Source organism: Paraburkholderia dilworthii, assembly GCF_000472525.1.
Lineage (GTDB): Bacteria > Pseudomonadota > Gammaproteobacteria > Burkholderiales > Burkholderiaceae > Paraburkholderia > Paraburkholderia dilworthii.
This window is the reverse complement of record NZ_AWZT01000051.1, coordinates 1-48,215: the sequence shown is the minus strand read 5'-3', so window position 1 is coordinate 48,215 and position 48,215 is coordinate 1. Positions and strand designations below refer to the sequence as shown.

Genomic DNA, 48,215 nt, shown 5'->3' with positions numbered 1-48,215 from the left:
GAAGTCGCTGGGCGAAGACGTCGCCGAACAACTTGAGTATGTGCCGGCAAGCTTCCGTGTTATCCGTCATGTACGTCCGAAATTTGCGTGCGTGGGTTGCGATCACATCTCCCAGGCGCCTGCACCCAGTCGTCCCATCGAACGCGGTCTCGCGGGCCCGGGGCTANTGGCACACGTACTGGTCTCGAAGTTTGCAGACCACGTGCCGCTTTACCGGCAGTCGGTCATGTATGCACGCGAAGGCGTCGAACTGGATCGCTCGCTGCTTGCGAAGTGGGTCGGTCACGCGGCGAATGTCGGTCACACGCGCCGCCGCTTGCGTGACTTCCGTCATCGTCTTGCCTGCTTCGCCGGCGAGCGACGAGCCGTCGCGGATCCTGTCCACCGAATTGGCGATCAGGTCCTTAATCTCCTTGGCCGCGCTCGACGAGCGCTGCGCCAGGCTTCTCACCTCGCTTGCAACCACTGCGAAGCCGCGTCCCTGTTCGCCCGCGCGCGCAGCTTCCACGGCCGCGCTCAGCGCAAGAATGTTGGTCTGAAATGCAATTCCTTATGATGCCCGTGATATCCGCCATCTTCGTCGAGCTATCGCTGATGTCCTGCATCGTGCTCACCACCTGGCCCACCACCGCGCTGCCTTTCTGCGCAACGGACGAAGCATTCGCGGCCAGCATGCTGCCTTGTTGCGCGTTATCGGCGTTCTGCTTCACCGTGGACGTGAGCTGCTCCATGCTCGAAGCCGTCTCCTGCAGCGACGCCGCCTGCTGCTCCGTGCGCTGGCTCAGGTCCATATTGCCCGCGGCGATCTCGCGAGCCGCGCCGGCAATGCTCATGCTGGCATCGCGCACGCGTGCGACGATCGTCGTCAGACGCTCGTTCATCTCGCGCAATGCGCCGAGCAGTTTGCTGGTTTCATCCTTGCCGTCGACGGTAATGCGCGTGCGCAAATCGCCTTGCGACACGGTCCGCGCGACGTCGATCGCCAAACGCAGCGGTCCGCTCACGGCGCGCGTGAGTACGACGCACGCGCCCACTGCAAGCGCAATCGCGAACAGCGAAATGGCGATCAACAGGTTGTGCTGATTTTCATAGTGCGCAGCGTAATCGTTGATCATCTCTCCCTGACGCGAATGCGCATAGTCCGCGTACGCATCGGTTGCGCGAACCAGCGCCGCGAGCAGCGGCCGGCATTGATCGTCCATTTTCGCGATGGCCTCGTCGCGCCTGTTGGCGAGCGCGAGATTCACGATGTCGGTCGCGACCGGGCCATATGCGGCCTCCACCCGGTCTATCTCGGCCACCAGGCTGCGCGCCTTCTCGCTCGCGTCGGAGGCCTTGACCATCTCGTTGAGCTTTTTGAGGTTCGTCGCTACGTCTTCGTGCGCGCGTGCCACCTGAGCTTTCTCGATCTCCAGGTTCTCGGGCTTCGCCACGAGCACGAGGTTGCGCACCGCGATCGCACGACGGTCGACGGCGCTCCGCACCTGCACGGCCATGTCGGCGCGCGCGTTGATGCCGCGCACGAAGCTGGAAAAGCCATCGGTGGAATCGCTCAGCGATTTTAGTGAAAGTCCCGCAACGCGACGACGATCAGGGACAACGTGCCGAAGCCGGCTATCAGCTTGGCTTTGACACTGAATTGGTTCAGGGCCGCCATATATCTATTTTTCTCGAGGGACGAAGCGTGGACGCTTCGTAATCGACTCTCAGGTCCGGACATGGGAGCGTCTATGTGGACCGCCACATGTCCGGGCGGCCCCCGCGCAGTGTTGCCGTTCTTCGCGAACGCAAAAACAGCATCCAGTTACTTGTTATCGGGGCGCGCACGAGCGGACTTGAGGAGTACCGGGCATGTCACTAATAACATTGCATGAGATGACGACAGAAGACGGAGAGTGCGGCTGCGCGATGCAATTTCCGCGCGGCGGGCAACTCTGCGTCGTGGTGCCACGGCTTGGAACGCTCGAGCGCAGCCCCGTGTCGGCGCATCGTTGTCGCGTCATCCAGACCCAAGAGCCGCGCGCAAGGCAGCAAAGACCCGTCTTTTCGATCATTTGCACGGAGATCGCGTCTGGTACCCTACCGGTTCGCCATACGCGTTTCCCCGGTGGACGCGTCTCTTTCCTTCTCCTGGTGCGTGGATACCGCGCATGCCCTAACCGAACTCAATGGTCACGCGTCGTCCGAACATCATCATTGCGATTAGTGGCGTGCTGGCCAGCGCAATCCTGGCCATTGCAGTGTGGGTGCTGGCGCAAATGCACGACGACGCGCTGCGGCGCGCGCAAGACTCCGTCTTCAATGTGTCGCTATTGGTCGAGCGCGACGTGTCGCGCAATCTGGAAATCTACGACCTGTCGATACGAGCGGTCATCGAAGCACTCAAGCAGCCACGCGTGCTGCAACTCGAGCCTTCGCTACGTCAGATGGTGTTGTTCGACGGCTCGGCTTCCGCGAAAGACATGGGCTCGATCCTCGTGATCGACGAAACCGGCTATATCAAGTTCGATTCGCAGGCCGTTCCCCCGCGCCATGTCTATCTCGGCGACCGCGACTACTTCAAGGTGCATCGCGATTCGCACAACGTCGGTTTGTACGTCAGTCACCCGTTCATGCCGCGGGCGACGGGCGCTGACCTGAGCATCGGCTTGAGTCGGCGCATTTCGCGGCCGGACGGCAGCTTTGGCGGCGTGGTGGTCGGCACCATGCGCCTGAAGTATTTCCGCAGCCTGTTCAACGGGATGAACCTCGGCGCCGGCGGCTCGATGGCGCTGATGCTAAGCGACGGCACGATGTTGATGCGGCGTCCTTACGACCTGAAGACCATCGGTATCAATCTGACGGGCACGTCCAACTATTCGCGCTTCGTGGAACAGCCGAGCGGCGACTTCTTCGGCACGGCGGCGATCGACGGCGTCGAGCGCTGGTACGCGTTTCGCCATATCGACATGTATCCGCTGATCCTCGATGTCGCGCTGTCCACGCGCGACATCTATGTGGGCTGGCGGCGGCGCGCATGGATCATCGGCTCGTTGATCGGCGCGCTCGACCTCACGCTGATCGCGCTGGCCATGCTGTTTGCGCAGCAGATGCGACGCCGTCTTCTCGCCGAGGAAGAGTTGCGCATGCTCGCGCGCACGGACGGTCTCACGGGCGTCGACAACCGCCGCACCTTCGAGGAAGCCGCAGAGCACGAGTGGCGCCGCGCACAGCGCAACGGCGGGCCGCTTTCCATGCTGCTGATCGACGTCGACAGTTTCAAAGGCTTTAACGACTTGTATGGCCATTCGGCCGGCGACGACGCGCTGATCGCCGTCGCTCACTGCATCACAAGCAATGGGCGGCGTCCGGGCGACACGGCGGCGCGTTACGGCGGCGAGGAGTTCGCCGTTCTCCTGCCGGACACGGACGGAGCGGGCGCGGCTTGCATCGCCGAGAAAGTCCGCGCGGCGGTGCAGGCGCTCGCGCTGGGTCATGTGGCGAGCTCACATCATGTGTTGACGGTCAGTATCGGCGTCGCCACCACGCAAGGTGAGGCGTTCGCGACCAGTCGCGCGCTCGTCGATGCCGCTGATCAGGCGCTGTACGCGGCGAAAGACGCCGGCCGCAATTGCGTCTTCTCGTACCGGGCAACAGCGCCGGCGGCGCGCGGCGCCGTGATCGTCACAGTGGGACATTGAGGCGCTGCCGAATATCACCCGGATAATATATTCGCCTTTTAATTTGACCCGGGTATAATTCGGCCACTTCTTGAACTGGAGTTCGTCGTGACCACGCATTTCACTCACTGCACGGCCTTCGAAGGCCATCGCCTCATCGCCTCCGGCGAGTTGCCCGCCGTCGCCCTCGCCGTAAACGAAGTCCTTGCGCGCGGCGAGCAGGCGCCCGTTCTCGTTTTCGACGACGTCACCGCCGCCCCGGTCGAATTCGATCTGCGCGGCACTGCGGAGGACATCGTCGCGCGCTTGAATCACGCGGAGCTTGCCGCTGATTCTGACTACGACGCAAGCAACGATGCCGCTGCCGGCCCCGGCACGCCGCGCGGCCGCGGACGGCCCAGGCTCGGCGTCGTCGCGCGCGAGGTGACGTTGTTGCCGCGTCATTGGGACTGGTTGAATGCGCAGCCGGGCGGTGCGTCGGTCGCGCTGCGCAAGCTGGTCGAGACGGCGCGCGTCGCAGGCGAGGATCGCGACCGCAAACGCGCGGCGCAGGAAGCGGTGTATCGCTTCATGACCGCGCTGGCCGGCAACCTGCCGGATTACGAAGACGCTACTCGCGCGCTCTATGCAGGCGATCGGCCGCGCTTCGAAGAGAAAATCTCGCGATGGCCGGAAGATGTCCGCGCTTACGCATTGCGGCTCGCGGCCAACGCGTTCGAGGCGCAGACGTGAATCGCGCCGAGCGTAGCGCATAGGCGAAAAGCATGGGCAAAAAAAACCGCTCACACCTTGGGGGCGTGAGCGGAAAGTCGGAGAGTTACAACAACGTCGCATGCGCCACTTGGGGTCAACGCAGCCGGAGAAGTCTAAGAGGCGAATGAGCGCGTTCCAATCGGACGATTCTCAAACGCGCGCGGGTGTCGTTCGTCTGGCTCTGGCTGCCAGGCATTCCTTACATCATCCTGTCCCGCTTATTCCAGGCATTTACCGCTTCAGGTCCGCGTCTTCGGAGCCGTAAAAGCGAAGTGAGCGTCGCTGCTTCGCACGTCCCACATGTATGACTCATCGCAAGGAGTCGCGACATGGTTTGCCGTGATGCGTCGGCGAGCATTCCGTTGCGACTTCTGAAGGATGTTCAAATGAAGTGGTTCGACCGCATGACCGTGTTCAGGAAACTGCTGTTGGCATTTGCCGTTGTCATTGGATTTTGCGTGGTGATCGGCGGCACGTCGCTGAAAACGCTGTCGTCGATGCATGACATTACCGATGCCATCTGCGACAAGTACATGGACGGCCTCTACTGGCTCGAAGAGGCGAACCGCCACAAGATCGACGCCGACCTGGCCGCCGCGAATCTCGGCTATGCAGCCGACGACGCCGGGCGCCAGAAGCTGAAGGAGAGCATCGTCGGGTCGCTCAAGCTGATGCACGAGGGCTACGACCATTACCGCGCGACTATGGCAACCGCCAAAGGCCAGCAGATGTTCGACGACGTGCTGCGCAATTCGGCGGTGTGGGAAGGCATCGTGCACCAGCAGATTGGGCTCGCGCCGATTCCCGCCGGCGTCGACAACAACGAGCTCGTGCGCCGCGCGATTGCGTCCAGCGAGGCATTGCGCGACCGCATCATGGCATTGATCGACTATCGCCGTCAGCAAGGCAACGACGCGCAGGCGGAAGCCGCCACCGAGTATCAGCGCATGCGTGTCGCGATGCTCGTGCTCGTGCTGGGCGCAATCGTCGCGGGCGGGCTGCTTGCCGCGGTGATCGCGCGGCGCCTGTCGCGTCAGCTAGGCGGCGAGCCGGATTACGCAATGCAGGTCGCCAACCGTATCGCCGATGGCGACCTCAGCGTGCACGTCGAGACCCGCGCTGGCGACACGCACAGCATGTTGTACGCGCTGAGCAATATGCGTGGGAGGCTTGCCGCGATCGTATCGGGCATTAGCGAATCGAGCGAATCGATTCTGACCGCGTCGGGCGAAATCGCGCAGGGCAACACCGATCTGTCGCAACGGACCGAAGAGCAGGCCGCGGCCTTGCAGCAAACCGCGTCGAGCATGCAGCAACTAACGTCGACGGTGAAGCAGAACGCCGACAACGCGCAGCAGGCAGGCGGCGTCGCGCATGGCGCATCGGAAGTGGCGGCGCGCGGCAGCGGTCTTGTCGGCGACGTGGTGGAAACGATGCGGGAACTGGCGGCCGGCTCCAAGCGCATGACCGACATCATTGCGGTGATCGAGGGCATCGCGTTCCAGACCAACATTCTGGCGCTGAACGCAGCAGTCGAAGCGGCGCGCGCCGGCGAACAGGGGCGCGGCTTCGCGGTCGTCGCGGGCGAAGTGCGCTCGCTCGCGCAGCGTAGCGCGGTGTCGGCGAAAGAGATCAAGGAACTGATCGAAAGCTCGACGGCGCGCGTGGGCAGCGGCGCGGAACTGGCCGAGCGGGCCGGCCAGACGATGGCTGAAGTGACTCAGTCGATCAAGCGCGTGACGGACCTCATGGGCGAGATTTCATCGGCGTCGCAGGAGCAAAGCACGGACATCGAGGGCGTGAACCGGGCCGTCGCGCAAATGGACGACGTGACCCAGCAGAACGCTGCGCTCGTCGAGCAGGCCGCGGCTGCCGCTTCGTCGATGGCGGGTCAGGCGAGACAGTTGCAGGAAGCGGTGACCGTGTTTTCGCTAGAAGCGACGCGGAGGTGATGGCCTTCGTGTCATCGCGCGAGGTGTCGTTTGAACTGGATTCACGCCATATTGTTCGCGCTTGCCACCTCTAGTGGCACTCCGTACACTCGCGCGTAATTCCCGCACGGCGTTTCTTTTTCGCGCCGTCATCAACGAAAAATGCCGAATAGAGGAGAACCCCCGCGATGGCCAATTCCTATTTTCCCCGCTGGCGCGTGCAGCCAGACGCCGTCGAGGGGCGCATCGTCGGCACCGACGAACGCCTCGCCTGGCCGCAGATGTTCGCGATGGGCATTCAGCACGTCGTCGCCATGTTCGGCTCGACGGTGCTCGCGCCATTGCTGATGGGCTTCGATCCGAACCTCTGCATCTTCATGTCGGGCATCGGCACGCTGTTGTTCTTCGTGCTGGTCGGCGGCCGCGTGCCGAGCTATCTGGGCTCGAGCTTCGCGTTCATCGGTCTCGTGATCGCGATTACGGGCTATGGCGGCCACGGTCCGAATATGAACATTCCGCTCGCGCTGGGCGGCATCATCGCGTGCGGCGTGGTGTACGCGATCATCGGGCTGATCGTGTCGGCGGTCGGCACGCGCTGGATCGAAACGCTAATGCCGCCGGTCGTGACCGGCGCTATCGTCTGCGTGATCGGTCTGAATCTCGCGCCCATTGCGGTGCGCGGCGTGAGCGGCAGCAACTTCGATTCGTGGATGGCGTTGGTCACCGTGCTGTGCGTCGGCGCGGTCGCCGTGTTCGGGCGCGGCATGCTGCAACGCCTGCTTATTCTCGTCGGCTTGCTGATGGCGTATGTGATCTACGCCATCGTGACGAACGGCCTCGGCATGGGCAAGCCGATCGACTTTTCGATTGTGGCTAACGCTGCGTGGTTCGGTATGCCGCACTTTACGGCGCCGGTGTTCGACATGCGTGCGATGACGTTGCTCGCGCCGATCGCGGTGATTCTCGTTGCCGAAAATCTTGGGCATATCAAGGCGGTGAGCGCGATGACCGGACAGAACCTGGACCGCTATATCGGCCGCGCATTTCTCGGCGATGGACTCGCAACAGTCGTGTCGGGTTTCGCCGGCGGCACAGGCGTGACGACGTACGCCGAAAACATCGGCGTGATGGCGGTAACCAAAATCTATTCGACGCTGGTGTTCGTCATTGCCGCTTTGATTGCGTTGGTGCTCGGTTTTTCGCCGAAGTTCGGCGCGGTCATCCAGACCATTCCGGGTCCGGTGCTCGGCGGCGTTTCGATTGTGGTGTTCGGTCTGATCGCGGTGACGGGCGCGCGTATCTGGGTCGTCAACAAGGTGGACTTCTCGGACAACCGCAATCTGATCGTGGCCGCTGTCACGCTCGTGCTCGGCGCCGGCGACTTCTCGCTGAAGTTGGGCGGCTTCGGTCTTGGCGGCATCGGCACGGCGACTTTCGGCGCGATCATTCTTTATGCGCTCCTCAGAAGGAAGCCGGCGCAAGGTCAGGTGGCCTGACGGTTTTCGCGGCGGCGCGAGCTTTCGCTGTCAGCAAGAAGCCCGCCGCAACTTCAGCCGAAGCCGGCTTTACTTCCTGCGCGCGGTCAGCGCCGTCTCCGACAGATCTACTTCGCGCATGAGCTTGTTGAACGTCTCGTCGTTGATCGCCTGACTGCTGCGCAAGCTGAGCAACACCTGGCGCTCGGCGCGCATCGCCGAGAGCTTCATGCGAAATTCCAATGCATCGGCGCGTCGCGCCATCTCGCGCGGCTCCCGGTCTTCACCGAGTGCAGTCAGCCTGCGGCGATAGATGTCCATTACGCGCGCGGTCACATCGGCCGCATATGCCGAGGCGGATTCGTCGAGGTTCGCGCATTCCTTGTTATGCACGTTGTCGACGGCGCGAATCGCGGCTTGCGCCGCCATCGCGCGTGCAAGCGCTTCTTCTGCCGCGTGCGGGTCCTTGCCGCGGCGCCATCCGCGCAACAGCAACGGCAACGCGATTACCGCGACGAGCAAAGACAGCAGAATCACGCCGGATGCGATGAATATCGCGAGATCGCGCCCAGGCAACGGTGCCCCTCCCGGCAGCATCTCCGGCAACGACAACACGCCTGCGAGCGTCACCGCGCCGCGCACGCCCGCGACCGTCGTGACCGCCACGGTGCGTAATCCCGGCACCGCGTTCGCGACCCCTTGCCGCGCCGCGCCGCGGCTCGCGAACCAGCGCAGCAGCCACACCCACACGAAGCGCATCCCGTAGAGCGCCGCCGCGACAGCGGCGATATAGCCGATCAGCCGTCCGACTTGCGCGTCGCTGGTTTGATGCGCGTCGAGCAGCGCGCGCCCGAGAATGTGCGGAAACTGCAATCCCAGCAGAATGAACACCATGCCGTTGAAGACGAACTCGATCATCGTCCACGTGCTGCTCGCGCGCACTCGCGATGCCACCGGTCCGGACGTCGCGAGCGTCGTGTAATTCATCATCATGCCGGCCGCGACCGCCGCGAGAATCCCCGAGAGTTCGAGGCGTTCCGCGATCAGGTATGCGGCGAACGGAATGAGTAAGGTCATCACGACGCCGGGCGCCGGGTCGCCTTCTTCGGTGAGATTCAGAAAGCGCACGGAGACGAAGCTGAAGAGCCAGCTCACCGCCGCGCCCGTCGCGAGACCGCCGGCGGCGATGATCACGAAGCTGATCGATGCGTCGCGCAATGAAAACACGCCGGTGAGCGCGGCGGCGATCGCGAACTTTAGTGCGACGAGGCCGGACGCGTCGTTCATCAACGCCTCGCCTTCGAGGATGTGCATCAGCCTGCCCGGAATCTTGCCCTTGCCCGCGATGCCGGAGAGCGCGACAGCATCGGTTGGCGACAACACGGCGGCGAGTGCGAACGCGACGGGCAGCGACATCGACGGGACGAGCGCGTGCACGAAGTAGCCGACGGCGAGCACCGTCATGAAAACGAGGCCGAGCGCGAGCATCAGGATCGAGCGGCGCGCCATGAAGAATTCGCGCTTGGGAATGCGCCATCCGTCCGCGAAAAGTAGCGGCGGAATGAACAGCATCATGAAGATTTCCGGATCGAATGTGACGTGCAGCCCGAGCTTCGGCCACGCTAGCATCGCGCCCATTGCAATCTGAACCAGCGGCAACGGTACGGGCAGCAAGCGGGTCACGACTCCCGACGCGGCCACGGCAAGCAGAAGAATCAATACGGTGAAGAGAATTTCCATCGGTACGAGACTTGGGGAGATAACGGTGAGGTGGACAAAGTCGCGATGCCATCCGAGGAATTCGCGGAACGGCTCGCAAGCGGCATGACGCGCGCCGGCGGGGCGGGACGAGGCATCAAGTCGAGCGGCGAGCTGAAGCGCGAAGCTTGAGCGTGAACGGTAGACCGCGCTGTAGAACACGCGGCAGAGCGCCTACAGACTGCCCACAGACCGCGAGTTTATCCTGCGAGTCTAGCCCGCGCAGTGTAGCTCTCTCGCTTCGCACTTCGGGAAGTCCACAGAGGCCACGGACTGGCGAAGCGCGTCTCTCGCCAGTTGCACGTTGATTGCACGTTATCGGTGCGCGTTGCGCCCTCGCGTGGCGCATGCACCGTGCCGTCGGTGCAATCTTTCACGCCAGTTACATCGCTATGTGCGCGAGCGTGCGCATGGAGCTTGCTTAAGCCATATCGATGACGCACATTTTGGAGCAATGGCGCCGTGGGTCGTTTGCATCCGCGTTCGACCGGCCCGGCTCTCGCGTGAGAGGATTGCATGACGATTGCGCAACAGGAAAGGACGGCCACTGCGCCCCCCGGCTTCGACGTCGAAATGACGTCGGGCTTGGAACGCTTCTCGGCACAGCACGGTGAGCTCACGCTGACGAGCGTGTTTCAACCCATCTTCAGCCTGTCGCATATGCGGGCGGTCGGCTATGAAGGTTTGCTGCGCGCGCACGACATGCTCGACCGCCCGGTATCGCCGCTCGACGTATTCGGCGAGGCGGCGCGTGTCGGTGATGTATTGCAGCTGGACCGTCTTGCGCAGACGCTGCATCTGGAAAACTTCAAGGTGCTTGGCGCGGAACGCGAGTGGCTGTTTCTCAACGTGCATCCGGGTGCGCTCACCGATCCGTATCTGTCCGCTGCATTACTCGCTACGCTCAAGCGCCTGGGCTTGCCGCCGCGGCGCATCGTGCTCGAAGTGCTCGAGCAGCGCGCGGAAGATCTCGAACGTCTCGCTGATGCGGTGCGCCAGTTTCGCGAGCGCGGCTTCCTGATCGCACTCGACGATTTCGGCGCGGGCCATTCGAACGTCGAGCGGATCTGGCAATTGAACCCGGATATTGTGAAGCTCGACCGCATCATGCTGTCGCACGCGGCGCACCGCGCCGATATGGGAACGATTTTGCCGGGCCTCGTCGCGTTGCTGCACGAAGCCGGCAAGCTCGTGCTCGTGGAAGGCGTGGAAACGGAACACGAAGCGCAAATGGCGCTTGCCTGCAACGCCGACTTCGTTCAAGGCTTTTTCTTCGGACGTCCGAACCCGGGCGCGGCCGACGCGACGCATGCGGCGACTTGCATCAGCGAGCTCACCGAGCGTTATCGCGATCAGATGGAAGCACGCGAGCGCCGCAACGCGAGCCGCCTCGCTCCCTATCTGCGCGCCTTCGAACGCGCAGCCGAACGGCTTGCAGCCGGCGAGCCGCTCGACGAAGTGTGCTGGAATTTTCTCGCGCTCGATCACGCCGCGCGCTGCTTTCTGCTCGACGGCAAAGGGCGGCAGGCGGGCCGCAACGTCGTGCTGCGAGCCGATCGCGCGGCGCATGAAACGCGTTTTTTGCCGCTTGCCGATGCACAAGGCGCGAACTGGCTGCGTCGTCCGTACTTTCGCGATGCGATCAACTCGCCGGAGCGCGTGCATGTGACGCGTCCGTATCTGTCGATCAACGAAGCATTGCCGTGTGTGACGTTGTCGGTGGCGACGCGCGTCGGTGCGCAGACCTGCGTGCTGTGCGGCGATATCGACTGGATCGACGAGTAGCGCTTCTGCGATGATGTCGTTTTCAACGACACCGGTCGCGCTCATGTCCGTTCTGCTCGAAGTCATTGCCGCTACCGTTGCCGACGCGCGGCTCGCCGCGCAAGCGGGCGCCGATCGCCTCGAACTCGTGACCGCGATGGGCGAGGACGGCCTCACGCCGAGCATCGGTCTCATCGAGGCGGTGGTCGACGCGGTCGGCGTTCCCGTCAATGTGATCGTGCGACCGCACAGCCGTTCTTTCGTCTACGACGCGGACGACTTCGCGGTGATGCTGCGCGACGTGCGAACCGTCAAGGCGGCGGGCGCGAGCGGTGTGGTGATCGGCATGTTGAACGCGGACGGCGAGATCGACCGCGAACAGCTTCGGCGTGCAATTGACGCGACCGATGGCCTCGCGATCACCTTCCATCGCGCGTTCGACGAAGTGCGCGATCGGCAAAAAGCGCTAGACGTGCTGCTCGGTTTCGATGCCGTGACCAATGTGCTGACGTCGGGTGGAAAGCCGTCGGTGCTCAATGCCGAAGCGACAATTCGCGAGTTGGTGCGGCAAGCAGCAGGATCGCGATGCACGGTGCTGGCAGGCGCGGGTCTGACGGTCGATGCGGTTGCGGGCTTTGTGAGCAGAACGCTGGTTGAAGCGGTGCATTTCGGCTCGGGCGTCCGCGTGGGTGGCAGTGGTTTTGCACCGGTCGAAAGAGAACAGGTTACGCGAGTCAGGGCCTTGCTAAATGCACAAGCGAACATCACGCAAGCGGGCTGAATCCGCAGGCAAACAAAAAGCCGCTGCGTGCCTGCGCACGCAGCGGCTTCGTTGTCAGCGTTAGAAAGGCCGACGCGATAACGCTTACTTCGCGACCACCACCGGAATGCCGCGCAATTGCCCAGCGCCTTTCACTTCCTCCAGCGATTTCTGCACCGACGCGCCCGTCGCCGCCTCAATCTGCAAGCGCGCCACAAGGTCGCGTTCGCCACGCTTTACGCCCGCCAGATTCGCGAGCTTCACATGACCGTAACCGCGCACGCGCGCATGCAGATCGGCGAGCTTCGCGACGTCTTCGAGATTGCCGGCGTCGAGCTTTGCAAGCGCGCGCTGCAACGTGGTTTCGTAGTCGTCGGCGAGTTCGCGCTCCATCTTTCGTTCGAGCGTGCGGCCAAACGGATCGAGCATCGTGCCGCGAAGGCCGCGCACCTTTGCGAGTACACCGAGGACCGGCCACATCCATTGGCCGAACGTTTTCTTCGTCGGATTCACGCCGGCATGCGGGCGCGCAAGTGTCGGCGGCGCGAGGTTGAACTTGATGCCGAAGTCCTTGCCGGCTACGCCTTCGAATTGCGCTTCGAGTGCTTCGCGGAACGCGGCATCGGTATGCAGACGCGCGACTTCGTATTCGTCCTTCACCGCCAGCAGACGATAGAACGTGGTGGCCACCGCACGCGTCACGCGTTCGCTGCTTGCATCAACGGTGTTTTCCGCACGGCGCGCCGCATCGACCAGCGCCCGATAACGCTTCACATAGCTCGCACCGCCATAAGTTTGCAGTCGGCCTTGGCGATGAGCGATCAACTCGTCGAGCGTATCGACGCGCACCGCCTGCTTCGCGGCATGCCGCGCCTGCCACAGCGATTCGAGCGCGGCCGGATCGTCGGCAGCGAGTCGGCCGATTGAGAAAGCCAATTGATTCATCTGCACGGCCACGTTGTTCAGTTCGATTGCGCGCATCAACGCGCCGAACGAAACGGGCACGAGACCTAGTTGCCACGCATAACCGAGCATCAGAATGTTCGCGCCGATGGTGTCGCCGAGGAAACGCGTGGCGAGCGCCTGCGCGTCGCAAGTCGACATGCGTTCAGCGCCGGCTGCATGGCGCATCTTGTCGATCAACGCGTCGGCATGCAGCGTAGCGTCCGGGTTCTGCACGAACGTGGCGTTCGGAATGGCATGCGTGTTGACGACGATGCGCGTGCGGCCACGACGCACGGTTTGTAATGCATCGGCGCTCGCGCCGACCACCATGTCGCAGGCGAGCAGCACATCCGCCTGTTGCGTGTCGATTCGTACCTGGTTGAGCCACTCGTCGCGGGCGGCGAAGCGCACGAACGACAACACCGAGCCGCCCTTTTGCGCGAAGCCCATGAAGTCGAGCACCGACGCGCTCTTGCCTTCCAGATGCGCAGCCATGCTGATCAATGCACCGACCGTCACCACACCTGTACCGCCGACGCCCGTCACCAGAATGTCGTACGGTGCGGCGTCGAGATGCGTGGCGGGAAGCCGCAACGCGTTGACGCGCTCAGCCAATGCTTGCGGATCGAACGCGACGCCCGCAGCTTTTTTCAGCTTGCCGCCTTCGACGGTCACGAAGCTCGGGCAAAAACCGTTCACGCACGAGTAGTCTTTGTTGCACGACGATTGATCGATGCGGCGCTTGCGCCCCAAGGCCGTTTCGACTGGCTCAACCGACAGGCAATTCGACTGCACGCCGCAATCGCCGCAGCCTTCGCAAACTTCCTCGTTGATAAAGAGGCGCTTGTCCGGATCGGGGAATTCACCTTTTTTGCGGCGACGCCGTTTTTCGGCGGCGCACGTTTGGTCGTAGATCAGCACGGTCACGCCGTCGGTGTCGCGCAATTCGCGCTGCACGGTGTCCATTTCGCTACGATGATGGAACGTCGTGCCCTTCGGGAAAAGCTCGTGATGGCCGTCGTATTTCTCCGGCTCGTCGCTGACCACGACGAAGCGCGACACGCCTTCGGCTTCCACCTGACGCGCGATCTGCGGCACGGAAATGCTGCCGTCGACCGGTTGCCCGCCCGTCATTGCAACTGCATCGTTGTAGAGAATCTTGTAGGTGATGGTGGCTTTCGCGGCGACCGCCTGACGGATCGCGAGAATGCCGGAGTGAAAGTACGTGCCGTCGCCGAGATTCTGGAACACATGGCGCGTTTTCGTGAACATCGAATGCGATGCCCAGTCCACGCCTTCGCCGCCCATCTGGATGAGACCGGTCGTGTCGCGCTCCATCCACGAAGCCATGAAGTGACAGCCGATGCCGGCTTGCGCAATCGAGCCTTCCGGTACTTTCGTCGACGTGTTGTGCGGACAGCCCGAGCAGAAGTACGGCGTGCGCTTCACGCTGTCCGCGGCGTTCGAGAGAATTTGCGGCGCGACGAGATCGACCACGCGTTCGCGGCGATCGAGTGCTGGCTTGTGCTTCGCGAGCCAGTTCGCAAACACCGGCAAGATGCGTGACGGCCGCAATTCACCGAGCGACGACAGCAGCATGCTGCCGTCTTGCGCATGGTTGCCGATCACGGCTGGCCGCGCGCCTTGGGTGCGGTTGTACAGATAGTCCTTGATCTGCTGCTCGATGACCGGGCCTTTCTCCTCGATTACCAGCACTTCGGAAAGTCCTGCGACGAATGTGTCGATGCGCGTCATCTCCAGCGGGAACGACAAACCCACTTTGTAGATGCGCACGCCCGCTGCATCCAGATCGGCGACAGTCAGATCGAGTCGGCGCAGCGTTTCCATCAGATCCAGATGTGCCTTGCCGCATGTGACGATGCCCACGTCCGCATGCGGGCTCGGCGCGATCCACTTGTCGATGCTGTTGGTTCTAGCGAAGTGACGTACGGCGTCGAGCTTCGCGTGCATTCGCGATTCGATGGTGAGACTCGGCAGATCGGGCCAGCGATTATGCAAGCCGCCTGCCGGCGCTTCGAAATTCTCCGGCGCGGTCCATTCGGTTCGCAGCGCATCGAGATCGACGGTCGAGCCCGATTCGACGGTTTCGGAGATCGCCTTGTAGCCGACCCACGCGCCCGAGAAGCGCGACAGCGCCCAGCCGTACAGTCCGAATTCGAGCATGTCGGCGATGTTCGAGGGATTCACGACCGGCATGTGCCACGCCATCATTGCGAAGTCGCTCTGATGCGGCATCGACGACGACACGCAGCCGTGGTCGTCGCCGGCCACGACCAGCACCCCGCCGTGCGGCGACGAACCGTACGCGTTGCCGTGCTTCAACGCGTCGCCGGCGCGGTCGACGCCGGGGCCCTTGCCGTACCACATCGCGAACACACCTTCGACAGTGCGCTCCGGGTCCGCTTCAACGCGCTGCGTGCCGAGCACGGCCGTCCCGCCGAGTTCTTCGTTGATCGCGGGCAGGAAGCGAATATCGCTCGCGCTGAGCAGTGCCTTCGCCTTCCACAATTGCTGATCGACCATGCCGAGCGGCGAGCCGCGATAGCCACTGATGAAACCCGCGGTGTTCATGCCGCGCGCGCGGTCGAGCGAGCGCTGCATCAGCGCAAGGCGCACCAGCGCCTGAGTGCCGGTCAGGAAGATCCGGCCGCGGGTCGCGGTGAGATTGTCGGACAGCTTGTAGTCGGCAAGAGCGGGCGTGCCGTCGATGGGCAGGCGAGCGGTCATAGGTGAGTCTCCAATCCCATGCGTGAGGGTTGCTGTTTTGCCTTCGGTGCGCGTCCTCGCAACCACAAGGTGCCGCAGCGAAAGAGACTCTATTTTTTAGCGCCGATCAGAGTGGATTTTTTCTAGTTTGTCGGCATGCCGGCGAATGAGCGCGAAGAGCGACGCGTTTTGGCCGAATTTTGAGATGGATCTGCCACGCGCATAGCGGATTCGGGTATGCCCTGGTGCGATGCGGGTAACGGCTCAGTCCGTGGTTGGCGTGATTAAAGGCTGGACACAGTCGCTGTGACGGGCGCTTCGTCGAGCGGCACGACTTCATGAAAATGCGAATAGTCGATATGACTCACGCCGTCCCGTTCGCTCATGATGTCGACAAAACGGTGCTGCCAGTAAATCTGGTCACAGGTCCACATGTGCCGCGCCTGCATGGTCTGCGACGTGGATTCGTCGACGCCTTCCAGCGTGAGCAGCAGCGACGCGTCGCGTGCCTTTAGCGTTTCCGCGGTTTCGCCGAAGAGCGGGCTCGCTTCATCGATTACATGCATGATGCTCCAGCCGAGTTTGAACACGGGGTGCTGGTCGCGCACCAGTGCGAGGTCGTAAAGCTTGCGCAGCGTATAGCCTTCCGCGGTGGTTTCGCGGCGCAGAATGCGCAGCCGTGCATGCGCTTCGGCGATGACGTTCTGGCGCCCGTTGGCCGAGCGAACCATCAACGTCATGTGACCGTCGAGCGGCCGGACGATCGCATAGCGGGCGAACACGATCTTCGCGTGCGGACGCGAGAAGCGCGCGAAAATCAGCCCGGTTGCCAACGCAATGCTCGACATGCCGACGAAGATTTCGAGTGTCGCGATCCAGTGCGCGTACACCGTTTGCGGATGCATGTCGCCGTAACCGACCGTGGCCAGCGTTTCGACGCTGAAGAAAAACGCGCCGCCGAAACCTGGCGGGTACTGGTTGGCAATGGGCGCGTTGCCGAGCATATAAAGCGCGGCGAAGGTTGTGTTGAGCAGCAGGAAAATCACCGCGAGGCTGACGAAAAACATCGGCCAGCGTACGACGAGCGCGCGGTGATAGAGGTCCTGCCATAACCGCGTCGGCATGCCGTGAGCGATCACCACGCGATCATCCAGACGCAATTCACGGCTGCCGCGCGAGCGGCTCTTTTTCGCGCTGGCTTCAGCGTCGCCGATGCCGGGCAAGCGGTCTGTCGGTTCGGTGGCCATCGCGTGCTCATGGAAATGAAAACGGCGAAAGCGTAGCACGCCGCGGTCCTCGCGAATTGCCGCCTCGCGCGCGACGGAAGGCTCAGCCCGAAGCGGTGACGCGCTTGCGCGGCTTGACCGTGAGCAGCGCGTGACAGTGCCGCTGACAGGCGTTCTCGTGCTACCGCGTATTCCCGCTGCGCTACCGTCTCGTCAATCGGTAAAGGGCGTTTGCCGTTTGCGCGCCGGCGCGAGCTGCGTGGGTTTTGCTTTACGGAAATGCGCGCGGCTTCGGAATGCCCGCGCCGTGTTCGATGTCGTCGACGGCTTGTTGATGTGCGGCGGCGATGGCTTGCGCCTCGTCGGCGTAACCGTTGTCGCCGCCGATGGTCGTCCACGGCTTGACCGCTTTCTCCCGATGCCGGATTTCGTATTCCGCGTCCCAGCGCGCGCCGCTGAGTTCGATTGGGCGGACGTGAATCGAGTACACGCCGTAGAGGAAGAGCTGTTCAACCATGATCGCCTCCGACCATTGGATTCAGGCGGCGCGGTGCGAGACGCGCGGCGCCGGTCTGCCTAGAATTCGATTTCCCCGAGTATGCGATGGGCGAGCGCCTTTGCTTCTTCCAGCGCCTCTCCCGGTGTCGACGACGTAGCTTCGACTTCGTAGACCGTGGTTTCCTGGTCCTGACTGGCTTCGCCCTCGTCGCGCGCGAGGGTGACCACGCCTTGCCAGGTATCCTGGCCGAGTTCCCGTACCGACGCAGTGGCCGTGTAGATGCCTTTGGTGTAGGTGAGGTCCTCCATCGCGTCGCTCCTTGTTCCAAAGGTTACGGTTTTTTCATCCTAGCACGCCGATGGCGCTTCGGCTGAAGCCCGCGGCGCAGCGCGCCTGGCCACGACGCGTGCGGGTGCAATGGACAAGATAAACCGGGAGCATTACAGCAGCGCGACGACCTCATCGAGCGACGGCGCATGCGCGCCCGCGTGCCGGCATGCGGCCGCGCCTGCCGCCAGCGCGAACGCCAGATGCTCGGGCCACGCGCGCTGCGAAGCCGTCATCAGGCTGAACAGCAAGCCGCCGATGGAAGCGTCACCGGCGCCGACCGTATCCACGACTTCGACGCGCGGCGGCCGCGCCTCGGCCGTCATCGCGCCGTCGATCAGCAGGGCCGTCTCCGGTCCGCGGGTGACGAGCACGGTGGCGGCTGGGTTCATCGCGCGCAACTCGGCGAGCGCATGAGCTTCGTCTTCGGTCTTGAAGATGAGGCGCAGATCTTCGTCGGATACCTTGATCAGATCGGCGAGCGCGGCCATTTTGCGCAGCGTGGGTTCGTAGCCGTGCTCCATCAGGTTCCGGTAGTTCGGATCGAAACTGATCTTCACGCCGTGCGAACGCAACTCGGCAGCGAGCGCGGCGAGCGTGTCGCCGAGCGGTTGCCGCACGAGGCTGATACAGCCGAAGTGCGCCCACATCACCTGCTGCATCCAGCCCGACGGCAGACGCGCGGGATCGAAGGCGAGATCGGCACCGTTCTCGCCCATGAAAAAGTAAGCAGGCGGATGCGTGCGATGAACGATCGCGAGCAAAGGCGGGCGCTCCACGCGCTGCATGAAGCGCATGTCGAGCCCTGCGGCAACGCTCGCGTCCCACAGCTCATCGGAGAAATTGTCGACGCCGAGCGAGCCCGCGCACGCAGTCGGCAAGCCGAGCCGTGCGACGCAGCGCGCCACGTTCCAGCCGGCGCCGCCAGGGCGCGACAGCCATTGCGACGCGCCGGTGCGCACGAGGTCGGTGAGGATATCGCCCGCCGAAACGAAGACGGGCAGTTCATTGGTCGCGCTGATTGGACTCATTTTGCGTGCTCCGTGGAGACGGCCGCGACGGTCGCGCCGTCGGCCAGCGCATGCGCCAGCACCTCGTAGCACGCGCCCATCGTGTGATAGTCGGTCTTGCCGGCCGGACTCTTTTCGTCGCTGTATTTGCGGTTGTCGCAGGTGAGTATGCGATACCACGCGCCGTATTTGTGGTCGACGAAATGCGCCCAGCTATAGCGCCAGATCTCGTCGTACCAGTCCCAGAAACGTTCGTTGCCGGTGCGTTTGCCGAGCAGCGCGGCGGTCGCGAACGTCTCGGCCTGCACCCAGAAGTACTTGTCGTGATCGCACACGGTGCCGTCGGGGCCGAAGCCGTAATAGAGGCCGCCGTGGTCTTCGTCCCACGCGTGCGTCATCGCGGCGTCGAACAGTTCGATGGCGCGCGGCAAGAGCCAGGGCAATGGACGATAGCGCTCGAGAATCAGCAGCAGCTTCGCCCATTCCGTTTGATGTCCCGGCTGGAAACCCCACGGACGAAAAATATTCGAACTGTCTTCCTCGTTGTAGTGCCAGTCCACCGACCAGTCCGCGTGAAAGTGCTCCCACACGAGCCCTTGCGACAGCTTCGCCTGACGTAGCGTGATATTCGATGCGACGCGTTCGGCGCGATCCAGATAGACGAGGTGGCCGGTCGCTTCATGCGCGGTGAGCAAGGCTTCGGTGGCGTGCATGTTCGCGTTCTGCCCGCGATAGGAGCTGACGCGCCATTCGGGCGATGCTTCGTCGGCATAGAGACCGGCGGCGGCGTCCCAGAAGCGATGCTCCATTAACTCGAAGGTCGCGCCGATCATCGGCTTCGCTTCTTCGATGCCGGCCATCGCCGCGTGCGAATACGCGAGCAGCACGAACGCGAGGCCGTAGCAGTGGCGCGTGGCGTCGAGCGTGTGCTTTTTGCCGTCGCGCCATTCGATCTCCCAGTCGTAGCCTTCGTGCTGCGCGTCCCAATGCGCGTCGCGCAGAAAGCGCAAGCCGTGGCGCGCGTATTCCAGGTGCTTCGGGTCGCCGAACTGGCGATACGCCATTGCGTAGTTGAAAACGTAGCGGCAACTGCTCACCAGGTGCCGCGTGGTTTTGTCGTAGACGGAGCCGTCGTCGCGGAAAAAATGGAAGAAGCCGCCGCTTGGATCGAGCAGGTTCGGCGCGTAAAAGCGCAGCGTGTCTTCGATATGCGAGAGCAGAAACTCGCGGCCGCGAAAACTCGCGACGGGCGGCACGGCAGGTGCGCCGTTGGCGGAGTGGGGCGTAGCGGATAGCGTCATGGCGTTTTCACCAAAGTACTGGCACGGGCAATGAGATGGACGGGCAAGCGGACTTCCGTTTCGGCGGGCGCGTCTTCCAGCAGCAATTCGACGCCGCGGCGGCCGAGCGCTTCCTTGTCGACCGCAATGGTGGACAGCGGCGGCGTGGCGTGAGCGGCGGCGGGAATGTCGTCGAAGCCGATGATGGCGATGTCCTCGGGCACGCGCACGCCGCGCGCGAAGCAGGCGCGCTGCGCCGCGAGCGCGGCGGCGTCGTTGTAGGCGAACACGGCGTCGGGGCGTGAGCCCGGCGCATCGAGCAGTTGCTGCATCGCTCGGGCGGCGCCGCTGTCCGGATCGAGTCCGGCGTCGATCGTTACTTCGAGCGACGGGTCGAACAGCAGCCCCGCTTCAAAAAACGCGCGCCGGTAACCGAGCGCGCGCTGCGCGATGCTGAAGTGCGCGAGCGATCCGCCGATGAACGCGACGCGCTTGCGCCCCAGTTCGAACAGATGCTGCATCGCAAGCGCGGCGCCGGCGGCGTTGTCCAGATTCACGGAGCGAAGACCAGGCGCCCACAAATCGATCAGCACGAGCGGGCGCTGCATGGCGACGAGCGTGGCAAGCGTCTCCGGTTCGACGAAGCCCGCAATCGCGACGGCGTCTGGGGCGTGCAGACGCATCTGTTGAATCACGTCTTCGGTCGGACCGGCGGTCAGCACCGACGGCACGATGCCGCGCTCGCGGCACGCGTCTTCCACGCCATGAAGCACGTGCGAGAAGAACGGGCTCACGGCGAAGTTGTTGTGCTGGCGGTGCAGCAGGAACGTCAGACGGCGGATGCGCGGACGCAGTTGGGCGGCGTCATAGCCGAGCTTGCGCGCGGCTTCGACCACGCGCAGCCGAGTGGCCTCGGAAAGCCCTGGCTGATTTTTCAGTGCGCGTGAGACCGTGCCGATCGACACGCTGGCCGCTAGCGCGACGTCGCGGATTGTTGTCGCCATCGAAGCAAGCGGCCGTGACAAGGCGGCCGCACGTGTTTGGGTCCGGGCGATTGTATAGTAAAACCGCTGCAAAACAGCCGATAAGCGAGATTGATGGCACCCGTAAATACCCGTAGATACGGCTTTTTTCGAGATTTATGTGTTTAGTAAAATCTGCTAAACACACGCGCTTCGAGTACGTTTGCAGCATGGCGGCGCGCACTTTGCATCTCGGCCAAAAAAGCCGGAGCGCGTTGCCGTCGGCGCTCCCCGCCTGCTCGGTTTCGTTCAGGCGCAAGAGGCCGCTCGCTCAGTCGACGGGTATCGCCTCTGCTCCTGACTGCCCGCGCAGCAACGCCACGCTATCTTCTGCATCGATCAGCACGAATCCGCTTGCCTCCAGCTTCGCGCGCCGTTTGGCCAGCGCTGCAACCGTGGCGATTTCCTCGCTGTTGTAGAGCGACGCGCCGTCGGCCGGCTCCGGCTCCACGCGCACGCAGCCAATCGCCATCGTCACGAAACCGAAGAAGGTCGGATTGCCGCGACGGTCCTCACCGTGAATGCCTCCGGCGAGACGGTCAGCCGGCGCATAGAAGCGTTGTGCGCCTTCGTTGAACACACGGATCGCGCGCAGCACGCGTTCGCGCCAGTCGTCGCTCTGAAAGAGGACCAGAAAGTCGTCGCCGCCGACGTGACCAAGAAAGTCGCGCGTCGGATCGCAGACGTCGGCGAGCACGGCTGCGGCGAACTTCAGCACTTCGTCGCCCTGCCAGTAGCCGTATTGATCGTTGAAAGGCTTGAAGTGATTCAGGTCCACGTAGCACGCGTAGAAACCGGCGTGATTGCCAACGAGGCGCGCAATGTGCGAACTGATCGGAATGTTGCCCGGCAGGAAGGTGAGCGGGTTCGCGTAGCGCGCCGCTTCGATGCGCACTTCGGTCACCGCGCGCACCAGGTTTTCGCCGGTGCCGAGTCCCGCGTACTTGCCGTTTTCGGTGATGACAAAGCCATCGGCGAGATAGCGCTGATCGTCGCTTGCGAGGAGCTTGGCCATCTGCTCGACGGTCATCGATTTTTCGATCACCACCGGGGACGCGTTCGCGAACAGCAGGCACGGCCGCTTGCCGAACAGCTCGCGGTGATACGGCAACGCATAGCGGTCCATGAAGCTGCGGCGATTGATGAGCGCCACGGGCTCGTCATGCTCGACCACGGCGACCGCGTGCAGATCGGGCAGACGGTTGAAGAGTTCGAGCACGTCGTTGTTGGTCGCCTGGCGCGGCAGTGCGGGCGCGTGTACGAGCATCTTTTCGGATGCCAAGCCGCCAGATGGCGATGCGCCGCCGAGCGTGCGCGTTGCCTCTGGAAACACGGCGATGTGGCCGGCGCGCAGCGCGTCGCGAGCGTCGTCGGTGACTTTGCGTGCCGGCTGCGCATGCGGACGGCCGAAGAAAAAACCTTGCCCGCAGCCGATTCCCATGTCGCGCACGACGATCAGATCCGCCTCGTTCTCGATGCCTTCTGCCACGAGGCGCGCGCCGCTCGCGCTCGCAAAGTGCTGCATCGCGCGGACGGCTTCGAACTTGAGCGGATCGCAGGCGATGCCGTGAATGAAGAAGCGGTCGATTTTCACGACATCCGGTTGGAGCCGCACCCACAGATTCATGCTGGCGTTCGCGGTGCCGTAATCGTCGAGGGCGAACTGCGCGCCCGCCGTGCGCAACGAGGCGATCACCGGCAGGAAGCTGCCCACGTCGGGGATCGTGCTTTGCTCCGTCAACTCGACCACGATGCGCTGCGGGTCGACGCCGCGATGCCGCAGCAGCGCAAGCGTGTCGCCGGGCGCCTCGGCGAGACGCCGAAGCGCGCCCGCGCTGAAGTTGAGGAACAGCTTGCCGTCGTAGCCGAGCCGCGCGAACGCTTCGATGCAGGCGCGCGCGGCGGCCTGTTCGAGCTCGATCGTGCAGCCTTCGGCGAGCGCTTGCGAAAAGAGCGCGAACGGCGCTTCGAGCGATGTGCCGGCGGGCCCGCGAATGAGGCCCTCGTAGCCGAGAATCGCGCCGTCCTCGAAGTCGATGATCGGCTGGAATACGGCAGACAGGTCGCGCCGGACAATCAGTTCCTCGATGCGCGGCGCGGTGATTCCGGAGGTCGAGCGAAGTTGCATGGCAGGTACGCGTAGCGATGGACCTTCGGCTTATCGACCTGCGGTGCGGAGAATTAAGTGAACTTTTGGTGACGCGTTGCACTGGAGTGGTGCGTTCGGCTGGGCGAGTCTTCGCGCGCGGTTTTCTGACGGTTGTGGGGCGCTAGGAGGAGTTGGCCGGAAGTCGACCAGAAGCCGGCCAGAAGCCGACCAGAAGCCGACCAGAAGCCGACCAGGGGTTGACCAGGAATCTGCCTATGCCATCCGGCCGAGGCGACAACCGTCGCGTATGAGCGTGAAATAACAAAAAGCCGCGCAAGGCGGCTTTTCGAAAACGACGCTCAGGGAGGGCGCTTATGAATGTCCTATTTGCATTGCGCGCGTATTCAACGGCGAGCGACGGCAGCGGCGGTTCGCTCGCGCGAGGCGACGCGAGTTTCGCCACTGGTGTCGCGAGCGCCCCAACGCTGCGCGAGCGCGGCGCACACCATCAGCTGGATCTGGTGGAACAGCATCAGCGGGAGAACGACAGCGCCGACCGCCTGCGAGGCAAAGATGACCTTGGCCATCGGCACGCCGGCGGCAAGACTCTTCTTGGAGCCGCAAAAGATAATGGTGATCTGGTCAGCGCGGCTGAAGCCGAGCCGCTTGCTCACCAGAATCGTCATGCCCAGCGCGAGCGCGAGCAGCACCGCGCTGATGAGCAGCACGCCGCCCAGCGCGGAGAGCGGGATCTGATGCCACAAGCCCTCGGTCACGGACTCGCTGAAGGCGCCGTACACCACCAGCAGAATGGAGCCCTGATCAACGAACTTCAGCACGCCGCGATGCCGGTCGATCCACTTGCCAATCAGCGGGCGCAGCAGTTGTCCCGCGACGAACGGCACCAGCAATTGCAGCACGATATTGCCCACGGTGTGCCAGGGGGAGCTACCGCCCGCCGCCTGATTCGTGACGAGGACGCTGACGAGTGCGGGCGTGATGAAGATACCGAGCAGGCTGGAGGCCGACGCGCTGCAAACCGCGGCCGGCACGTTGCCTTTGGCAATGGACGTGAACGCGATAGAGGACTGAACCGTCGACGGCAACGTGCAGAGGAAGAGGATGCCGGCATAGAGCGCAGGCGTGACAAGTGGCGAAAGGAGCGGTTTAAGCGCGAGGCCGAGCAGCGGAAACAGCGCGAACGTGCTGAGCAGTACGACCACATGCAGACGCCAATGCGTCGCGCCAGCAACAATCGCTTCCCTCGAAAGCTTCGCGCCGTGTAGGAAGAACAGCAGCCCGACCGCGACGTTCGTCACCCAGTCGAACCCCACGGCGGCCTGCCCGCGAACCGGGAGCAGGCTGGCGAGTATCACCGTGCCGACGAGGCAAAGAGTGAAGTTGTCGGGAAGCAGTTTCGGGCGGGCCATGTCGGGTTCTCGAAATCGGTAGCGCAGGACTGCACGCAAGGCGCGTGCGCGAAGCGCCGCGTCGTTTTTCGCGCTATGGAAAACCCTTATTGTCCATCCAGACCGATTGAAAACGCAAATTCATTTGCCGAATTGATTAATGATTCGATTGCATTCGATGCCAGTGGACAGACTCCGAGGCGCGTCATCAAGCAGTGGGCTGGCTCGCGAGGTTGCACATCGGTGCCTCGCAGCGGTCGGGTAAACGCCGCGCGAAACAGAGCACCCATCACTTGGGTCGCTCCATGTTTCGCGAACGCGGCAAGCCTCAATGGATCACCGGTTCCAGGCCGTTTCCGCAAGGCTTATGTCGTAGAAAAACGTCGCAGTAACAAGGTGTTACAACAGCGGGAAGGGCCTAACACTTTTTGGCTCGACACCCATTGCGGGCGACCATAAATTACCGTTTCAAAGGCCATCGGGATGCCCCGCGCCGCGACGTGTCCGCAGCGCCCGCGCCAGTCCCACAACAAGTCCATCGCAGCTCGAACGGTGGGCTTCAGGCAAGTCTTCGGGCAAGTGAGTCACTGGTGGACGGGTTGTCGAGAACGAAGCACTGGGCGTGGGGCGCGGCTATCGTCGTGCTGTGCTCGTTCGCCTATGCGAAAGGGCCAGGCATGCCGCAAGGCGTCGTGAAATTTGCCGCGGACAGTTTTGGTCACGGCAACTACGTCAACCGCGACATTAATCGCGAGCTCGGCCGCTCGGGCGCTTCGACCCTGAGCATCCGCCGTGTTGCCGGACCGGGCGCTTATCCAGGCGAAGGCCGCGGCGGTATTCCCTATGCCGGTGTGATTACGCCCGTCAGTGCCGAGTCGCGGCCCGGACAGCGACCGCAGTCCAACGCGCCGGTTCGCTCGGGCTCGATTCGCGCCGACGTCGCGCGCTACAACGAAGAACGCGGTGCACTGCGCGCGATCCAGCGCCAAGCAGACGACGGCCGCCCGCCCGATAATTCACCGTACCGGAACTAACTTCGGCTAGACCCGACTTCAACGAGCTTTAGCCGGATCCGGCGCGGCGTTTTCCGCTTGCGCCTCATACCTCACAACGCCGGTTGCTCACAGCGTCTTCATTTCCTCGCCTTTCAATCAGCTTGGTGAGCGCATTACAGTTCGCCTCGCTTCAACAGCACGCGCGCAATCTGACGTTTCGACGCCACACTTTTTTGAAAACACTCGGCAGCGGACCGCATCCCGTCGTCAAATTTGGCGTTTATGCGGCGGCGCGTCATCGGCATGTCATTTGAAGCGTTGTTGACGGGCTGGCGCATGTCGAGCGCTGCTTCGCGCGAGCCGTGGCCTCTGCTGCGGCACCGCGAGCACGCGCGCGCGAAGGTCTTTAGCAGGACGATAAGCGACAAAACTAATCGGACCGATATACCGGCAATAACCAGCGATATTTTTGTTTATAAAAATGGTCCGCAAAGATGGTCCCGCCCAGATTGGCTCGACGATCGAACGGACGACAACAATGGTTCGCGCGAGCTTGCCCTTTCGCATAGCCAAACCCTTTTGACAAAGACTGGAGAATCCATGAAAACAAACATCAGCTGTGTGCTGAAGACCACCCTCAAGGCAACCGCATGTGCCGCTTTGCTGGCCGGTGCATCGTCGGCCTTCGCGCAATCGAGCGTGCAGCTCTACGGTCAGGTGGACGAATGGGTCGGCGCGCAGAAATTCCCCGGCGGCAAGACTGCGGTGCAGGTGTCCGGCGGCGGAATGTCGACGTCGTACTGGGGTTTGAAAGGGGCTGAGGATCTGGGCAACGGCTACAAGGCGATCTTCACGCTAGAAGGCTTTTTCCGCGCGCAAAACGGGCAGTACGGCCGCTTCACCGGCGATACGACGTTCTCGCGCAATGCCTATGTCGGCATCGAATCGCCGTATGGCACCGTTACGGCGGGCCGTCTGACCACCGAACTGTTCGTGTCGACGATTCTGTTCAACCCGTTCATCGACTCGTACGTCTTTTCGCCGATGGTCTACCACGTGTATCTCGGGCTCGGCACGTTCCCGACTTACTCGACCGATCAGGGCGTGACCGGCGACTCCGGTTGGAATAACGCGGTTCAGTATCAGTCGCCGAACTTCAATGGTTTGTCGGCGAGCGCGATGTACGCGCTTGGCAACACGACGCAGAACGGTGCGAAGAAGTGGAGCGGCCAGGTGCTGTACTTCCACGGCCCGTTTGCCGCGACCGCGGTTTATCAGTACGTGAACTTCAATAACACGCCGGGCGATCTGGGCAGCTTCGATTCGTCGGGCGTGCCGGGCCTGAAGGCGCAGAGCGTTGCGCAAGTCGGCGTCTCGTACGACCTTAAGTACGTGAAGCTGTTCGGCCAGTACATGTACACCCATAACGACCAGACGCTGACGAGCTGGCACGTGAACACCGCGCAGGGCGGCGTGTCGGTGCCCGCGGGGCCGGGAACGGTGATGGCGTCGTACGCTTACTCGCGCGACGGCGGCGGCTTCGACCAGACGCGCCAGACCGCGGCGATCGGCTACGACTACCCGCTGTCCAAGCGCACTGACGTCTACGCGGCTTACCTGTACGACCACATCAGCAGCCAGTCGAGCGGCAACACATACGGCGTCGGCTTGCGCGCGAAGTTCTAGGCGTCGCAGCGTCGGCTGAACTGGCCCGCGCGCGGCGCGACTGCCGCGAGCCGGCCGCATGGCCACAACCTCCAAAGCCCGCTTCCTCACGGAACGTGGGCTTTGTCTTTTCTGAGCATTCGGCCAGAGCCTTTCCCCACCGGCTCTTGATAAACCGTGCAAAATGACGCCGATTAATTCCTCGAGCGAGCGATTCGGATGGACACCCTCGTCAGCATGAAAGTGTTCCGCCAGGTGGTCGAAGTAGGCAGCTTCGTCGGCGCGGCTGAACGGATGGAAATGTCGGCGGCGATGGCGAGCAAGCATGTCATGCATCTCGAACAACAACTCGGCGCGCGCTTGCTGAACCGCACGACGCGCCGTGTTGCGCCGACCGAAGCGGGCCGCGAATACTACGAGCGCCTGAGCCAGGTGCTCACCGAGCTCGAAGAAGCAGAGCAGGTTGTCGGCGCGGCCAGCGTCGTGCCGCAAGGGCGCTTGCGAGTGTCGTCGCTATCGGCATTCGGGCTGAGTCACGTGATGGCCGCGGTCGCCGACTACGCGGCGCAGTATCCGCAAGTTACCGTCGACATCACGTTGTCGGACCGCGTGGTCGAGCTGATCGACGAAGGCTTCGACGTTGCGATCCGCGCTTCCCCGAGCGGGCTCAAGTCGTCGTCGCTGATCGCACGGCAGATCGCAATGGCGCATCTGCTGCTGTGCGCGTCGCCGGACTATTTGCGCCGGCGCGGCACTCCGAAGACGGCTGCCGATCTCGCGCGCCACAACTTTTTGCAATACACGGGCGTGTCGGCCATCGACGTCCTGCAAGCCACGGGTGAAGCCGCGCGCGTGCGGCTGTCGGGCAATCTGATCGTCAATCATCTCGAGGCGCAACGCGTAATGGTGCTGCATGGCGCGGGCATCGCGCTGCTCGGCACCGAGGTGATCGGCGCCGATCTGGCCGAGGGGCGTCTCGTGCCGGTGCTCGTCGATGAAGTGCCGCCGCGCGAGCTGCCGATTCATGTGGTGTACGCGAGCCGGCGCCATCTGTCGGCGAAAGTGCGTTCGTTCGTGGACTTCCTCGCCGACCGGTTCGCGAACGAATCGCTGTGGCCGTCGCTCGAACAGATCAAGGCGCTGGCCGTGCGTTAGCCGCCAGGCCGCCGCGACCCGTTTCGCTATACTGGTTGGCAGCACCCATACACGCGAACAGCGTAACGATCTGGGGGAGACATGACCGACCTGTCCACGCCACAACGCGCCGCCAGCCACGAGCTGCCCGCGGGCCGGCGCTTGCGCTTCGTCACCGCTGCGGCCCTGTTCGACGGCCACGATGCATCGATCAACATCATGCGCCGCATCCTGCAAGCGAGCGGCGTCGAGGTCATCCATCTAGGCCACAACCGTTCCGTTGATGAAGTCGCGACCGCCGCGCTTCAGGAGGACGCAGACGGCGTCGCGGTGTCGAGCTACCAGGGCGGCCATAACGAATACTTCCGCTACCTGGTCGATCTGCTGCGCGCGCGCGGCGGCGAGCGCATCAAGGTGTTCGGCGGCGGCGGCGGGGTGATCGTTCCCGACGAAGTCGTCGAACTGGAAAACTATGGCGTCGAGAAAATCTATTCGCCGCACGACGGTCAGCGGCTTGGCCTGCAAGGCATGATCGACGACATGATCGCGCGCTGTGCGACGGTGGCGCGCGAGAGCGCCGCAACGCGCGCCGGCGCGGTCCATGAATGGATTGCGGGCCTCATCGCGCAACCGTTATCGCGCGGGCACCTGGCGGCGCGGCAGAGCGCGGGTGTGGGCATCGACACTGGCTCCTTCATCGGCGAAGAGCCCGGCAATGCGCAAAACCATGCGCGCGAAAGCAGCAATTTGAATCCGCACGACGCAACCTCGCTCGTATTCCGCCGGCTCGCTCAACTGATCAGCGCCTTCGAGGCGGGCGGCGTCGCGTCGTCGCGGCGTGACGAGCTTTCCGTTCTGGCGCAGGCAGTGCAGGTTCCCGTGCTCGGCATTACCGGCACTGGCGGCGCAGGCAAATCGTCGCTGACCGACGAACTGATCCGCCGCTTCCGGCTCGATTACGGCGACGCGCTGACCATCGTCGTGCTCGCCATCGACCCATCGCGCCGCAAATCGGGAGGCGCGCTGCTCGGCGATCGTATCCGCATGAACGCGATCGGCGACTGGGGCGGCGGTGCGCGCGTCTATATGCGTTCGATGGCGACGCGCGAGGCGTCGAGCGAAATCTCCGACGCGCTGCCCGACGCGCTGATGCTTTGCAAGGCGGCCGGCTTCGACCTGATCGTCGTCGAGACGTCCGGCATCGGTCAGGGCGATGCGGCAATCGTGCCGTTCGTCGACGAATCGCTGTATGTGATGACGCCTGAGTTCGGCGCGGCGAGCCAGTTGGAGAAGATCGACATGCTCGACTTCGCGGACGTCGTCGCAATCAACAAGTTTGACCGCAAAGGCGCGGCCGATGCGTTGCGCGATGTCGCCAAGCAGGTGCAGCGCAACCGCGGCGAGTTCGCGAAGTCGCCCGATGCGATGCCCGTATTCGGCACGATCGCTTCGCGCTTCAATGACGACGGCGTGACCGCGCTCTACGAACACATCGCCGAAGCGCTCCGTAAGCACGGTTTGCGCTCAGGCGGCGGCCGTTTGTCCGTGCCCGCCAACTTACGCTTCTCGAGCGGCCGTCATGCGATCGTGCCGCCCGCGCGCGTGCGCTATCTCGCGGAGATCGCGCAGACCATCCACGCTTACCGCGAGCGGGCCGAGCAGCAAGCGGGTATTGCGCGCGAGCGCTGGCAACTCGCCGAAGCCCGCCGCATGCTCGCGCAAGCGAACGCAGACTCGCACGATGCCCAATCCTCGCTCGATGCGCTCGATGCGCTCATCGAGCAACGCAGCGCCGCACTCGGCGAGCACGAGCGCAAACTGCTCGAAGCGTGGCCGCAAACCGTCGCCGCCTATTCGGGCGATGACCATGTGGTCCGCATTCGCGACCGCGAGCTTCGCACGGCGCTCACGGTCACGACTTTGTCCGGTACGCGGATTCGCAAAGTCGCGTTGCCGAAATTCGTCGACCACGGCGAAATTCTGCGCTGGCTGATGCTCGACAATCTGCCGGGCTATTTTCCATTTACGTCAGGCGTGTTCCAATTCCGTCGCGAGAACGAAGACCCGACGCGAATGTTCGCTGGCGAAGGCGATCCGTCGCGCACCAACCGGCGTTTCAAACTGCTGTCCGAGGGCATGCCGGCCAAGCGTCTTTCGACCGCGTTCGACTCCGTCACGCTTTACGGCGAAGAGCCGCACGAACGCCCGGACATCTACGGCAAGGTGGGCAACTCCGGTGTGTCGGTTGCGACGCTCGACGACATGCACGCGCTCTACGACGGCTTCGATCTGTGCGCGCCGGAAACATCAGTGTCGATGACGATCAACGGCCCAGCGCCGACCCTACTCGCGATGTTCTTCAACGTTGCGATCGATCAGCAGATCGCGCGCCACGCGCAGCAACTGAGCCGCGCGCTGACCGAAGACGAGCTCGCCGCGACGCGACGCGCGGCGTTGGAGAATGTGCGCGGCACAGTGCAGGCCGACATCCTGAAAGAAGACCAAGGGCAGAACACCTGCATTTTTTCGACCGAGTTTAGCCTGAAAGTGATGGGCGATATTCAGGCGTATTTTGTCGAACACGGGGTGCGTAATTTCTATTCGGTGTCGATCTCCGGCTACCACATCGCCGAGGCCGGCGCGAATCCGATCTCGCAACTCGCCTATACGCTCGCGAACGGCTTCACCTATGTCGAGGCGTATCTGGCGCGCGGCATGTCGATTGACGACTTCGCGCCGAACCTGTCGTTCTTCTTTTCAAACGGCATGGACCCGGAATACACGGTGCTCGGCCGAGTCGCGCGGCGCGTGTGGGCCATTGCGATGCGCGAGCGCTATGGCGCGAACGAACGCAGCCAGAAGCTCAAGTATCACGTGCAGACCTCGGGCCGCAGCCTGCACGCGCAGGAGATCGACTTCAACGATATCCGCACGACGCTCCAGGCGCTGATCGCGATCTACGACAACTGCAACTCGCTGCACACGAATGCGTTCGACGAAGCGATCACCACGCCAACCGAGGAGTCGGTCCGCCGCGCGGTCGCGATTCAGTTGATCATCAACCGCGAATGGGGGCTCGCGAAGAATCAGAATCCGAATCAGGGCAGCTTCGTAATCGAGGAACTGACCGATCTCGTCGAAGAAGCAGTACTCGCCGAGTTCGACCGGCTGACCGAGCGCGGCGGTGTGCTGGGCGCAATGGAGACGGGTTATCAGCGCGGGCGCATCCAGGACGAGTCGATGCTGTACGAGCATCGCAAGCATGACGGCTCGTATCCGATTGTCGGCGTGAACACGTTCGTGAGCGCGCATCCGCATGAAGCGCCGCCGCCGATTGCGCTCGCGCGTTCCACCGAAGAAGAAAAGCAAAGCCAGTTAAAACGTCTACGCGATTTCCAGGCGCGGCATCGCGACGCCGCGCCTGCCGCGCTGGATCGTCTGAAGCGCGCGGTGATCGACGATGAAAACGTTTTTGCCGTGCTGATGGATGTGGTGCGCGTGTGCTCGCTCGGGCAGATCACGCACGCGCTCTTCGAAGTGGGCGGGCAGTATCGGCGGAATATGTAGCTTGGTGCGGCGCTCTGGTTATTGGGTGAGCCGCGGGTCACTGCAACGACTGATCCCGCGGCGCGTCTCAGGCAGCGTGGGTCGATGGCAGTCGCCCCACGCCAGCCGACAGCGTATTGACCGCCAGCGCCACTCTCAGCGCCCGATCCCCAGACGCGCCTTTGCGTCGCGGTACTCCTTCGACAGACGCTCAACCAGTTCGCTCACGCTCGGCACGTCGTCCATCAGGCCGACGCCTTGGCCCGCGCCCCAGATGTCTTTCCACGCCTTTGCCTTGTCGCTCGCGAAATTCATCCTGGTCTTGTCCGACTCGGGCAGCGCGTCCGGGTCGAGGCCGGCGTTGACGATGCTCTCGCGAATGTAATTGCCGTGCACGCCCGTGAACAGGTTCGTGTAGATGATGTCCGACGCGGTGGAATTGACGATGGCCTGCTTGTAGCTATCGACCGCGTGGGCTTCTTTGGTGGCGATGAAGCGCGTGCCCATGTAAGCGAGGTCCGCGCCCATCGCTTGCGCGGCGAGAATCGAGCCGCCGTTCGCAATCGAGCCCGACAATACGATTGGCCCATCGAAAATGCGCCGCACTTCGCCCACCAGCGCGAACGGCGAAGTCGTGCCCGCGTGGCCGCCGGCGCCCGATGCGACGAGGATCAACCCGTCGACGCCCGCTTCGAGCGCTTTCTGCGCGTGCCGCAGATTGATCACGTCATGCAGCACGATGCCGCCGTAGCTATGCACTGCATCGACGATCTCGCGCGCCGGCGCGCGCAGGCTCGTAATGAAGATCGGCACCTTGTGCTCGACGCACACGCGCACGTCATGTTCGAGCCGCGCATTCGATTGATGGACGATCTGATTGACCGCAACCGGTCCGACGATTGCATCGGGATTCGCCGCGCTATGTTCGGCGAGCTGCGCCTCGATCTGCGTGAGCCATTCGTCGAGCAGTTCTGCGGGGCGCGCATTCAACGCGGGAAACGATCCGACGATCCCGGCTTTGCACTGCGCGAGCACCAGCTCGGGATAGCTGACGATGAACATCGGCGAGGCGACGACAGGCAGCGCCAGATTTTGCAGAACGGCGGGCAATGCCATAGTGCGGGTCTCCTGGTTGACGGACCGGTGCGCGCAAAGCGCCCGGCTATTGATGAGTTTAGCGGCATGCGGCGCGCGCCGCGTTGAAGCTGACAGCCCGCTCACATAGCCGTTTAAGTGTTTAAGAACGGTCGTTCGATTATAGGCGAAGCGGATGCCCCGCGTTCGCCGCTTCGTTTAGAACGGTTGGAAGGAGTGTTCAGCTTCTACGCGTGCGTGGGCAATCCCACCTCGTGCGGACATATTGGGCTCTTACAATGCACTGACTTCAAACGACAAGAGACCCGGTCATGGCCTTCGAGAATTTCACGCCCTTTCGCGTCGCCGCGGGCGATGCGGATATCTTCGGAACGAAGGGCGGAGCGGGGCCGCCACTTCTGTTGCTGCATGGTCATCCGCAATCGCATCTGATCTGGGCGCGCTGCGCAGACCGGCTGGCTCAGCACTTCACAGTCATCGCCACGGATCTTCGCGGCTACGGCGCGTCAGGAAAACCGCAGAGCGACGCGACGCATGCGCCGTATTCGAAACGCACGATGGCCGCCGATCAGGTCGCCCTGATGCGCCACTTCGGGTTCGAGCGCTTTCTCGTCTGCGCGCACGACCGCGGTGCGCGCGTTGCGCATCGCATGGCGCTCGATCATGCAGACGCCGTCGAGCGTTTGATGCTGCTCGACATTGCGCCGACGCTCGCTATGTACGAAGCCACCGACCGCACGTTCGCCACGCATTACTTCCACTGGTTCTTCCTGATCCAGCCGCAGCCGCTGCCCGAAACGCTGATCGGCGCGAATCCGGCTGCTTATGTGGATGCGGTGATGGGCGGCCGTCATGCAGGTCTCGCGCCGTTCGAACCGGCCGCACTCGACGCCTATCGCTCGGCGCTCGCGCAACCGGGTGCCGTGCACGCAATGTGCGAGGACTACCGCGCGTCGGCAAGCATCGACCTTGAACACGACCGCGCGGACATCGAGCGCGGACAGAAGATTGCTTGCCCATTGCGCGTGTTGTGGGGCGACAAAGGCGTGATCGAAAAGTGCTTGGACGCGCTGGGCGAATGGCGTCACGTCGCACGCGACGTAAGCGGCCGTTCGCTGTCTTGCGGCCACTACATACCGGAAGAAGCGCCGGACGAACTGGTTGCCGAAATGCTGTCCTTCTTCGAAGCGGTCGAGCGGTAAGCGTCGAGCGCTTAACCGAGCGGCGGCAGACGGCGCGCGACCGGCGTCGACTTGACGATCGCGCTGCTGGTCTCCGCGCGCTCGGCTACCTTCGACAGAATCTCGTCGAGCTGCTCGATGGAATGCAGATAGAGGCGGCAGATGAAGCAATCGTCGCCCGTCACTTTGTCGCATTCGACAAACTCCGGAATTCGCCGGATCACTTCTTCCACCAGATGCAACTGTCCGGGCAAGGGCTTCACACGCACGATGGCTTGCAGCGTGAAGCCGAGCGCGCGCGGATCGACTTGCACCGTGAAGCGCTCGATCACGCCCTGCGCTTCGAGCCGCCGTATGCGCTCGGCCGTGCTCGGTGCGGAGAGTCCAACCTGGCGCGCGAGTTCGCTTACCGGGCGGCGCGCGTCCTCGGCGAGCGCTGCGAGCAGCGCGCGGTCGATTTCATCGAGAGAAGCAGGCGCTGATGGGGCAAGGCGTTTGGTCATGACGGCCTTCGATTATTAGGTTCGATTGCAATAACGCTTAAGTCTAGCCATGTATTCGCGCGACCGGATTAATTACACTGCTTCGCATGCAGGAATCAATTCGAGGATCGGATCATGGCTTCAAACGAAATCCGGCGCGGCGCGGCGGAGATGACCATCGCGATGCTGATGTCGGGCACTATCGGCTGGCTGGTGGTGTCGTCGCAGCAAAGCCCCTTCAATGTGGTGTTCTTTCGCTGTATTTTCGGCGGCGCGACGCTCGCGCTCGTATGCGCCGTGCTCGGTCTTTTCAGGCGCAAGCTGTTCTCATGGAAGATGCTTGGCCTCGCGCTGCTGGGCGGCGCGGCAATCGTCGCCAACTGGGTGCTGCTGTTCGCTGCCTACTCGCGCGCGTCGATCTCGATGGCGACGGCCGTCTACAACACGCAGCCGTTCATGCTGGTGGCGCTTGGCGCGCTGGTGTTTCGCGAGCGCATTAGCGCGTCGACGATAGTCTGGCTGCTGATCGCATTCGTCGGCCTCGTGTTCGTCGTGAAGGTCGAACCGGCGGTGCTGGCGGTGCCCGGACAATATCTCGCAGGTATCGCGTATGCGGTGGGCGCGGCGGCGATGTACGCGATCTCTTCGATCATCACGAAGCGCTTGAAGGGCACGCCGCCGCATCTGATCGCGCTCATCCAGGTGTTGCTCGGCGTCGTCATGCTCGCGCCGCTCGTGCGCTTCGACGCGCTGCCCGCCACGGGCGTGCAATGGCTCGAACTGATCGTGCTGGGCGTTGTGAACACGGGCCTCATGTATGTGCTGCTGTACGGGGCGATCCAGAAGCTGCCGACCACCATGACCGGTGCGCTGTCGTTCATCTATCCGGTGGTGGCGATCATTGTCGACCGAATTGCGTTCGGGCAGACGCTCGCGTGGATTCAGGTGCTGGGTGCGGTGCTGATTCTGGTTGCCGCTGCCGGCGTCAATCTCGGCTGGCGGATCGTGCCGCAAAGGCGCGTGCGGTCGGCTTGAACGCCGCGCTTTTATCACAAGCGGTGAGCCGCAATACTACGGATTGCAGACGAGCTGTGCACGCGTTTATTCATATCAGCCGACTAATCGCTGCGGGTTTGTGACGCCTGAAGTTGGTGCGCTGGCGTATGCGGGTTCACAGCCGCCGTCAAGCATCTGTAGGGAAATCACTGATGCGGTCAAAAATCGCGCGCGCGTATTATTCGGGCAGACGCTGATCACGTCCGACAGAATTTCCGCCGCTCGCCTTTAGAGGTCGAGCGGCTTTCTTTTTGGGGCGGCGGTTTTGCTCGCCGGCTGCGAGCGGGCGCAATCGCCAACGCGCATACGTAGACGCGCAGTTCTCGCCGGGGATTGATTCAAGCAGCGCGGCGGCTGCGCGTGCTATCGCTCAGGCCGGTTGCGCCGCGCGCGCGACGATCTGCTCGCCTTCCACCGCGAGTGGCCCGTTTGCACCGGCCAGTTCGTCCACAATCGCTTTAATGAGGCAGGCCCATTCGCTGCGCGGCTTCAGCATGGAAGCCGCCGCACGCATGACTGCCGCGTCGTCGAGCATTTGCAGCAGCGTTGCAAAGCTCATCGCGCGAACTTCGAGCAGTTTGAAAACTATCAGCACCTTCAGCGCGTTTTTCGCATTGCGCGCCGGATCGGCGCGCAGCCACGCGACACGCGAGAACGCCCGTTCGAGCGCCTCGCCAACATTCGTGAAGGGTGCGCCATGGCCGGGGATCACGACGCGCACGTCGAGCGCGGCAATCGCTTCGAGCACGGCCTGTTCCTCCGCGAAGCCGCTTTCGCCTTCGAGCTCCGGAAAGATCACGCCGAAGCCGTTTTCCCATAGTGCGTCGGCGCTGACCAGCACGCGTTCGTCCGCGCAGTAGAGCATCAGCGAGTGTGGATCGTGACCGGGCGCGCCGAGCACCTGCCAGTCGAGTGCGCCGAGCCGCAGCGTCGCCCCCGGCGCGATTGTGCCTGTGAAGCCGAAGCGCTCACAGGTCTGCCCCGTCGCGCGGAAAGTCAGACGCGCTTCGTCCCACTCGCGCACGGCGCCGGCTTCGGAAGCGGGAATGAGAGTGCGGCACGGCCACGCCGATTGCAACAGCGCATTGCCGCCGCAATGGTCCGAATGCAGATGCGTGTTGACGATCAGATCGAGCGGCCGCTCGCCGAGCGCCTGGTGTACGAGCGCTAGCGTTTGGTGCGCATGCGTCGCGTAACCGGTATCGACAATCGCCGCGCAGTCGTCGTCGACCAGCAGCACGTTGTTCGACGAAAGCCAGCCGCGTTCGAAGACACGGATCGATGGCGGCAATGCGTTCATAGCGTGTCGACCGATGCTTCGGGTTTCGGCATCACGAGGATGGTGGAGGTGCCGACCACAGCGACTTCGCCGCGCTGATTCTTGACCGTGCCGTCCAGGTGCGTCAGGTCGCCGTTCAGGCTCGGCTTCCAGTAAGCGTCGCGCACGCGCCAGGTCATGGCGAGTGTGTCCCCCGCGTGGGCGGCCCTTTTCAGCTTGATATCGAACTCGAGTCCGAGCGGCTGCGCGTAAGTGGAAAAATGCGTCGCGAGCAGCGCCATGAAATGCGCGGTGGGTTGCGTGCCGGACGCAATCAGACCGCCGAAGCGGCTTTGCGCGGCATACGTTTCGTCGTGATGCAGCGGGTTCAGATCGTTGACGAGCGTTGCGAACGTCTTGACGGAATCCGCCGACAAAGTAAGTGTCGAGCTAAACGTCTCGCCGATGGTGACAATGCGCGGCGGCGCGTTCATCGCTGCACCTTCGCCTGGCTTGCGATCAACCGGGCGCGACGCGCCTTGAGTGCGTCCCACACCGCGCGCTTCTCGTGGTCGTCGTAGAGCGACCAGCCGGCGATTTCGTCGATGGTGCGTAGGCACCCTTCGCACAAGCCGCTCGACGCATCCATCCGGCACACGTTAATGCATGGTGACGGCACGCTGCCGGCTTCGGCTGCCTTGTCGATTCCCGCTGTCATTGCGTCAGGCCGTCTCGCGCAGCGCCACGTCGGCCACCGGCGCACCTGTCAGTGCAATCAGTTCCTGCGCGGTCAGATTGAACACGGCATGCGGATGACCGGCGGCCGCCCACAGGTTGTCGAGCGCGAGCAGGTCTTCATCGATCAGCGTGACCGGTTCTACCGCATGGCCGACGGGGCACACGCCACCAATCGCATAGCCCGTTTTTTCACGGACGAACTTTGCGTCCGCGCGGCCAATCTCGCCGACTTGCGCCGCCACCTTCTTTTCGTCGACGCGATTCGCGCCGCTCGCAACCACCAGCACCGGCGCGTTGTCTTCACGTCGGCGAAACAGAATGGACTTGGCGATTTGCGCGACCGAGCAGCCGAGCCCAGCGGCCGCTTCAGCGGAAGTCTTGCCGGTTTCCGGCAGCATCACGATTCGGCCACTGTGACCGCGTTCACGCAGCAACAGTGCGACGCGGCGCGCGGAGTCCGGCAATGCGGTGAAGTCGTCTGAGTCGGCGTAAGCTTGATCCGTCATCGTTTCAGGTCCTGATTGTCTGGCTGCTTGTTTGTCTGTTTGTTCGTGCGTCCGGCGATGGTCTGCAGCGCTGCGTCGACGCAGGCTTACCGATGCAGGCTCACACGCAGTTGGCCGCCGCTTCGCTGCGTGCCTTGGCGAGCAGCGCCTTGCCCGCGCGCGATACGTTCGGCCGGCCGATTGACGTGGAAATCAAATCGCCGATTGCCACGACTTGGGCGAGGTCGATGCCCGTCTCGATGCCGAGGCCGTTCATCAGGTACAGCACGTCTTCTGTCGCGACGTTGCCGGTTGCGCCCTTCGCATATGGACAACCGCCGAGCCCCGCCACCGACGCGTGATAGATCTCGATGCCCTCCTGCAACGCCGCGTAAATGTTGGCGAGCGCCTGGCCGTACGTGTCGTGAAAGTGCCCGGACAGACGCTCGCGCGCAAACACGCGGGTCACTGCTTCGAAGACTTCGCGCGTGCGCTTCGGCGTGCCGACGCCGATCGTATCGGCAATGTCGATTTCGTCGCAGCCGAGCGCCGCAAAGCGTTGCACCACATCGACCACCGACGCAACCGGCACCTCACCTTGATACGGACAGCCCAGCGCGCACGACACACTGCCGCGAATGCGCAAGCCGTGTTGCTTCGCTGCCTGCGCGACCGGCGCGAACCGTTCGATGCTTTCCGCGATGCTGCAATTGATGTTCTTCTGCGAGAACGCTTCGCTCGCGGCGCCGAAGATCACGATCTCGTCGGCGCTCGCGGCGAGCGCGCCTTCGAAGCCGCGCAGGTTAGGCGTGAGCACCGAATAGAGGGTGCCCGGACGGCGTTCGATGCCCGACATCACGTCCGCGCCGTCCGCCATCTGCGGCACCCATTTGGGCGACACGAACGAGGCCGCTTCGACGTTGCGGAAACCCGCTGCCGACAGCCGGTTGATCAACTCGATCTTGGTGGCGGTCGGCACGAATTCCTTCTCGTTTTGCAGGCCGTCACGCGGGCCGACTTCGACGATTTTCACTTGCTGCGGTACGCCCATGATTGTCTCCCCATACACAGTAGTCGACCCGAGTTAGCGCTTTAGCACTTACTCTCACCCCATGCAAAGCACTTACGCTGGTCCCATACAAAGCTGGCGCGCGAGCGCTCCTTCAATGTAGTTCGGCTGGTCAGTACCCGCGTTCAATATCCACCACACCGCCGACCCTTTCTCCACGCTGTAGCGCGACCATTTTGTTCACGACCTGCGCGACGCTTTCGTCGCGCAACGTCAACGCGGACATGTGCGGCGTGATAGTAATGCGCGGCTCCTCCCAGAACGGATGATCCGCAGGCAACGGCTCCTCGCGAAACACGTCGAGCGTGGCCGCCGCGAGTTGGCCGCTGGCGAGCGCATCGAGCAGATCGGCTTCCACGAGATGCGCGCCACGTGCAACGTTGATCAGATATGCGCCGCGTTCCAGTCTGGAAAACGTGCGCGCGCTCAGCACGTCCGCGGTGTCGGGCGTATGCGGCAGCAGATTCACGAGCACCTTCACGCCGTCGAGAAACGCGTCGAACTGCGCCTCGCCAGAAAACGTAGTGATGCCTTCGACATGCCGCGCGCTACGGCTGTAACCGCGCACTGGCAGGCCGAACGCCGCGACCGTTTGCGCGACGTGTGCGCCAAGCACGCCGAGCCCAAGCACACCCACCATGAACGTCTCGCGCGGATGCGGATCGAGTACTTGCCAGCGGCGCTCGCGTTGCAGCGCCTCGTATTCGTCGAAGCGCCGCAGATAGCGCAGCACCGCATGCGTCACATACTCGGCCATTTGCGGCGCCATACCGGTGTCTTCGAGGCGGATCAGCTGCGCGTTGCGGGGCAGCGTGCCGGGTTGCTCGCGCTCGAGCGCGAGAATTGCATCGACCCCCGCACCGAGATTGAAGATTGCGCGCAGATCGCTGCGGCCGGCCAGCATCTCGCGCGGCGGGCGCCATACGACAGCGAAATCGGCGGGTGCCGTGTCGCCGGGCTGCCNTTCGCGCAGATCGGCTTCGGGCAACGCGCGGGCGAAGTCGTGCAGCCATGCGGCGGCTTCGGTGTTCGGCATATAGAAGAGGATTTTCATGCGGCCTCGTCGTTAAATGCGCGCTCGCGCCGGTTCGCGCAATAAGCGCGGCATGGCGACTGCGAGGCTTTCGACGGCTGCGGCGCGGCGCGCGACGCTGACGACATGAGGGCTCCTCCTTTTATGGGTAGGCTTCATTCTACTTTTTCGCCGGCAATCCCGCGCGATTGCGCACGACCGTGCGCGTTGCGCCGCCTGCGCATGTCGCCAGAGATGCGCTTCGCATGCTGTGCTGCCTGTGTGCGGGCGCAGGCAATTCCCGCGCATCGCCCATAAACAAAGCATAAAAACTTGGTTCGTCCACGCGTCGCGCGGCGGGACAATGACTACCCGGTTTCCCGTAGCGAGGCACAGACATGCTTTCATGCACCAGCTCGCCGTGGCCGCCGCGGCTCGTGACCGTTCCGGGCCTGCACGGCAGCGAGGGCGCACATTGGCAAACGTGGCTGGAACGCCAGTTCGCGCGCTCGTTGCGTGTCGAGCAGGCGGACTGGGATGCGCCGGACGTCGCGGGTTGGGCGAACTCGCTGCGCGAACTGCTCGCGCGCGAGCGTGGGCCTTTTGTGCTCGCCGCGCACAGCTTCGGTTGCCTTGCGACCGCGCATGCGTTGCAGCAGGCATCGTATGGCAACGAGGTAGTCGGCGTGCTCTTCGTCGCGCCTGCGAGCCCGCAAAAGTTTGCCTTCGCCGGATCGTTCGAGGCGCGGCGCCTTGGCGTGCCGTCCATTCTGATCGGCAGTGAAACCGATCCGTGGATGCCGCTTGCCGGCTCGCGCCAGCTCGCGCAGCGTTTTGGCAGCGCATTCGTGAATCTGGGCGACGCGGGGCATATCAATACCGCGGCCGGATTCGGCCCGTGGCCGAGAGCGAAGTATCTCATCGACACGCTCGTGCACTGCGCAGCGCCGCTGCGCTTTCGCGACGAAGCGTTCGAGATCGGGCAGCACGCGCTGGTCTGACGCGCGGCTTCCACGCGCTCACCGCGCACGTTTGTTCGACGTCTACTCGTGCGTGGTTCGATGCTTGCAACTGCGACGACAACCGCGCGGCGCACACAGGCGATCCGCTAGAATCCCGCTTCACGCTGTGCAATCGGGCGGCCACAGGTTTTTCATCGATAGCGGGGAGAACATGGCAGACAGGACGGGCACAACGCGCTGGCTGGCGGCCGGCTTCACGGCGATCGCGCTTGCGCTTGGCGGTATGTCGGCGGCGCGCGCGGACACGTCGTTGCTGAACGTGTCGTACGACGTGACGCGTGAGTTGTACAAGGACATCAATGCTGGCTTCGTCGCCGCATATAAGCAGAAGAGCGGCGAGAGCGTGTCGATCCGCCAGTCGCATGGCGCGTCGAGCGCGCAGGCGCTGTCGGTATTGCAGGGCTTGCAGGCCGACGTGGTGACGATGAACCAGCCGAACGATATCGACCTGCTCGCCGAAAAAGGCCAACTGGTGCCCGCGAACTGGCGTGCGCGTCTGCCGGACGACAGCGCTCCGTACACGACGACGATGGTGTTCCTCGTGCGCAAGGGCAATCCAAAGCACATCAAGGACTGGGACGATCTGGCGAAGCCCGGCGTGCAAGTGGTGATCGCGAATCCGAAGACTTCAGGCAACGGACGCTATACGTATCTGGCCGCGTGGGGTTATCGCAAGCAGCATGGCGGCAGCGACACGCAGGCGCTCGACTTCGAAAAAGCGATCTTCAGGAATGTGCCGGTGCTCGATACCGGCGGCCGCGGCGCGACGACCACGTTCACGCAGCGCGGCATCGGCGATGTGCTGGTGACGTTCGAGAACGAAGTCGCGCTGATGAATACGGGCGTGGGCGCGGGCAATTTCGAGGCGGTGTATCCGTCGGTGAGTCTGCTCGCGGCGCCGCCGGTTTCGATCGTCGACAAGGTGGTCGACAAGCGCGGCACGCGCAAGGAGGCGCAGGCATACCTCGACTATCTATGGTCGCCGGCCGCGCAGGAGATCATCGCGCAGCATCATCTGCGTCCGCGTGACAAGAACGTGCTCGCGAAGCACGCTGCGGAGTTCAAGCCAATCAGGACCTTCACCGTCGAGGAAATGTTCGGCAGTTGGCAGAAGGCGCAGCAAACGCATTTCTCCGATGGCGGGACATTCGATCAGATCATCGTCGACAGGAAGTAATCTTTCCAGCTTGAAATGACGAAGGCCGCTTCGAATTCGAAGCGGCCTTTTTCTATGGCATAGCTTTATAGCGCGCCGAAAATGCGCTTAGTTCGTCGCCGCGTGTGCGGATTGCTCGTGTTCGCAACCGTGCTCGCAGCCGCTCTTATCGAGCGGCATTTGCTGCGCGGCTTCGGCGCGAATGCCGAGACGTTCGAGCAGCTTGCGGTCTGCCTCGGCTTGCGGGTTGCTCGTGGTGAGCAGCTGATCGCCGTAGAAGATCGAATTCGCGCCCGCGAGAAAGCACATGGCTTGCAACGCTTCGTCCATCTGCTCGCGGCCCGCCGACAGACGCACCATTGCGCGCGGCATCGTGATTCGTGCAATCGCGATCGTGCGAACGAATTCGAACGGATCGATCGATTCAGTGCCCGTCAGCGGCGTGCCTTCCACTTGCACCAGATTGTTGATCGGCACCGATTCCGGATACGGGTCCATGTTCGCCAGTTGCGCGATCAGGCCCGCACGTTCGCGGCGCGATTCGCCCAGTCCGACGATGCCGCCGCAGCACACGTTGATGCCCGCATCGCGCACACGTTCCAGCGTATCCAGACGATCCTGATACGTGCGCGTCGAAATGATCTGGCCGTAGAACTCCGGCGACGTGTCGAGATTGTGGTTGTAGTAGTCGAGACCGGCTTCGCGCAGTTGTTGCGCCTGGTGCGTTTCGAGCATGCCGAGCGTCACGCAGGTTTCGAGGCCCATCGCCTTCACGCCGCGAATCATGTCCTTGATCGGTTCGAGATGGCGGTCTTTCGGATTGCGCCACGCGGCGCCCATGCAGAAGCGCGTCGCACCGTTTTCCCTGGCAACCTTCGCGGCGGCAAGTACTTCGTCGACGGGCATCAGCTTGTCGGCTTGCAGGCCCGTATCGTGATGCACCGACTGCGGGCAGTACGCGCAATCTTCTTCGCAGCCGCCCGTCTTGATCGACAGCAGCGTCGACAGTTGCACCGTGTTCGCATCGAAATGCTCGCGATGCGTTTGCTGCGCGCGAAACATCAAGTCGTTGAACGGCAGTTCATACAGCGCGACGATATCGGCTACGCGCCAGCGCGCGAGTTGCTTGCTTGCTGCATCGACATTGGCATTGGCGTTGGCGTTGTTGAGGGCGGCGGTATCCGCAGGCGCTGGAGTGATGTTCAGTTGCGTCATGTGTTCAATCCTCATGAGTGGATGTGATGGTTTATTCAGTGCTGCGCGTGACGCAGCGTCTGCAATAGCCGGTTAATGTCGAGCCGATCAGCGGCGAGTTCCGGCGCGGCCGGGCTCAGATGCGGCACGATGCCGAGCAACGGCGCGTCGTGTTCACGCGCGAGATGCTCGCGGATTGACGCGATGTTTTCGTCGGCGAAAGTCATGTCCGGATCGACGCGATTCGCGACCCAGCCGGCGAGCGTAAGCCCGCGCGCGGCGATCGCTTCGGCAGTCAGCAACGCATGGCTGATGCAGCCGAGGCGCATGCCGACCACCAGCACGACCGGCAGCTTCAGCGCGACGGCGAGATTGGCGGTGTCATGCGTCGCCGTCAGCGGCACGCGAAAGCCGCCGACGCCTTCCACCACGACGACGTCCGCGCGCTTTAACGCCTGCGCGTGGCAAGCGACGATATGATCGATATCGAAACTCACGTTCTCCAAGGCCGCCGCGATATGCGGCGCCGCTGGCTCTTTCAGTAGATACGGCGTGCGCATCGCGGGAGGCAGCAACACGTTGGACGCGGCGTCGAGCTGATCTGCGTCTTCGTTGTGCAGTTCGCCGTTCAACACGAACGCGCCCGCGGCGATCGGTTTCATCGCGGCGGCTCGCAGGCCCTCGCGGACGAAGCCGTGCAACAGTGCGGATGAAACGAACGTCTTGCCGATTTCCGTATCGGTGCCGGTAACGAACAGGGACAGCGCAGGGTTCATGCGAGTCATCCGATTTGCGCTCCTGCTTGTTGCAAGCCCGCTTCGAGCCGGTCGAGATCCGCGTGCGAATGCGCGGCCGACAGTGAAATCCGCAAGCGCGATGTGCCGGTGGGCACCGTCGGCGGACGGATCGCGGGCACCCAAAGACCGGCGCGGTCGAGCGAGGCCGCAATATTCAGCGTAGCCTCGTTCGCGCCGATCACGAGCGGCTGCACGGCGGTGTGCGAATCGACCGGAATCCACGGCGTATTCCTGAGCATCGCGCGCGTGCGATCGATTAGTTGCCGAAGATGCGCGCGGCGCTCATCGCCTTCATCGCCGCCGATGATCCGCAGACTCGCTGATACCGCATGCGCGGCTGCGGGCACCGAAGCCGTGGTGAAAATGTAAGGACGCGCGCGCTGCACGAGCCATTCGATCACCGTCTCATGCGCAACAACGAACGCGCCGGACACACCCGCCGCTTTGCCGAGCGTGCCGATCGAAATCAGGTTCGGCGAGCGCAACGCGGCTTCTGCAACGGTGCCGCGGCCTTGCGGGCCGAGCACGCCGAAGCCGTGCGCGTCGTCGACGATCAGCCATGCGCCATGCTGTTCTGCAAGCGCCAGCAAATGCCGCAGCGGCGCAATATCGCCGTCCATGCTGAACACCGTGTCGGAGACGATCGCTTTGACGTCCGCGTCCGACGCGTCGAGCATCGCGCTCAGCGCTTCCATATCGCAGTGCGGATAGATCTGCACATCTGCTCGTGACAAACGCGCGCCGTCGATCAGCGACGCGTGGTTCAGCGCATCGGAGAAGAGTGTAGTGCCGCGGCCCGCGAGCGCTGTGAGCGTCGCGAGGTTGGCCATGTAGCCGGTGCTGAAGTAGAGCGCGCGCGGGGTATCCACGAAGCCGCCGACGAATTCGGCGAGGTCGTCTTCGAGTTGCGCGTGCGCGCGGGAGTGACCGCCCAGCAGATGCGAGCCGCCGCTGCCCGCGCCGTAGCGTTGCGCGCCCTCGGCAATCGCCGCGATCAGTTGCGGATGCGCGGCAAGCCCGAGATAGTCATTGCTCGCAAAGCCGATGATCTCGCGGCCGTCGACCGTCATATGCGCGGCGCAGGGCGTGTCGGCCGTGCGGCGGCGACGGCGCAAGCCGCGTTCGTCGATTTCCTTGAGCCCCTGCGAGAGCTTGTCGAGGAGATGCATTAGCGGGCCTCCGCGAGCGTTGCGTCGAACGTTTCACGAGTGCGCGAGGCGAGCAGTGCGAGTTCGTCGTCGTCGAGAATGTATGGAGGCATCAGATAGACCGTGGTCGAAATGGGGCGCAGCAGCAGCTCGCGCTGCAACGCGTTTTCGAAGAAGCGGCGCGAAAATGTTTTGGCATGAGCGGCGTTTTCGATGATTGCGTCGAAGGCGAAAATCGTGCCGCACTGGCGCAGATTGCGCACGTGTTGATGCTCCGCGAGCGGCGCAAGCGCGGCCTTCAGCTTTGCCGATTTTTGCGCGTTGACGGCGAGCACGCTGTCGCTCGCGAACAGATCGAGCGTGGCGAGCGCCGCGCGGCACGCAAGCGGATTGCCGGTGTATGAATGCGAGTGCAGGAAGCCGCGAGCGGTGTCGTCGTGGTAGAAGGCGTCGAAGATTTCATCGCGCGAGAGGACGATGGAAAGCGGCAGATAACCGCCGCTAATGCCTTTGGACAGGCACAGGAAGTCCGGCCAGATGCCGGCCTGTTCACACGCGAAGAAGGTGCCTGTGCGTCCGCAGCCAACGGCGATTTCATCGGCGATCAGATGCACGCCGTACTGATCGCACAGCGCGCGCAAGCCGGCGATATACGACGCGTCGTGCATCGCCATGCCGGCCGCGCATTGCACGAGCGGTTCCACGATCAACGCCGCGATTTTCGAGGCACGTGCTTCGAAGAGCGAGCGCACGTGGCTGAGCGCGCGATGCGCGACGTCCGCCGCCGTTTCGCCGGGTTCGGCGAGACGAGCGTCCGGTGACGCGACGACGTGAGCATTGCGGATCAGCGGATCGTAAGCGTCTTTGAACAGCGCGACGTCGGTGACGCCGAGCGCGCCGATGGTCTCTCCGTGATAACTGTTGGCAATGCAGACGAATTCCTGTTTGTCGGTGAAACCGCGATTGCGCCACGAGTGGAAGCTCATCTTCAATGCGATTTCGACGGCGGATGCGCCGTCCGATGCGAAGAATGCGTGGCCCAGCGTGTTACGAGTGAGCGCGCCGAGGCGCTCCGCGAGTTGGATGGCGGGTTCATGTGTGCAACCGGCGAGCATGGCGTGCTCGAGCGTATCGAGTTGATCCTTCAGCGCCGCGTTGATGCGCGGGTTCGCGTGGCCGAAGAGATTCACCCACCATGAACTGATCGCATCCAGATAGCGATGGCCGGCGCGGTCATAAAGCCACGCACCTTGACCGCGCGCGACGGGCACGAGCGGCAGGCGCTCGTGATGTTTCATCTGCGTGCAGGGATGCCAGACCGAGCGCAGGCTGCGGGCGACCCAGTCTTCAGTCGATGTTGACGATGTTGCTGAATTTTCCAAGAGGTACTCCAGGGTGCTTTTTGCCGCTGCGGTTTTGGCCTTTTATGGTTTTTGGGGCGCGGCGCATGATGGTGTTCTGCGCTTGCGCGCGGCTCTCGGCTAGCGTGCGGGGTCGAGATTAGCGGTTTATTTCGGGCTTTGCACTATGCCTTCGGCGGTGCTTTTTCATGACGGCCGTGGGGTTCGGCGAGGTTCGCGGCAGGTGATTTGCGTTTGGATCTGAAGATCGCTAATCGGCGGAGTTGACGACGACAAAGTATTAGGGGTAGTGGACGGGAATTGAGGGGACGTGGTCTTCCGCGCTTGGAGTTCTTTGCGGCCGCAAGGAAAGTCAGCAAGGAACGCGGCCCAAACCGCCAACTCATAAGCGGGCCGCTCGGCTTGGATGTGCAGTGGTGAATCTGAGATCTATTGACTCGCGGCCGCAGCCCCAATCACACGGCAGTCATACGTCTTGCGCCGTACGTGCTCGCCAAAAGGTGCGATTCAGGATCAAACACGTGCGTTAGCACTGTGGAGGCCGGTGTCTCGCCGCATCGGCGAGACACCGCAACGGCGACGAGACCTGCGCCGCGGCTGTGCGGACTGTCCGCTGCTAGCGGGAGTGGTAGAAGAACAAGGGGTAGAAGAGCGATGAGCGCCGCGAAAACAGCTGCCACGCGACACGCGACAACCTATGGCTGGCGAATTGGTAAGCATGACGGAGGAAACGAAGGCGAAGAAAACGAAAGCGGGGTATGAGAGATACTACGGGCAAAACACCGAGCTGGCGGTTCTGAGAAGTACCGCTCGGCGCGCGCAGCGCCGCCGGAAGAATGACTGCCTTGTCACTGACGCGGAATGTGCGGGGGAACGGATTCCAGATGCACCACTGCCCCTTCCAGGCTAGGGGACCCACTTATGAGCTAGCGGTGTGAGCCGCTTTCTTTGCTTATCTTTCTTTGCGGCGGCAAAGAAAGTAAGTGCCGCCCCGCACAGGGGCAACACCAATAGACCACTGCGAAATCAAGGAGAGGCCAACGCGCCAGGAGCACCCCAAACCAACAACCAAAAAACCAAAAACCAAAAAACCAAACCTCATTCCCGACTAGCAACCGCCCGCCGCGCTTCCTCAGAAGAAGCGCCACCCCCGCCAGCCCCACCACTATCCGCCGTCCGCGACCCCT

General features: G+C 63.2%; 37 protein-coding genes and 2 pseudogenes. 15 read left to right on the top strand and 24 right to left on the bottom strand.

All coding sequences use genetic code 11. The annotated features are described in order from the left end of the window. Positions 1–283 (top strand): annotated as a pseudogene (locus F759_RS41465) (IS66 family transposase); the annotation flags it as partial. Positions 284–292: 9 nt separating this feature from the next. Here the strand turns inward: F759_RS41465 and F759_RS38940 are convergent. After that, positions 293–1,657, bottom strand: a pseudogene (locus F759_RS38940) (methyl-accepting chemotaxis protein); the annotation flags it as partial. Positions 1,658–2,168: 511 nt separating this feature from the next. On the opposite strand from F759_RS38940, the gene F759_RS0129990 reads away from it, so the two are divergent. The 4 genes from F759_RS0129990 to F759_RS0129975 all read left to right on the top strand — a co-directional run bounded on the left by F759_RS0129990 (position 2,169) and on the right by F759_RS0129975 (position 7,839). Beyond that, a complete protein-coding gene (locus F759_RS0129990) occupies positions 2,169–3,680 on the top strand; it encodes a sensor domain-containing diguanylate cyclase (protein ID WP_027803109.1) in 1,512 nt (503 codons plus the stop codon). An 87-nt stretch (positions 3,681–3,767) separates the two neighbouring features. Then, on the top strand, positions 3,768–4,391 hold the full coding sequence (locus F759_RS0129985; RefSeq protein ID WP_027803108.1) for a DUF2239 family protein: 624 nt from the start codon (positions 3,768–3,770) through the stop codon (positions 4,389–4,391). Positions 4,392–4,798: 407 nt separating this feature from the next. Further along, on the top strand, positions 4,799–6,364 hold the full coding sequence (locus tag F759_RS0129980) for a methyl-accepting chemotaxis protein (RefSeq protein WP_027803107.1): 1,566 nt from the start codon (positions 4,799–4,801) through the stop codon (positions 6,362–6,364). A gap of 167 nt (positions 6,365–6,531) precedes the next feature. Beyond that, positions 6,532–7,839 (top strand): solute carrier family 23 protein, encoded by a 1,308-nt coding sequence (locus F759_RS0129975; RefSeq protein ID WP_027803106.1) that lies wholly within the window; start codon positions 6,532–6,534, stop codon positions 7,837–7,839. A 69-nt stretch (positions 7,840–7,908) separates the two neighbouring features. Here F759_RS0129975 and F759_RS0129970 read toward each other — a convergent pair whose 3' ends face one another. Beyond that, positions 7,909–9,558, bottom strand: coding sequence for a Na+/H+ antiporter (locus F759_RS0129970; RefSeq protein ID WP_027803105.1), 1,650 nt, complete (start codon positions 9,556–9,558; stop codon positions 7,909–7,911). Between the two features lie 534 nt (positions 9,559–10,092). Between F759_RS0129970 and F759_RS0129960 the strand changes: the two genes are divergently transcribed. Then, positions 10,093–11,361, top strand: coding sequence for an EAL domain-containing protein (locus F759_RS0129960; protein WP_027803104.1), 1,269 nt, complete (start codon positions 10,093–10,095; stop codon positions 11,359–11,361). A gap of 43 nt (positions 11,362–11,404) precedes the next feature. Beyond that, positions 11,405–12,121: a copper homeostasis protein CutC gene (locus F759_RS0129955; protein ID WP_027803103.1), complete on the top strand. Its 717-nt coding sequence runs from the start codon at positions 11,405–11,407 to the stop codon at positions 12,119–12,121. An 84-nt stretch (positions 12,122–12,205) separates the two neighbouring features. Here the strand turns inward: F759_RS0129955 and F759_RS0129950 are convergent, their stop codons facing one another. From F759_RS0129950 to F759_RS0129910, 9 genes are all read right to left on the bottom strand, one after another. After that, complete coding sequence (locus F759_RS0129950; RefSeq protein ID WP_027803102.1) at positions 12,206–15,793, bottom strand: indolepyruvate ferredoxin oxidoreductase family protein; 3,588 nt, start codon at positions 15,791–15,793, stop codon at positions 12,206–12,208. Between the two features lie 263 nt (positions 15,794–16,056). Continuing rightward, positions 16,057–17,019 carry an ion channel gene (locus F759_RS0129945; RefSeq protein WP_027803101.1) on the bottom strand — a complete coding sequence of 321 codons (963 nt, stop codon included), beginning with the start codon at positions 17,017–17,019 and terminating at the stop codon, positions 16,057–16,059. 250 nt (positions 17,020–17,269) lie between these two features. Further along, a complete protein-coding gene (locus tag F759_RS0129940) occupies positions 17,270–17,515 on the bottom strand; it encodes a hypothetical protein (RefSeq protein WP_027803100.1) in 246 nt (81 codons plus the stop codon). A gap of 59 nt (positions 17,516–17,574) precedes the next feature. Beyond that, entirely contained in the window at positions 17,575–17,805 is a 231-nt protein-coding gene (locus F759_RS0129935; protein WP_027803099.1) for a hypothetical protein, read from the bottom strand. A 132-nt stretch (positions 17,806–17,937) separates the two neighbouring features. Next, a complete protein-coding gene (locus F759_RS0129930; RefSeq protein WP_027803098.1) occupies positions 17,938–18,855 on the bottom strand; it encodes a carbohydrate kinase family protein in 918 nt (305 codons plus the stop codon). Beyond that, positions 18,852–20,135, bottom strand: coding sequence for an AGE family epimerase/isomerase (locus F759_RS0129925; protein ID WP_027803097.1), 1,284 nt, complete (start codon positions 20,133–20,135; stop codon positions 18,852–18,854). The genes F759_RS0129930 and F759_RS0129925 overlap by 4 nt, the downstream gene beginning before the upstream one ends. After that, positions 20,132–21,118 (bottom strand): LacI family DNA-binding transcriptional regulator, encoded by a 987-nt coding sequence (locus F759_RS0129920; protein WP_027803096.1) that lies wholly within the window; start codon positions 21,116–21,118, stop codon positions 20,132–20,134. Before F759_RS0129920 ends, F759_RS0129925 begins: the two co-directional genes overlap by 4 nt. Before the next feature lie 289 nt (positions 21,119–21,407). Further along, positions 21,408–23,264 (bottom strand): EAL domain-containing protein, encoded by a 1,857-nt coding sequence (locus F759_RS0129915; protein ID WP_027803095.1) that lies wholly within the window; start codon positions 23,262–23,264, stop codon positions 21,408–21,410. A 365-nt stretch (positions 23,265–23,629) separates the two neighbouring features. Then, complete coding sequence (locus tag F759_RS0129910; protein WP_027803094.1) at positions 23,630–24,655, bottom strand: bile acid:sodium symporter family protein; 1,026 nt, start codon at positions 24,653–24,655, stop codon at positions 23,630–23,632. Positions 24,656–25,224: 569 nt separating this feature from the next. On the opposite strand from F759_RS0129910, the gene F759_RS0129905 reads away from it, so the two are divergent. Continuing rightward, on the top strand, positions 25,225–25,668 hold the full coding sequence (locus F759_RS0129905; RefSeq protein ID WP_027803093.1) for a hypothetical protein: 444 nt from the start codon (positions 25,225–25,227) through the stop codon (positions 25,666–25,668). Between the two features lie 134 nt (positions 25,669–25,802). On the opposite strand, the gene F759_RS42915 is transcribed toward F759_RS0129905, so the two are convergent. Beyond that, positions 25,803–25,967, bottom strand: a complete 165-nt coding sequence (locus tag F759_RS42915; protein WP_154670922.1) for a hypothetical protein — start codon at positions 25,965–25,967, stop codon at positions 25,803–25,805. Positions 25,968–26,229: 262 nt separating this feature from the next. Here F759_RS42915 and F759_RS0129895 point away from each other — a divergent pair, with 262 nt between their 5' ends. The 3 genes from F759_RS0129895 (at position 26,230) to icmF (ending at position 31,995) form a co-directional block, all read left to right on the top strand. Next, complete coding sequence (locus F759_RS0129895; protein WP_027803091.1) at positions 26,230–27,315, top strand: porin; 1,086 nt, start codon at positions 26,230–26,232, stop codon at positions 27,313–27,315. A gap of 198 nt (positions 27,316–27,513) precedes the next feature. Next, the gene (locus F759_RS0129890; protein WP_027803090.1) at positions 27,514–28,449 is read left to right on the top strand and encodes a LysR family transcriptional regulator; all 936 of its coding nucleotides are present in this window, start codon (positions 27,514–27,516) and stop codon (positions 28,447–28,449) included. A gap of 81 nt (positions 28,450–28,530) precedes the next feature. Beyond that, a complete protein-coding gene (gene icmF / locus F759_RS0129885) occupies positions 28,531–31,995 on the top strand; it encodes a fused isobutyryl-CoA mutase/GTPase IcmF (RefSeq protein ID WP_027803089.1) in 3,465 nt (1,154 codons plus the stop codon). Between the two features lie 135 nt (positions 31,996–32,130). On the opposite strand, the gene F759_RS0129880 is transcribed toward icmF, so the two are convergent. Then, the gene (locus F759_RS0129880; protein WP_027803088.1) at positions 32,131–33,090 is read right to left on the bottom strand and encodes an NAD(P)H-dependent flavin oxidoreductase; all 960 of its coding nucleotides are present in this window, start codon (positions 33,088–33,090) and stop codon (positions 32,131–32,133) included. A 290-nt stretch (positions 33,091–33,380) separates the two neighbouring features. Between F759_RS0129880 and F759_RS0129875 the strand changes: the two genes are divergently transcribed. Next, positions 33,381–34,271, top strand: a complete 891-nt coding sequence (locus tag F759_RS0129875) for an alpha/beta fold hydrolase (RefSeq protein WP_027803087.1) — start codon at positions 33,381–33,383, stop codon at positions 34,269–34,271. Between the two features lie 11 nt (positions 34,272–34,282). Here F759_RS0129875 and F759_RS0129870 read toward each other — a convergent pair whose 3' ends face one another. Next, on the bottom strand, positions 34,283–34,753 hold the full coding sequence (locus F759_RS0129870; protein ID WP_027803086.1) for an Lrp/AsnC family transcriptional regulator: 471 nt from the start codon (positions 34,751–34,753) through the stop codon (positions 34,283–34,285). A 114-nt stretch (positions 34,754–34,867) separates the two neighbouring features. Between F759_RS0129870 and F759_RS0129865 the strand changes: the two genes are divergently transcribed. Next, positions 34,868–35,767, top strand: coding sequence for a DMT family transporter (locus F759_RS0129865; RefSeq protein WP_027803085.1), 900 nt, complete (start codon positions 34,868–34,870; stop codon positions 35,765–35,767). Positions 35,768–36,158: 391 nt separating this feature from the next. Here the strand turns inward: F759_RS0129865 and F759_RS0129860 are convergent, their stop codons facing one another. The 6 genes from F759_RS0129860 to F759_RS0129835 all read right to left on the bottom strand — a co-directional run bounded on the left by F759_RS0129860 (position 36,159) and on the right by F759_RS0129835 (position 40,392). Beyond that, positions 36,159–37,088 (bottom strand): MBL fold metallo-hydrolase, encoded by a 930-nt coding sequence (locus F759_RS0129860; protein ID WP_027803084.1) that lies wholly within the window; start codon positions 37,086–37,088, stop codon positions 36,159–36,161. Continuing rightward, on the bottom strand, positions 37,085–37,540 hold the full coding sequence (locus F759_RS0129855; RefSeq protein ID WP_027803083.1) for a MaoC family dehydratase: 456 nt from the start codon (positions 37,538–37,540) through the stop codon (positions 37,085–37,087). Before F759_RS0129855 ends, F759_RS0129860 begins: the two co-directional genes overlap by 4 nt. Then, the gene (locus tag F759_RS0129850; RefSeq protein ID WP_027803082.1) at positions 37,537–37,764 is read right to left on the bottom strand and encodes a DUF1289 domain-containing protein; all 228 of its coding nucleotides are present in this window, start codon (positions 37,762–37,764) and stop codon (positions 37,537–37,539) included. The genes F759_RS0129855 and F759_RS0129850 overlap by 4 nt, the downstream gene beginning before the upstream one ends. A 4-nt stretch (positions 37,765–37,768) precedes the next feature. Then, positions 37,769–38,290, bottom strand: a complete 522-nt coding sequence (locus tag F759_RS0129845) for a YbaK/EbsC family protein (protein ID WP_027803081.1) — start codon at positions 38,288–38,290, stop codon at positions 37,769–37,771. 100 nt (positions 38,291–38,390) lie between these two features. Further along, the gene (locus F759_RS0129840; protein WP_027803080.1) at positions 38,391–39,320 is read right to left on the bottom strand and encodes a hydroxymethylglutaryl-CoA lyase; all 930 of its coding nucleotides are present in this window, start codon (positions 39,318–39,320) and stop codon (positions 38,391–38,393) included. Between the two features lie 130 nt (positions 39,321–39,450). Then, positions 39,451–40,392, bottom strand: coding sequence for a 2-hydroxyacid dehydrogenase (locus tag F759_RS0129835; RefSeq protein ID WP_027803079.1), 942 nt, complete (start codon positions 40,390–40,392; stop codon positions 39,451–39,453). Positions 40,393–40,748: 356 nt separating this feature from the next. Between F759_RS0129835 and F759_RS0129820 the strand changes: the two genes are divergently transcribed. Together F759_RS0129820 and F759_RS0129815 are read left to right on the top strand one after the other, a co-directional pair. After that, a complete protein-coding gene (locus F759_RS0129820) occupies positions 40,749–41,351 on the top strand; it encodes an RBBP9/YdeN family alpha/beta hydrolase (protein ID WP_027803078.1) in 603 nt (200 codons plus the stop codon). Between the two features lie 172 nt (positions 41,352–41,523). Continuing rightward, complete coding sequence (locus F759_RS0129815; RefSeq protein WP_027803077.1) at positions 41,524–42,549, top strand: sulfate ABC transporter substrate-binding protein; 1,026 nt, start codon at positions 41,524–41,526, stop codon at positions 42,547–42,549. A gap of 87 nt (positions 42,550–42,636) precedes the next feature. Here F759_RS0129815 and bioB read toward each other — a convergent pair whose 3' ends face one another. The 4 genes from bioB to bioA are packed head-to-tail and all read right to left on the bottom strand — an operon-like array spanning position 42,637 to position 47,049. Beyond that, positions 42,637–43,743 carry a biotin synthase BioB gene (gene bioB / locus F759_RS0129810; RefSeq protein ID WP_027803076.1) on the bottom strand — a complete coding sequence of 369 codons (1,107 nt, stop codon included), beginning with the start codon at positions 43,741–43,743 and terminating at the stop codon, positions 42,637–42,639. Between the two features lie 35 nt (positions 43,744–43,778). Then, complete coding sequence (gene bioD, locus F759_RS0129805) at positions 43,779–44,507, bottom strand: dethiobiotin synthase (RefSeq protein ID WP_027803075.1); 729 nt, start codon at positions 44,505–44,507, stop codon at positions 43,779–43,781. Then, a complete protein-coding gene (bioF, locus tag F759_RS0129800) occupies positions 44,504–45,688 on the bottom strand; it encodes an 8-amino-7-oxononanoate synthase (RefSeq protein WP_027803074.1) in 1,185 nt (394 codons plus the stop codon). The genes bioD and bioF overlap by 4 nt, the downstream gene beginning before the upstream one ends. Then, positions 45,688–47,049, bottom strand: coding sequence for an adenosylmethionine--8-amino-7-oxononanoate transaminase (gene bioA, locus F759_RS0129795; RefSeq protein ID WP_027803073.1), 1,362 nt, complete (start codon positions 47,047–47,049; stop codon positions 45,688–45,690). Before bioA ends, bioF begins: the two co-directional genes overlap by 1 nt. Between the last annotated feature and the right edge of the window lie 1,166 nt (positions 47,050–48,215).

Coding starts and splice junctions, on each gene's coding strand:
- F759_RS0129990 (WP_027803109.1), top strand. CDS start 2,169: ATGGTCACGCGTCGTCCGAACATCATCATTGCGATTAGTGGCGTGCTG.
- F759_RS0129980 (WP_027803107.1), top strand. CDS start 4,799: ATGAAGTGGTTCGACCGCATGACCGTGTTCAGGAAACTGCTGTTGGCA.
- F759_RS0129975 (WP_027803106.1), top strand. CDS start 6,532: ATGGCCAATTCCTATTTTCCCCGCTGGCGCGTGCAGCCAGACGCCGTC.
- F759_RS0129970 (WP_027803105.1), bottom strand. CDS start 9,558: ATGGAAATTCTCTTCACCGTATTGATTCTTCTGCTTGCCGTGGCCGCG.
- F759_RS0129960 (WP_027803104.1), top strand. CDS start 10,093: ATGACGATTGCGCAACAGGAAAGGACGGCCACTGCGCCCCCCGGCTTC.
- F759_RS0129955 (WP_027803103.1), top strand. CDS start 11,405: ATGTCCGTTCTGCTCGAAGTCATTGCCGCTACCGTTGCCGACGCGCGG.
- F759_RS0129950 (WP_027803102.1), bottom strand. CDS start 15,793: ATGACCGCTCGCCTGCCCATCGACGGCACGCCCGCTCTTGCCGACTAC.
- F759_RS0129945 (WP_027803101.1), bottom strand. CDS start 17,019: ATGGCCACCGAACCGACAGACCGCTTGCCCGGCATCGGCGACGCTGAA.
- F759_RS0129940 (WP_027803100.1), bottom strand. CDS start 17,515: ATGGTTGAACAGCTCTTCCTCTACGGCGTGTACTCGATTCACGTCCGC.
- F759_RS0129935 (WP_027803099.1), bottom strand. CDS start 17,805: ATGGAGGACCTCACCTACACCAAAGGCATCTACACGGCCACTGCGTCG.
- F759_RS0129930 (WP_027803098.1), bottom strand. CDS start 18,855: ATGAGTCCAATCAGCGCGACCAATGAACTGCCCGTCTTCGTTTCGGCG.
- F759_RS0129925 (WP_027803097.1), bottom strand. CDS start 20,135: ATGACGCTATCCGCTACGCCCCACTCCGCCAACGGCGCACCTGCCGTG.
- F759_RS0129920 (WP_027803096.1), bottom strand. CDS start 21,118: ATGGCGACAACAATCCGCGACGTCGCGCTAGCGGCCAGCGTGTCGATC.
- F759_RS0129915 (WP_027803095.1), bottom strand. CDS start 23,264: ATGCAACTTCGCTCGACCTCCGGAATCACCGCGCCGCGCATCGAGGAA.
- F759_RS0129910 (WP_027803094.1), bottom strand. CDS start 24,655: ATGGCCCGCCCGAAACTGCTTCCCGACAACTTCACTCTTTGCCTCGTC.
- F759_RS42915 (WP_154670922.1), bottom strand. CDS start 25,967: ATGCGCCAGCCCGTCAACAACGCTTCAAATGACATGCCGATGACGCGC.
- F759_RS0129895 (WP_027803091.1), top strand. CDS start 26,230: ATGAAAACAAACATCAGCTGTGTGCTGAAGACCACCCTCAAGGCAACC.
- F759_RS0129890 (WP_027803090.1), top strand. CDS start 27,514: ATGGACACCCTCGTCAGCATGAAAGTGTTCCGCCAGGTGGTCGAAGTA.
- icmF (WP_027803089.1), top strand. CDS start 28,531: ATGACCGACCTGTCCACGCCACAACGCGCCGCCAGCCACGAGCTGCCC.
- F759_RS0129880 (WP_027803088.1), bottom strand. CDS start 33,090: ATGGCATTGCCCGCCGTTCTGCAAAATCTGGCGCTGCCTGTCGTCGCC.
- F759_RS0129875 (WP_027803087.1), top strand. CDS start 33,381: ATGGCCTTCGAGAATTTCACGCCCTTTCGCGTCGCCGCGGGCGATGCG.
- F759_RS0129870 (WP_027803086.1), bottom strand. CDS start 34,753: ATGACCAAACGCCTTGCCCCATCAGCGCCTGCTTCTCTCGATGAAATC.
- F759_RS0129865 (WP_027803085.1), top strand. CDS start 34,868: ATGGCTTCAAACGAAATCCGGCGCGGCGCGGCGGAGATGACCATCGCG.
- F759_RS0129860 (WP_027803084.1), bottom strand. CDS start 37,088: ATGAACGCATTGCCGCCATCGATCCGTGTCTTCGAACGCGGCTGGCTT.
- F759_RS0129855 (WP_027803083.1), bottom strand. CDS start 37,540: ATGAACGCGCCGCCGCGCATTGTCACCATCGGCGAGACGTTTAGCTCG.
- F759_RS0129850 (WP_027803082.1), bottom strand. CDS start 37,764: ATGACAGCGGGAATCGACAAGGCAGCCGAAGCCGGCAGCGTGCCGTCA.
- F759_RS0129845 (WP_027803081.1), bottom strand. CDS start 38,290: ATGACGGATCAAGCTTACGCCGACTCAGACGACTTCACCGCATTGCCG.
- F759_RS0129840 (WP_027803080.1), bottom strand. CDS start 39,320: ATGGGCGTACCGCAGCAAGTGAAAATCGTCGAAGTCGGCCCGCGTGAC.
- F759_RS0129820 (WP_027803078.1), top strand. CDS start 40,749: ATGCTTTCATGCACCAGCTCGCCGTGGCCGCCGCGGCTCGTGACCGTT.
- F759_RS0129815 (WP_027803077.1), top strand. CDS start 41,524: ATGGCAGACAGGACGGGCACAACGCGCTGGCTGGCGGCCGGCTTCACG.
- bioB (WP_027803076.1), bottom strand. CDS start 43,743: ATGACGCAACTGAACATCACTCCAGCGCCTGCGGATACCGCCGCCCTC.
- bioD (WP_027803075.1), bottom strand. CDS start 44,507: ATGACTCGCATGAACCCTGCGCTGTCCCTGTTCGTTACCGGCACCGAT.
- bioF (WP_027803074.1), bottom strand. CDS start 45,688: ATGCATCTCCTCGACAAGCTCTCGCAGGGGCTCAAGGAAATCGACGAA.